Below are 57,671 nucleotides of genomic sequence, written 5' to 3'. Positions count from 1 at the left end.
GTTGATGCATTTGATGCCGGGGTGGTCGATTACGTAATTAAGCCGATACGCACGGAAGAGCTGGTTGTCAGAATGCGTACCCACTTGCGGAACTCAAAATTAACGGTCAGTGCCTATAGCGCGATGGATTCCGTTGGCCAGACCTTATGTGTTTTTAGCAAAGAGGGGCAACTACGCTGGGCCACGCCCAATGCATGGCAACTGATGAAAAACTTCAGCGATACCGGGTATGAACCCAATAAAAAAATAGTAAACCGGATCATCGGTTGGCTGAACAATACGGAAGGTTTAAAAATACCCTTAGATCTTTCATCGCAAGGCATCGCTCTGAAATTCTATCTTTCACGCCGGACCGCTGAAGGAGAAAGTTTGCTACGTATTGAAGAGATCAAAGGACATGAAGAAGTCGAAGCGGTGAAACGCCTGAAAAACAACCTAGGGCTGACGCAACGAGAAGCCGAAGTCCTCCTGTGGATTGCCAGAGGAAAAACAAACCGCGAAATTGGCGATATTTTAAACCTTAGCCCCAGAACCGTGAATAAACACCTTGAAATTGTATTTCCAAAGCTGAGTGTGGACAATCGCACCGCAGCGGCAGCGTTGGCAATAAATTCGCTATATGCCAGGGAGAAAATGTAGCGACAATGAGGCGTATTCGCGCAGACCTGCCCTGACATTTTTATCAGGCAGAACTGGCACCCTCATGTCCACGTCTCCGTCACCTGTGGCGGTATCGATGAGCACGGGAAGTGGAAGAAAATCAGCTTCCGTAAGGATGCCATGCGCGCCCGCTGGATGTGGAATATCCGCCAGCTTCTGCTGAGCGTCTGGTTCGAAGGCGTGGCCCTGCCGCCGTCCCTGTCACATATCACCACCGAATCACAATGGCGCAGTCTGATACTGACGGCCGGAGGCGACTACTGGCACGTCTACATGTCAAAAAAGACGGACGGTGGCAAAAACACCGTGAAATACCTGGGGCGTTACCTGAAAAAGCCGCCGATAGCGGGCTCCCGGCTGGCGCACTACGCCGGAAGTGCCACGCTGAGCTTTCGCTACCACGACCACAACACGGGCGAGCTGGCCACAGAGACGCTGACGCAGAGGGACATCGTGGCGCGCCTGAAACAGCACATCCCGGAGAAGTTCTTCCGTAAGCGTACAGCGAGAACCGTATTGACGAGGATGTGTTATTCAGTTGGCAGTGTGATGCGCCAGGGTAGCAGCTCGCTGACCCGGTTGACCGGCCAGTCAGCTATGACGTCAAGGACATGGCGAAGGTAGCTTTCTGGATCCACGCCGTTCAGTTTGCACGTCCCGATCAGACTGTACAGCAACGCTCCCCGCTCACCACCGTGGTCTGAGCCGAAGAACAACCAGTTTTTACGACCCAGACTGACCATCCGCAGCGCATTTTCAGCGATGTTATTATCGGCTTCGGCCCAGCCGTTTTCTGCATAGTACGTCAGGGCCGGCCACTGGTTCAGGGTGTACGTGAACGCCTTTGCCAGCTCCGAGTGTCGCGACAGCGTTTTCATTTTTTCACGCAACCAGCTTTCCAGGGTACTAAGCAGCGGTTTCGTTTTCCGCTGACGTTCAGCAAGCCGTTGTTCCGCCAGCATTCCTCTTATTTCCGCCTCCACGGCATACAGTTCGCCGATACGCTTCAGGGCTTCCTCCGTCAGGGCTGACGGCGTGCGAACGTGCACATCGTGGATTTTACGGCGGGCGTGAGGCCAGCAGGCGGCTTCCGTTATCCGGCCATCGCGGTACAGCTCGTTGAACCCGGCGTACGCATCCGCCTGTAGCACACCGCTGAACCCCGCAAGATGGGTCTGCGGATGGATGCCTTTTCTGTCGGGGCTGTAGGCGAACCACACCGCCGGTGCCAGCGCTGACCCGGCGTTGCGGTCATCACGAACATACGTCCACAACCGCCCGGTCTTCGTCTTCTTATTGCCCGGCAACAGCACCTGGACCGGGGTATCATCGGCATGGAGTTTACCGTCAGTCAGGACATAGTCCTGAAGCGCCTCCTCCAGCGGGGACAGCAGCCGGCAGCATGCATCCACCCAGCCCGACAGCAGTGAACGGCTCAGTTCCACGCCCTGGCGACCGTATATTTCAGACTGACGATACAGCGGTGTGTGCTCTGCATACTTTGAGGTCAGCACGCGGGCCATCAGCCCCGGTCCGGCGATACCCCGCTCAATGGGGCGCGAAGGCGCGGGGGCCTGCACGATGGCATCACATTTTGTGCAGGCATGTTTTTCCCGTACGGTCCGGATCACCCGGAAGGCGCTGCGCATCAGCTCCAGCTGTTCAGCGGCATCCTCACCCAGGTAACTCAGCGCACCACCACACTCCGGGCAGCAGGAACCCGCTGGCCGCAGGCGTTTTTCATCGCGGGGGAGTGATTCGGGGAACGGTTTGCGGGTGCGGGTCTGACGCAGAGTGCGCTGTACTGCCGGGTCATCCACCCGACCGGTCAGCGTATTGCTCTCTTTCTGAAGCCGGTTCAGATCGGCTTCCATTTGTGCGATACGGCGGGAGACTTTTTCGGAACGGCTGCCGAAGTTCATCCGGCGAAGTTTATCCAGCTGCGCCTGCAGATGGTCTATTTCGCGCTCCCGGTCTGCCAGCTTTTCCAGCAGGGCACGGTTCAGCGCTTCCTGTTCGGCAAGGCGCTGTTTCAGCAGAAGGATGTCGTCAGAAGAGATGTCATTCATAAGCCAGCATTTTACCAGGCTTATTCTGCGACAACCAGGATAAAGAAGCCTACAGCATGGTCAGGGAGGTCAGCAACCGCTTCGGCTGTCGCCAGTCGATGCCTTCCAGCAGCATTGCCAGCTGCGCCGGGGTCAGGAACACTTTGCCATCGCGAGCTGACGGCCAGGCGAAGCGCCCGCGCTCCAGCCGTTTGGTCACCAGGCACAGCCCGTCGCCGGTGGACCACAGAAGTTTAACCTGACTGCCGCTGCGGCCCCGGAAGATGAAGACATGGCCGGACATCGGTTCGTCTTTCAGCGCCGTCTGCACTTTTGCAGCCAGCCCGTTGAAGCCGTTTCTCATATCGGTAATACCGGCAACCAGCCAGATTTTGGTGCCTGTTGGTAGCGGGATCATCGCTTCAGTTCCTGTATCAGGGCTTTGTTGAATAAATCAGATTTCGGGTAAGTCTCCCCCGTAGCGGGTTGTGTTTTCAGGCAATACGCACGCTTTCAGGCATACCTGCTTTCGTCATTTTGTTCAGCGCTCGTACCAGGGCCATAACCTCCGCAACCTGACCATCGTAGTCACGCAGCGTCAGTGAACCCCCGAACAGCTGTTTTACCCGGTACATCGCCGTTTCCGCTATCGAGCGACGGTTGTAATCTGTTGTCCATTTCCACCGCGCATTACTCCCGGTCATTCGCTGATTAGCCACTGCACGGTTACGGTCTGCATATTCACCGGGCCAGTAACCCGCACCTTTTCGGGGAGGGATAAGGGCGCTGATTTTCTTACGCCGCAGTTCATGGGGTCTGAGGGCCAATGGAACGAAAACGTACGCTAAGGAAATAACCAATTGTTATAATTGATATTATTCATTCTTCTCTATGAACGAAAGCCCGCACTAAGCAATGTTTTAGCCTCAAATGACTTTTTTACCTACCCAACTAACGTAACGATCGCACATCAGGTCGTTTTTCAATCGCATAGTGACACCTGCACTCACATGCGAGAAAACACATATGATTTTGATTTCTTGTTTTGGTGGAGAGACAATACCCATTCATAGCAGGAGTACATAATGCCAGAAATTGCATCCCTACAACTTTTCAAAATACTATCTGATGAAACCCGCCTGGGTATCGTGCTACTGCTCAGGGAGATGGGGGAGCTGTGCGTATGCGATCTCTGCACAGCGCTGGAACAATCACAACCCAAGACCTCCCGCCATCTGGCGATGCTTCGGGAAAGTGGCCTGTTGCTGGATCGCAAACAGGGGAAATGGGTTCATTATCGCTTATCCCCGCATATTCCTTCCTGGGCTGCCCTGGTGATTGAGCAGGCCTGGTTAAGCCAACAGGACGACGTACAGGCCATCGCCCGTAAGCTGGCATCGGCCAACTGCTCTGGCAGCGGTAAGGCTGTTTGTATCTAAAAATTTTGCCTGTACATATGTGTTTTTACGAATGTGAGGTGTTAAAGATGAAAATGTTAACGGTGTTTGATCCGGCGATGTGCTGCAGTACCGGCGTTTGTGGTTCAGATGTCGATCAGGTTTTGGTCAATTTTTCTGCTGATGTGCAATGGCTGAAAGGGCGTGGGGTTCAGATCGAACGTTATAACCTGGCGCAGCAGCCTATGAGCTTCGTTGAGAACGAAAAAGCGAAAGCATTCCTTGAGGCTTCTGGAGCTGAAGGGCTTCCGCTGCTGTTGCTTGATGGTGAAACGGTGATGGCCGGGCGATACCCAAAACGCGCTGAACTGGCTCGCTGGTTTGGTATACCGCTGGAAAAGGTGGGTTTAGCTTCCACCAGTTGCTGTGGTGGTAAAACTTCCTGTTGTTGAGTATGTCAGGAGGACATATGAAATTCTTAGAGAATATCCCGTCTTACCTGTTTTTCACCGGTAAGGGAGGTGTAGGCAAAACTTCGATTTCCTGCGCAACGGCTATACGTCTGGCTGAACTGGGAAAGCGTGTTCTGCTTGTCAGTACCGACCCGGCTTCCAACGTCGGTCAGGTATTCGATCAGACTATCGGTAACACTATCCAGCCCGTGACTGCTGTGTCTGGTCTTTCGGCTCTGGATATTGACCCGCAGGACGCCGCCCAGCAATACCGCGCCAGAATCGTTGACCCTATTAAAGGTCTTTTGCCTGATGACGTTGTTAACAGCATCAGTGAACAGCTTTCAGGAGCATGTACGACAGAGATCGCTGCATTCGACGAGTTTACTGGCTTACTGACTGACGCTTCTCTGCTGACCCGCTTTGATCACATCATTTTTGATACTGCCCCAACTGGCCACACTATTCGCCTTCTTCAGCTTCCCGGAGCCTGGAGCAGCTTCATCGAAAGTAACCCGGATGGTGCTTCCTGTCTTGGTCCAATGGCTGGGCTGGAAAAACAACGCGAGCAATATGCTCATGCGGTTGAGGCATTATCCGATCCTGAACGAACTCGCCTTGTGCTGGTCGCGCGCTTGCAAAAATCAACTCTGCAGGAAGTCGCTCGTACTCATGACGAATTATCAGCTATTGGCCTTAAAAATCAGTATTTAGTCATTAACGGTGTCCTGCCTGCGAGCGAAGCAGAACGTGATGCACTGGCCGCTGCAATATGGCAACGGGAGCAAGAGGCGCTGGCAAATCTTCCTGCCGGGTTATCTGATTTGCCGACAGACAACTTATACCTGCAGCCGCTGAACATGGTTGGTGTGTCCGCATTGAAAGACCTGCTCAACGAACACGCTGAGATAACATCGCTTCCTGAACAAAGCCCACAGAACAAGCCAGAGAATATGTCGTTGTCTGTCCTGGTTGATGATATCGCCCGCAGTGAACACGGTTTGATTATGCTGATGGGCAAAGGTGGTGTGGGCAAAACCACAATGGCTGCGGCTATCGCCGTCAGTCTGGCGGATAAGGGTTTTGATGTGCATCTCACCACCTCAGATCCTGCTGCACATCTCAGTACAACGCTCAATGGCAGCCTCAAAAATCTGCAGGTCAGCCGAATCAACCCTCACGATGAAACTGAACGCTATCGTCAGCATGTTCTTGAGACGAAAGGCAGGGATCTGGATGAGGCTGGGAAACGGCTGCTCGAAGAGGATTTACGTTCTCCTTGCACAGAAGAGATTGCGGTGTTCCAGGCGTTTTCACGCGTAATTCGAGAAGCTGGCAAACGGTTTGTGGTCATGGATACGGCACCTACCGGGCATACGCTATTACTGCTTGATGCTACCGGGGCTTATCACCGTGAGATTGCCAGGAAAATGGGGGATAAAGGTCATTTTACCACTCCGATGATGCAGCTTCAGGACCAGGAACGTACCAAAGTCTTGCTGGTCACTCTGCCTGAAACCACACCTGTACTGGAAGCGGCAAACCTGCAGTCCGATCTTGAACGTGCGGGGATTCATCCCTGGGGCTGGATTATCAATAACAGCCTTTCGATTGCACAGACGCAATCGCCGCTGCTTTGCCAGCGTGCCCTACAAGAGCTTCCTCAAATCGAGGTTGTGAAAAACCAGCATGCAAGCCGCATAGCGTTAGTACCGGTAATGGCTGTAGAGCCCACTGGCATCGAGAAACTCAGAGAGCTGGCCGTTTAATTTTTTTGTATATACAGGGCGGCAAAGCCGTCCTGTCTGGAGGATTTATGTTACTGGCAGGCGCTATTTTTGTCCTGACCATCGTTTTGGTTATCTGGCAACCGAAGGGATTAGGGATCGGCTGGAGTGCGACGCTGGGCGCGGTACTGGCGCTGATCTCTGGCGTAGTCCATTTTGGTGATATCCCTGTAGTGTGGAATATTGTCTGGAATGCGACGGCGACCTTTATTGCCGTGATTATTATCAGCCTTCTGCTCGATGAATCGGGCTTTTTCGAATGGGCGGCGCTGCACGTTTCACGTTGGGGTAACGGTCGCGGGCGTTTGCTGTTTACCTATATCGTTTTGCTCGGCGCAGCGGTGGCGGCACTGTTTGCCAACGATGGTGCGGCATTGATTCTGACGCCAATTGTCATCGCCATGCTGCTTGCATTAGGTTTCAGCAAAGGTACTACGCTGGCATTTGTCATGGCCGCCGGGTTTATTGCCGATACGGCCAGTCTGCCGCTTATCGTGTCCAACCTGGTTAACATCGTTTCTGCAGACTTCTTTGGGCTGGGTTTCACTGAGTATGCGTCGGTAATGGTACCGGTGGATATCGCAGCCATTATCGCCACGCTGGTGATGCTGCATCTGTTCTTCCGCAAAGATATTCCGCCTACTTACGACCTGGCTCTCCTGAAAGCACCGGCAAAAGCGATTAAAGATCTGGCAACCTTCAGAACCGGCTGGATAGTGTTGATCCTTCTTCTGGTTGGCTTTTTCGTCCTTGAGCCGTTGGGTATCCCGGTCAGTGCGATTGCTGCTGTAGGGGCTGTCATTCTGTTTGCGGTGGCGAAGCGAGGTCATGCCATTAACACTGGCAAAGTGCTTCGCGGTGCGCCATGGCAGATCGTCATATTCTCTCTGGGAATGTATCTGGTGATCTATGGTCTGCGTAATGCCGGACTAACAGAATACCTCTCCGGTGTGTTGAACGTGCTGGCAGATAAAGGACTTTGGGCCGCGACGTTTGGTACTGGCTTCCTGACGGCTTTCCTCTCTTCCATCATGAACAATATGCCTACCGTGCTGGTTGGCGCTCTCTCTATTGATGGCAGCACCGCAACAGGCGTTATCAAAGAGGCGATGATTTATGCCAACGTGATTGGCTGCGATCTGGGGCCAAAAATTACGCCTATTGGTAGCCTGGCAACGCTGCTCTGGCTGCATGTCCTTTCACAGAAGAATATGACCATCACCTGGGGATACTATTTCCGCACCGGGATCGTCATGACTCTGCCTGTGCTGTTTGTAACGCTGGCCGCGCTGGCGCTACGTCTCTCTTTCACTTTGTAATGAGATACTGATATGAGCAACATCACCATTTATCACAACCCAGCCTGCGGCACGTCGCGTAATACGCTGGAGATGATCCTCAACAGCGGTATCGAGCCGACCGTTATTCTTTACCTTGAGACTCCACCTTCACGCGATGAGCTGGTCAAACTCATTGCAGATATGGGCATTTCCGTCCGTACTTTGCTGCGTAAGAACGTCGAGCCGTATGAGGAACTGGGTCTTGCAGAAGATAAATTTACTGACGACCAGCTCATCGACTTTATGCTGCAACATCCTATTCTGATTAACCGTCCGATTGTCGTGACGCCACTCGGAACTAAACTTTGCCGTCCTTCAGAGGCGGTTCTGGATATTCTTCCGGATGCTCAGAAAGCGGCTTTCACCAAGGAAGATGGTGAAAAAGTCGTTGATGATACAGGTAAAAGACTGAAATAAAGATGAAGGGGGCAAATGCCCCCTTCATTATTACTTCGCCATCTCTTCCAGCAGGTCAATACCAACAGGCTCTTCACTCTGTAGCGCTGTTAATGCAATACGCTTTGCATACTGCTCTTCCACATCAGAGATGAGAGGCAGCTCGCGGTTCGCCCTGGTCTTCAGGAAAGGTGAAGACGGTTGAGCAGCTGCCAGGCTGTTATTAACAACCCATGCCCACGGCTCGATGCCAGCGCGACGCAGATCCTGCTGCAGATTAGCTGCTTCCAGTACAGGTGTCGTTTCGGCAAGCGTCACGATAATCACCTTCGTCTTCTCCGGGTCCTGCAATTGCATCATTGGCGTCATCACATGGTCATGTGTTTGCCCCATCTGGCGCACCATTTCCCGGTGATAGGCTCCAGTCGCATCCAGTAGCAGAAGCGTGTGACCCGTTGGCGCGGTGTCCATAATGACAAAATGGTCGTCTGCCTCTTTGATTACCCGCGAGAATGCCTGGAAAACAGCAATCTCTTCAGTGCATGGCGAGCGGAGGTCTTCCTCCAGCACCGCCAGCCCTTCTGCATCTAATCCTTTGCCCTGATTTTCCAGGACTGAAGTGGTCAACAAAAACTGGCCACCGCGTTAGAGTTTTTCCAGTATCGGTTTTCTGATTCGTTTGGCAGTAACCCACCATTATATTCGTGCGGTCTTAGTGCGCTGTAATATCCAACGATATAGTCCGTTATTGCGTGAGCTGCATCGCTGAAGCTTACATAGCCCGTCGCCGGCACCCATTCGTTCTTCAGACTCCTGAAGAAGCGCTCCATTGGGCTGTTATCCCAGCAGTTTCCACGCCGACTCATACTCTGCCTGATCCGGTATCGCCACAGTAACTGCCGGAACTGCCTGCTCGTATAATGGCTGCCTTGATCGCTGTGGAACATCACCCCGACGGGCTTACCACGGGTTTCCCATGCCATTTCCAGTGCTTTCATGGTAAGCCTGCTGTCCGGCGAGAACGACATGGCCCAGCCCACTGGTTTTCTTGCGAACAGGTCGAGAACAACGGCGAGGTACGCCCAGCGCTTACCCGTCCAGATATAGGTCACATCACCGCACCACACCTGATTTGGTTCCGTTACGGCGAACTGTCGCTCAAGATGATTCGGGATAGCAACGTGCTCATGACCGCCACGCTTATACCGGTGAGTCGGCTGCTGGCAACTGACCAGCCCCAGCTCTTTCATGAGTCTGCCAGCAAGCCAGCGCCCCATCTGGTAACCTCTCTGGGTTGCCATTGTGGCGATGCTTCTTGCTCCGGCAGAGCCGTGGCTGATGCCATGCAGTTCAAGTACCTGACTGCGTAATACAGCCCGTCTGCCGTCTGGCTTTTCAGGACGGTTTTTCCAGTATTTGTAGCTGCTGCGATGAACCCCGAACACATGGCAGAGAGTGGCCACAGGATAACGCGCCCTGAGTTTCCCGATTATCGAGAACTGTTCAGGGAGTCTGACATCAAGAGCGCGGTAGCCTTTTTTAATATTTCATTTTCCATTTCAATACGTTGTAGCTTTTTCCTGAGCTCACGGATTTCAATTTGTTCCGGGGTAATGGGGGAGGCTTTTGGTGTTTTGCCCTGCCGTTCATCACGTAATTGTTTCACCCATCGCGTCATTGTGGAAAGGCCGACATCCATAGCGCTGGCTGCATCTGCCACGGTGTAGTTCTGGTCAACGACCAGTTGAGCGGATTCGCGTTTAAACTCTGCGCTGAAATTTCTTTTTTTCATTATGACACCTGTGTTGTTCTGAGGTGAGCATATCACCTCTGTTCAGGTGGCCAAATTCAGTAAACCACTTCAAGGGTAGAAATAAGGATATAGCCAAGATAATGTAATAGGCTAAAGAGGGAAAGGAATATGTTACAGGGCTTAATGAAAAGGGAGAAATTAGTCGCACCAGCATTACTTAATTTCTGCGGGTGTAGAAAGCGGATAGCAGGAGCTCCTGATAGGCTATCTATCCGACAGCCATATACAGAGACTGTCGAATAGGGTTAGCCACTGTGATTTACATCGTGGATTTATCTCGGGGTTCCATCACAAGTAACCTGGACGAGGTTATCCATCTCCGGATTAACGCCAGCTGGAGTCCAGTTAATTAATCCCAAATCGAGTTTGGCATTCGCCGTGGTCGTCAGAATAAAGGGTGTATTAGTTTTAGAAAAATCCATATTTTCTTTGAAACAAGTTAGCGGAATGCTGAGGGTGACCCATTTATTTAACGGGAGAGTATTTAAGGTCTCGTTGATAGCGATAGAGGAAGCGCATGGCCAACCGCACTGCATACCTATCTCCATTTTACGATCTGGTTTTTTCTTAACGCGCAAAGTCACCATTAAGTTACTGTTTGCCTTGAGATAATTATTCCGATTAATCCCTTTAACATTGGTTGTCTGGAGTTGGATAGATGCACCGGTACTCTCGCTGGTCCCCATAAATGTTACCTCGCGCGCATCCTGCTGACGTTTATAATCGACAGGGCGTACGCTAATATACTGCATCGCGGATTTACCGTTTATTGATACCTCGGTACCGGTCCAGTTACTCTCATCTCCCATTCTTAAACGATGCTCATCGGAGGCTTTTTCACCGAACAGCTCGAGTCGGGTGGTGGCCACCGGCGATTTTTCCATGCTCAACTCCCGGCAGCCCAGGCGACGATTATCGAGCGGTAAGCGATCCAAATCTTGATAATTAGCCGCCGTTCGTGAAGGCGGGTTGTAGGTCAATCCGTAACCAAAATTAAATAACACATGCTCTTTATCCGGCTTCTGTTCAAATTCCGGACGCTGCCAGCCAGCGATATTGGTTGGTGCCGCGTTGATTGTGGTCGCACATTTCTGTGCTGGCCATGAAAACGACAAAGCCCCCTGGAAATCATGACTTATCGTACCGCTAGTGTCGCGGAAGATGACATCGGTAATGCCTTCTGCTTCGGTGCCTGGTAACCAGGCGGCAACGAATGCATCGGAAAGATTGATCTCTTCGTTGACGTAGAGCGGTCTGCCAGAAAGCAAAATAACAACCGTCGGGATACCGGCTTTATTAAGTTTTTTTAATAATTTGAGATCTCCGGAATAGCCAGCCTTCAGCTCGGAGTAGGATAGCGTCTTATTATCAGGAATATCACCTAACCATTCTGCGTATGAGTCTTCGCCCATGGCGACGATAGCCACATCGGGCCGTTCTTTAAGATCCAGCTGGCTTGAGGAGAGTGTCATTACGTTGTGTTTGCCAATGGTTTTCTCAATGGCTCCTGCGACGGTAACGGCGTCAGGGAAATCAGACAGGTTATTCTCCGTCCCTTGCCAGGTGAGGCTCCAGCCGCCAATTTGCTTGCTGATATCATTCGCAGCGCTACCGGCAACCAGCACGTTGAGGTCTCGGCTAAGAGGCAAAATGTTATTTTTGTTCTTCAGCAATACTAGGGACTTACGAACTGCCTCCCTTGCCAGTGCGCGGTGGTCAGGATTCCCAAGAATGCTCTGTTTCCCTGCAAGGGTACGCTGAGACGGCATAGGTTTGTCCCACATACCAGCACGCATTTTGACTCTCAGAATGCGACTGACTGCGTCGTCAATTCTGGACATTGGGACGGTTTTGTCATTAACACTATCGAGTAAGCTGGTCCGAAATGACATCCAGTCCTTTCTTGCTGTCACCATGAAAATATCTATGCCAGCCAGCACTGCAGCTTCACAGTCTCCCATACTACAACCAGAGATTTCACTATGGCCGTTCCAGTCAGATATGACTATGCCATCAAAACCCATTTTGTCCTTAAGTACCTGCGTTAGCATATAATAGCTGCCGTGCAGTTTGCCGTTGTACTCGCTCCCGACCTTAATTCCCATAGCGGAATTTTTATCGTTTTTCCAGCTATTAAACGACGCCATTACGGCCTGAGCGCCCGCGTCTAGGCCTGAAAAATATCCTACCGCGTGAATATTACGCAGGTCATTCTCTGAATAATTAGTATCACCGCGATCAACGCCGTACAGCGTTCCGCCATCGCCAACAAAGTGCTTAACGGTTGAAATAACATGATGTTGTCCCTTCAGATCAGATGCAGAACCTTGTAGGCCCCTGACCATCTCTTTTGCATAGGCATAGACGATGGAGGGATCCTCAGAATAACCTTCATAGGTGCGTCCCCAACGATCGTCACGTGGCACCGCGACGGTGGGAGCAAAGGTCCAGTCAAGACCTGTCGCGGCAACTTCGAGAGCCGTTGCCTGGCCAATTCTATAAATTAAATCAGGATCGTGGGCGGCTCCCAGGCCAATATTATGTGGGAAGAGAGTGGCCTGGAAGACGTTGTTATGACCATGAACCGCATCGGTAGCCCACATAAAGGGAATTCTGAAGCCACGACCAGCAAAGGCCTTATCCGTTGCAATCCAGTATTTATCTGCTTCAGTGACCCAGCTCCGAGCCAGAGAGTGTTTATTGTTATCAGGCCAACCACCGCCACCGTTAAGTACCGAACCAATTTTATATTGAGCCACTTCCTCAGGGGTGATTTCCCGAAAATCAGGCTGCAGCATTTGGCCAATTTTTTCATCAAGAGTCATCTTTGCAAGAATCTCTTTGACTCTATTTTCAATCGTTTCGTCTTTGGTAATGACGCTATGTATTGCCGGCCAATCGGAAAAGTAAGGTGCAACGGCAACTTCATTAGATGCCAACGCGACATTTGCGCTCAATAAGGCAATCAATGTGCAGTTAGCCCCCAGCATGATTTTCATACACAAACCCCAGAGTAAGTTTTATAGAAATCGATTTCACGTGCATGCTAGTGACGTGTTCATGTTTTATGCATGCCGTATCCGTGAGCCATAAGAGCATGAACAACCTTTGTGATCTATGTCTTGATGAAGGAATAGCAAGGCTCATCTTCTAAACAGAGATGGAAATCACAAAAATCGCACAGCTGACTAGAAATCGATTTCAGAAGAATCGTGATGTGGATATGATGGCAATGAAGTCGTACATGACCCAAGGTGCATTACATGTAGTTTCTGATGGAAATCCTATGTCAGCTATTCTTACCGCTATTGAGTTACTATCGTTTCGGTCACACCGACCACGCCGATCGTTATTTTGGAATAGGCTACGCATAAGAATTTACCACTCAAGATAAGCTACAAAACATTTAGAGCGTAAACAGGTCGATTTATCACAAGGCGATGGTGGCTGCCGTATCAATCTATTTCATCGGTGATCTATTTTCTGTTGTCTATTTTTTGGAATCATTATGTTTAGGGTGTTTAATTCGGAGAGTTTTCAATGAACACACGCAGAACAGTTAAGTTCTCACTCATTTTCTCAAGTCTTTTTGCTTTACAGGGTTGTATTAACGGTGATGGTAGTAGCACTCAACAGAGTGCCAGCCCGGCAGAGGAGTTAGTGAATAATGGGAGTTTTGCCGCGGGGACGGATGGTTGGTGGGCCGCAGGAGGCCAGTTGGATCGTGTAGACAATATGGGCTGTTTTACTTTCACTAACGGTGGAGCGAACCCCTGGGATGTCATTTTTGCTCAGTCCGGGATCCCTCTGGCGGAAGGCCAGTCTTATAATCTTAGCTTTACAGCGGTAACCAAGAAGCCAATTAATGCCAAAATTTTGGTTCAACAAGATGGCGCACCATATACGAACTATTTCGCCCAGGACGTTGAATTAAACGAAACACGGAAAGACTTTAATTTTAAATTCACCCCTAAATCAGCAGACGAGAAGGCTCAGTTCCAGCTACAGTTGGGCACTCAGTCTCCGACCACGGTTTGCCTCAGCAACGTTTCTTTGAAGGGGCCTCGGCTGAAAGTCGCGTCGAACTTTGCGCCGATTAGGGTAAACCAGGTCGGATACTTGCCGCACGCGTTGAAGCGAGCAACCATGGTGAGTGATTCGACTCAGCCATTGAGCTGGACTCTACTCAATAGCATGGGGACGAAAGTGGCCGAGGGTCAGACTAAACCCTTCGGTATCAACCGTGCATCAAATGAAAATGTGCATATTATCGATTTCAGCCAGTACACGGAAGAAACAGACGAGTTAACGTTGGTGGTGGGTGATAAAAAGAGCCACCCATTTAATATCAGCAGCAAACTCTATCAACAGCTGAAGTACGATGCGCTCTCTTTCTTCTATCAGCAGCGTAGCGGTATTCCTATCGAGAAACAGTACGTTCAACGGCCCGATCTTGCCCGTCCGGCAGGGCATCCGTCAGAACGAGTAACGTGCTTTAATAAGACCGACGCCAAAGGCAATAAATGGCCTGGCTGTGATTATAAGCTGGATGTTACCGGTGGCTGGTACGATGCGGGGGACCAGGGTAAATACGTTGTGAATGGCGGTATTTCCACATGGACATTAATGAATTTCTTTGAACACGAGAAATACTCTCGCAACGTTAAGGAAAGCGCATTTAGCGATGGTAAAGTAAAAATCCCCGAAAATAACAATCGCAAGAACGATCTTCTGGATGAAGCGCGCTGGATGATGGACTTTATGCTGGCAATGCAGGTTCCTGATGGCAAGAAGGCGTGGGTACCCGTCGGCGATCAGTCCGGTCATCTTGAGGCACTCAAGCTGACAGAGATCGATGCTTCAGGGATGGCGTTTCATAAAGTGGCCGATGAGGCCTGGACTGGCATGCCGCTTCCGCCACATAAAGATCCCCAGCCGCGTTATTTAAGCCAGCCGAGTACTGCAGCGACCTTAAATCTGGCGGCGACTGCAGCGCAATGCGCGCGCGTCTGGAAAGATACGGACGCAGCCTATGCGAAACGCTGCCTCGCAGCGGCAGAGAAAGCATGGAAATCGGCTAATAAGCATCCAAATGTTTTTGCCTACGACAACTTTGTCGGTTCAGGCCCGTATGATGATACCAAAGTGGATGATGAGTTCTATTGGGCTGCGGCGGAACTGTTTACCACAACAGGAAAAGCTGAATATCTCGATGCGATAAAAAACTCACGCTACTACCTAACCAGCCCTAAAGGCGATAAAGACGCTACGGGCGATCTCTTCTGGCAGGACGTCTCTGCTGCCGGGACTATTACCCTGGCGCTGGTTCCGAACGATCTTCCTGCTGAAGACGTTAAAAAAGCCAAACAGACGATTATTAATACTGCGAATGCCTACGCGCAAAGCGTACAGACTGAGGGGTATCTGATTCCTTATTCTGCAGTGGAGTATCCATGGGGTTCTAACTCGAACCTGATGAACCGCAGTATTTTCCTTGGGCTGGCGCATGATTTCACCGGCGACCGCAAATATGTCCAGGCGATGTCTGACGCCATGGATTATGTTCTTGGACGCAACCCGCTCGATCAATCCTATGTGTCGGGTTACGGTAGCCGACCGCTCAAGAATCCGCACCATAGATTCTGGGCTCAGCAGCTCGATCCGTCATCACCGCTGGTGCCGCCAGGCGTGATGTCCGGTGGGCCAAACTCGATCAGCTTCAGCGATCCTATCGCTGCCAGTCTCAAAGGACATTGTACCGGGCAAACATGCTGGAAAGATGAAATTGGCTCATGGACTCTGAATGAAGTCACTATCAACTGGAATGCTCCTTTCTTCTGGACAACCAGCTATATAGATGAAGGTTATCTGAATAAGTAAAGTTAAAGATATAATATGAGGTGCGACATTGTGATATATGCCGCACCTTTTTTATTGCTGACAATAAGACCGACGGGTCATGAAATGGGCTGAGTGGTGGCAGTAACCGGGGTGCTTATTCGCCGTTCTCTGGCAAGAAGGGGGATGTCCTGTTCGTTTTATTGGTCAGCACCATCACCGCCATTTAAGTCAGCCAACCGCTGGTGTTTTCTTGTCCACCCGGGACTACGTTTCGATGGAGCGTTCACTGGGGATGCTATCTCAGACCTCCTCGCCGGCAGCGCCGGTAGCCATACGCCGTTTATAGTCCCGCTATTTCCTTGAGCCGCGCCGAGTCGGCTTTTCTGGTCTTAAATGCCGCTGATCCGGTCTCTCACGACTGGCCAACAAACCACATATTCAGATTATCCGTTATTGCCGCCATATCGGCTGTCTGAGTATTGCGGGGCTATTTCATAAAGACAGCATGATCTCTGTAGCTGCAAAGATATAATGATTGCACAGGGTTATTATAGTAATTGATATCTTTAACAATTACCGAATGATGGGTGCAGACCGGGAAAAGAGCCGTATTCATTTTTCAGGCGGGCAGGAGAGTAGACCGGCGTCATCAGACAAAACCCTCCGAACGATAAAGGCAAGGGTTTTTCATCGTGATTATTAATAAGAGAATTTAAACTTCCCGTGAGCTTGCCGTAAAATCATATTGTTCGGAAAAGCTTACGGATAAAGGGTAAGTCATTTGAATTCCAAGGCGGTTTTCCGGTTAACAATCTGCAGTTCAGGAAGCAGGGATTCACTTTCTTTTGTCACTTCATCATCACCACCATTAATTAAGCTAAGCAGCGTCTGCGCCAGCTTAACGCCGGTTTCATAAATGGGCTGTTTGATGGTGGTAAGGGGAGGATTACTATATGTTGAAAAGGGCAGGTCATCGAAGCCAATCACGGAAATATCATCAGGCACGTCTAAATCAGCCTCTTTGAGGCCGAGTATCGCACCGTATGCGGTTTGATCGTTGGCACAAAATACGGCACTGAAATCAATATTATTGGAGACCAGATGCTTAATCGCCTGGCGACCACCTTCTTCGCTGAAGTCACCTTGTACAACGAGGTCTGGATTATACTCAATGCCTGCAATGCTCAGGGCCTGGCGGTAGCCATTAAGACGATCAACCGCATCCTTTTGATCCATCTTGCCAAGAATATGGGCAATCTTTCGATGCCCAAGATCTAATAAGTATTGCGTCGCCATATAACCGCCGAGGCTATTGTTGACATTAAATGAACGAACCTGCGCTGTATTAATATCATGGCCGGCTGCTACGATAGGGACCTGAAGGGATAACTCGATGAGACTTTGTTGGCTAATGTGTCCTGTTAATATAATTATTCCATCCACGCGACGGTCAATCAATAACTGCATACGTTCGAGTTCTTGCTTCGACTTCCAGTGACCGCTCACGACAACAGGTACGTAGCCGGTACCTTCAAGGGTTTTTTCCACACCACGCAACATTTCATTAGAAAACGGACTATCAAGATGCTGTGTCAGCACGCCAAGCGTCATTGACTGGCCGCTCTTTAATGATTGCGCCATGAGATTGGGCCGGAAATCTAACTCCTTTATAGCCTGCTCGACCGCAATACGCTTCTCTTCAGCAACTTTAGCCGATCCTGTCAATATACGAGAAACAGTACTTGCAGAGACACCTGCGACACGAGCAATATCGTAGACTGTCGTGCTTTTCATCCTGGCTTTCTTCACGTGGCTCTCTATTACATTTAATGGTTCAATAGAATCATCATGGTTACCCATCGAGCAAGGTTACGATAGATATGGCGAGTTCTCAACTATAAATTTTTCCTTTCATTATCCTCAATCACAGAAAAGAAAACATCTCTGGCTTTTGTAAAGCCTGAACACTCAGCTTCACGAACATACTGAATAGCTTGTTCATAGTCTTTGAAAGATAAGAGTTTTCTTATTTTTTCATAATATTCCTGTGCGCTTATACCAGCAGCAGTGTTGGGCCTATTTTGCAGACATACAGGCGTCCTTACCGGGGCCTCTTCTGTAACATAGCGGTCATCAGCACTTTTTATAAGTTCAAGCTTTATACGTCCCGTGGTGGAATGGGGGACGGCTAGCCTAGAAAATTTACCGACATCAGAAACCCTGTCGTAACGCATACTATTTTGTAACAATTCATTGTCAATAACGGTACTTCCGGAAGCGTCTTTAGCGGTTGTGTAAATTAATAAATACAGTTTTGTATAACCATCCGGTAATGAGAATGTGCCTTTGTAAAGATTGGCGCCGAATGAATCCTCGGTGTAGGGGAAGTGGCTATTTTTTATTACATTAACAACGTTAAAGTTTTCATCTAAAATCATCACGGAAGGGATGAACACGCTAAAATCGAGTGGCGAACTTAATTTTACCGACCGACCCACCTGTTTACCTTCGATAGAATAGGCCGCAACATAACTCTTCTCTGAGTTAAAAGAAAAAACCTGGCTATTTTCATTGATCTGGGCCATGACGTTATCACCCTGGATAGGGGTGTACTTAATATCGCTGAGCTTATCAATGGCTGACTTTGCCGCAAGCGCATTCCGGTCGATGGCCACCTGTTCCTGCAGTGAATGAGCGCTTGTGCCTGATGTCGATGCTACAAATGAATGACAGCCAGTAACCATCAGGCTGAGTAGTAGCAGAGAGAGATTTAGCGAAGATTTTTTATGTTTCATGCTTAACAGAGACTCGGTGATAGTAAGTTTTAAGATTGCGTATTGTAAAATTGTGATCGTGGGCTGAGCGCTGCATCTGATGTAAAGCGGATCGTTACATCCGCTTTACTATCGACCTGGCGTCATTACCACCACATATCGGCCTGGACACCTACAAGGAAGTCACCACGACTGTCCATCCAGCTCACATTGTATTTACGATCGACATAGGTCGCGAGCAGTCGAATCTCCGGTGATGGCCCCATTCCGGTGTTAACGGTAAATGTCGGAACAAAGCTAATCTTACTGGAGCGGCTGCTCTGGTCCATATTATTCACGACAAGATCGTTATCGACGTAGCCGACTTCTGTCTGTATTGAGAAGAACTCATTAAACGGGAAAACTGAGCGTAATGATGCTGCATACCATGAGTCATGGTGGCCTGCTTCATAGTCATTATATTGGTAGGTGAAGGTGGGTAAAATATTGACGTTAGCACCATACCAGCCTCCCCATACAAACATACGATAGGACTGGTCGCCCTCCTGGACCTTAGTTTGATAGGGTTTATAGCCGTTATTTACATCCTGCATTGTTTTCTGATACAGAGAGCTTTTACGATACATCGACGTATCCGTTAATGTCGCGCCCAAGAGATCTCCGGAACCCAGTCCGCGTCCTGCCTGTAAAATGACTTTTGAAAAACCGCCAGTGGCGGTAAAGAAATCATCCCTGGAGTAGATGACGGTTCCTTCTATGCCTTTAGTTGCATATTTGTGGTCATCACCAATAAATGAGTTATCTGGCATCTGTTTAGCGGCGATCTCAAAATCCCATGCGCCATATTTTGCGCTGGAGTGCACGGTGTGCATGATCGCCGAATTACCATCCGGGCGTTCAGTATGGTTAGCATCATTACTGACGATGTAAGCCATATCCCATTTCCCACCACCCAATTCAAGGTCTTTAACCCCAATACCGGTACCTGAGTAATCGGTATAGAAATAATCGGTTGTGAATACATAGTTTTCACGATCGTAGTATCTCAGGCCACCCCATAGTTTACCCGTCGGGGTAATGCCGCCGAGTTCTACGTAGCTTTCTGAAATACCTGTTTCGCGCGGTGCCGCACGGGTTTGTAAACCATCCCCTTTAGACTCGATTGTCAGATGAATATCGACAGATTTACCGTCATTTAAATTCCATAATTTATTCAGCCGACCTTCCCAGCTATTGTCAACTTCAGCCCCCAGACGGCCCATGTTTTTATCAATCTCATCTGCATAACCCGCTTTGCTAAAGTTATCTCTGGCATCAAAAAGGGACCCGGCTCTTATATAGCCGTGAAAACCAATGGTTTCACTCGCCGTTACCTGTGAGGAAAGTAACATTCCACAGCAGAGCATAATTGAACTTGCGAGGTAGTTCTTTTTCATAACAATCCCTTTTCAAAATGTATTGATAAGTTAAAAGTCTTTAAGTAAAAAGTTTTAATCCAGAGGGTAGTGCTATTAAAGCAAAGGGTTATTAACCCATTACTTTTGTTTTTTGTTAGCATTCTGTTCTCCCCTTGCTTCATGAAATAAAATGAAAGTCGGGGCGCAGCTGATCAATGATGAGATCAACCGTTTGGGTTAATAGCTTAATAGTGAACAGAATAATGACTATTCTTTTACCGATCATCAGCGATGTATCTGTGAAAGCGATAACTGTTCTATATAAATTCGACTCGCGTTGTCTATTCTTAACCTGCAAACTAATACCAGATGCTAGGGGAATTTAAATACGCTGCGACAGCGTTCGTTTTCAGGCGCTGAGATTGCTGCTGATTTACACTTTTGGCGTATCAATGATATCCCGTTATCAATTAATTTCCTGAGCCATATCTCCATCGAAGTTTTGCATAATTAAAAAGTCACAATGAGATAAGAGGGGTATTCACCTGACCCTGTTTCGCTTGTGTCATCTTAGATCCCATTTAAGGCGTTTAGGCAGCCTTAAATCAGCATTAGACATCGGTTGACATTCAATCTCTAAGAAATCGGTTTCATGATCAACTGAATTTTAACCTTTTGTCAGGAAGTGTGCGTTCCGTCACATTTGGTAATATGTGATAATATGTTGATTCTAATAGATTTTATACTGTCAATGCGTCAATATTATCATTTCATAAAATTCGGTTTTTTCTTTTTATTTTTAGATATCGGTTTCATATTGGTCTGACTTGTAGTCATTCGCTCCCTAAGCTGTAGCGCTCAAACCCTGGTGGTTTTACCTCTAAAGCAACCGAGCAGTCAGGGTATGTCAGCTTGAGATTTCATGCGTCGTAGCGGCAGGCAGAGCGGATAGCTCCATCGGTAATTTCCACAGGTTTGCGCTGAACGGCGGGCTGGCGCAGTGGGTTACATCGGTGACGACTGCGGTAAAGATTGTGTTTGATACCGGTATCTTAGAGCAATAAAAAGGGTTATAACGATAAAATTTGAATGTTATTTTTATAACACATTGATATATATAGACTTTAATGATAAGGATAGTGATCGCTGTCACGATTACGGCATTTATGATTGAAATCGATTTCCTAAAAAATGATATGGATTTATATTGCTTCGAACTATCAATATGGAGATTTAAAAATGAAAAAGATCATGCTTTGTTGCTCCGCAGGTATGTCTACAAGCCTGCTGGTAAAAAAAATGGAAGAAGCCGCGGAAGCGAAGAACCTGGATGTTGAAATCAAGGCTTTTGGCGTAGCTGAATTTGATGAAAACATGCCCAACTACCATGTCGTGCTGCTTGGACCGCAAATTAAGTATATGCAGAATAATTTATCGTCTAAAGCGTCCGTTTATGGAATTAAAGTCCAACCTATCGAGATGCTGGACTATGGGATGCTGCGCGGAGATCGGGTTCTGGATATTGCATTAGAACTGGCTAAATGACGGTAGGGTGAAACATCAGATGAACTCATTTTATAATTTTTTGGTTGGCATCATTGAAAAACGGCTTGCGCCGATGGCTGGTGTTATTGCTCAGCAACGATATGTCCTGGCAATACGTGATGGATTCATCGCCGCGCTGCCGTTTATGATTGTTGGCAGCTTTATGCTTGTTTTTATCTTTCCTCCAATATCAACTAATACCACTTTTCAATTTGCGAAAGCCTGGCTGAATTTCTCTGCAAACTATCGCGAACAGTTGATGTTACCGTTTAATATGAGTATGGGGTTAATGACCATATTTATTTCAGTCGGGGTAGGGGCAAGTTTAGGAAAACAATACTCTTTAGATCCTATAACAACGGGTCTTCTTTCGCTGATGTCGTTTATGCTGGTTGCCGCCGACCTTAAGAACGGCGCCCTGTCAATGCAGTATTTTTCTGGCCAAGGTATCTTTACCGCGTTGCTTTGTTCAATATATGCGACAGAGGTCTATCGTTGGCTGAAAAAACGGAATATTACAATTAAATTACCGGAGCAGGTGCCGCCTGGTGTTTCCCGGTCGTTTGAGGTGCTGATCCCGGTCATTGTTATTATGATTACCTTACATCCTCTGAATCTTTTCATTGAGCATGCTACAGGTATGATTTTACCTGAAGCTATTATGGCGATGCTTAAGCCCTTAGTCGCGGCATCGGATAGCCTTTTAGCGGTGATTCTGGCCGTGCTGTTGTGCCAAATCCTGTGGTTCGCGGGTATACATGGGACGATGATTGTTACCGGGATCATGAACCCTTTCTGGATGGCGAACCTTGCGTCTAACCAGGCCGCATTGGCAGCAGGAGAAGCGATCCCGCATACTTTTGTACAAGGCTTCTGGGATCATTTCCTGTTTATAGGAGGTGTGGGTTCAACCTTACCATTGGCAATTCTGCTGATCAGAAGTAGGGCTGCTCATCTTCGGACTATCGGCCGTATGGGCTTTGTACCCGGTCTTTTCAACATCAACGAACCGATATTGTTCGGCGCGCCGATCATCATGAACCCGATTTTGTTCATTCCGTTTGTGTTTATCCCTGTGATTAACGCCATTCTTGCATGGTATGCCATCGATCTGGGGCTGGTAGAGAAAGTGGTTATGATGACCGCATGGACGACTCCCGCTCCCATTGGCGCATCATGGGCAACTAACTGGGCTATTGCTCCGGTAATACTGTGCTTTATCTGTATGGCTATAGCCGCGTTAATGTATTACCCGTTCGTCAAAGCATACGAGAAAACGTTGCTGGCAGCCGATAATTCAAACGTTGAAAGTAAAAATGAAGAAAGTTTTGAATTAAAGTCAGAAAAAGTTTAATACGTTAATTTTAAATATTTTAAGTCATGAGGTGATGTATGGAATATAAATTCCCGGATGGGTTTTGGTGGGGGAGCGCTTCATCTGCGACGCAATCAGAAGGTTCGGTTGATGGCGATGGAAAAGCAAAAAACATATGGGATCATTGGTATAATCTTGAGCCGAACAGATTTCATGAGCAAATTGGTCCGGCTGAAACATCCACGTTTTACAAGAATTATCATCAAGATATTCTGTTGATGAAGCGTATTGGACATAACAGCTTCCGGACATCTATCTCCTGGGCCCGATTGATGCCGGATGGCGAAAAAATCAACCGGGAAGCCGTCGAATTTTATAATAATGTCATTGATGATTTAATCGAAAATGGCATTGAACCGATTTTCGGGCTTTTCCATTTCGACATGCCGCTATACTGGCAGGAGCGAGGAGGATGGCAAAGCAGGGAAACGGTTGCAGCCTATGAAACCTACGCCAAAGTTTGTTTTGAACTGTTTGGTGATAGAGTTAAGCACTGGGTTACCTTTAATGAGCCGGTTGTCGTTGTGGAAGGGGGATATTTATACGACTTCCACTACCCGAATAATGTAAATTTCCGCAGCGCGGCGCAAGTTGCGTTTCATATCATGCTGGCACACAGTAAAGCGGTAAGAGCGTATAAAGACATGGGGCTGTCCGGTAAAATTGGCATAGTGCTTAATCTGACGCCTTCATACCCTCGGTCTAATAATGAAGAGGACTTGAAAGCATCGTTTATTGCTGACCTATTCTTCAACCGTTCATTCCTGGAGCCAGCAATAAATGGTATCTATCCGGTCGAACTAATAGAGATTTTAAAAACCTACGATCAGTTGCCAGAATACGAAAGTGGAGACCTGGAAATCATCCAGCAGGGTAAGGTTGACTTCCTCGGCGTTAACTATTACCAACCGCGAAGAGTCAAAGCCAGGGCAACGATGATCAATCCTGATTCACCGTTCATGCCCGATTGGTTTTTTGAAAACTATGAAATGCCTGGCCGTAAAATGAACGTATATCGTGGCTGGGAAATTTATGAACAGGGTATTTACGATATCTTAATCAACCTACGCGATAACTATGGAAATATCCCTTGCTATATTTCTGAAAATGGCATGGGTGTTGAGAACGAGACCCGATTTATTGCTGATGACGGGCAGGTAAAAGATCATTACCGAATTGATTTTATTCGGGAGCACCTGAAGTGGGTACACCGTGCTATTAGCGAAGGGTCTCAATGCCAGGGATATCATTTATGGACCTTTATTGACAACTGGTCGTGGATGAATGCTTACAAAAACCGATATGGTTTCATTAGCCTGGACCTGGATTCTCAAGTTCGCACCGTGAAACAGAGCGGTGAATGGTTTGCAGAAGTTTCCGTGAATAATGGATTTTGATGAGGATAGTATGTTAGATACCGAAGAAGTCGTTATGGGTATTATTGTTAATGCCGGCCATTCAAGAAGTTTATGCTATGAAGCATTAAATCATGCGAAATCAGGTGATTTTGATCATGCCAGCAAATTACTTGAGATGGCCGCTGAAGCGGGTAAAGAAGCGCATGCCATACAGACTAAGCTGATTGAAGAAGACGAAGGAATGGGGAAAACGACGATGACGCTTGTGATGGTACATGCGCAAGATCATCTGATGACATCTATCCTGTGTCGCGAAATGATAACCGAGTTGGTTCAGATCTATAAAAGTAAATTGAATTAGCCTTGAATAAAGAAGGCGTCCTGGATTCGCAACCGCGCTCGCTCAGCAAAGATAGCGTGACCCTATTATCCGGGGCGTCCTTCTATAAGGGTCTACGTCATGGTTTATTTTCAGAGCTGAACTTAGCCGCGAAGCATGGACATTTGACTATGCGAATAAGCTTCATAACAGCATAATTAAGCCGGCTACGATCAGTAAATTGGTAAACGCTATATTACCGAATTAGTATTCGGCTTTTTACTACCAGCAGTCGGTCATGGAAATGCCAGTTTACTTCGCTTTTATCGCCCCGGACGGCGCACACAAAGACGGACCTGATGCTATCTGATTATTTCTGACGAAAATATCGATAGTTACCTCGGCTTGAAGGGTGATTAAACATGAAATTAAAGCATGCGCTGTGCGGATGGGTACCTTCGGATTTTGACCTCTACAAGGAAACATACCTGAAGTACGGTGGCAGTGTGAATATGCACCCAGACGTTGTTCGCTTTTTTATGGACGAAAAAATACTAACATTCGATTTCTGGCATACCGAAAACAATGGGGATATCACTGCCGCATATTTCGTGACGAATAAAAAATATCCCGGCCTGAATGTTTGGCAGGATTATCCCATATCCTATGACGAAATCATTCTGCCTGCGGCTCCCGAACATAAGGTGATTCTCCCGACGAAAACTAACCGACTTTCGTCGGTCCTTCGTGGATGCGTGCTCAATTCCATTCCGGCCTTTGGCCAGGCGCCTGAGGTTTACCGAATTAAAGAGTCGTTTTCGACGAAAACGACCCGGAAGCGAAATGGTGAACTAAAACGTTTTATAAGTGCAGGCGGGGAAATCCGGCCCCTTGCAGAAATGTCCGCCAGCGTGATTGCGGACCTGTACGTCGCGCTGTTCAGATCCCGTTTTGTGGATTCCGTCCGGTGCTATGACAGATTCAGGATTGAAGCGCTGCTTAGCGCACTGCCGCAGATGGTCTCCGGGAATGCGCTCTTATTAGGTGCAATGAGTCCGGTGAAGTACCGGCAGCATCTTGGGATCACAACATAACAGTCCAGGAATACATCCGCAGCCCCGAAAGTGACATTAGAATATGGGAGTTACAACATCAGTGCGGATAACAAAGATTATGTTAAATTCAATAATAAACGAAATAAAAATCAATATGTTGAGGCAGTGGCCTGCTACTTTCCCACTCCAGCAACCAGTCATGGAAGCTTTAGAAACAGAGTCCTCTCATGAGTTTGTGATGCCTTAAATCCATGGTGAGCATAGAAACCTTTGGCTTCTTCAGTAAGCGCATGAACCATTATCGCACGAACGCCAATGTTCTCAGCTACGCGATAACACCGTAGAACTGCATCGTGGAGTAAATCGGCACCAACCCCTTTTCCGTGCAATGAGACATCTACCGCCAGGCGAGCGAGTATAATCACCGGTATAGGATCTGGCATGTTACGCCGAAGACTGCCTGTAGCTTCCGTATGGTTAACGCTACCGGTGGCCAAAGAGTAAAAACCAGCTACTTTCTTCGTACCCTTCTTGCAAACAACGAACGTTCGGGCAGCGCCAAGAGCTTGATTTTTTAAACCTCTCTGTTTTAGCCATTCATCGAGGACTGTCTCTCCACTGACGAACTCAGCCAGCTGATGAGCGCTGGATAACGGCTCGGGCGCGGTTATACGTCCCACTGAGGTTTCCTTGCCAGTAGTTTATTAATGGCGGAATCATCCTCGACTGGTGCATCGAGCATATCGATGAACTCTGCATACTGTTCGTCGTTAAAATTGAAAACACGGCGATCAAGGATCACATTCTCCGCAGCCTTGCAGGCAATCTCTAGGATAAAGTCGGTTCGCGATTTATGAAGGATCTCTGCAGCGGCATCGATGAGTGCTCTCTGAGACTCTTTAGCTCTTAGGTTGAGTTGAACATCTGATTTCATACACACCTCTCCTGTATAGCAATTGGTATACAAGAATAACACAACACGAACGTATAGCAAATGCTACACATCTCAAAGTGTCGATAATGCGTTTTATGTTAAATATCAGAAACTTAGCGTCAAATTACAGCTATTCTTCTGCAATGGCCTGCTCACTATCACTGCCAGCACGGCTTCAGTCGGGATAGATGGATTCTTTTCTGGCATTAATGCCATAAAGACAAACACGTTTTTTTTCAGGCAAATGGATACCCATCAGGCGAAGAATAAAACCGCGCCACCCCCGGTTAACCTGACGGTTATAGTCATACAGGTCTGCATTTTCTTTTTTAAGCTTTGACCATTCATGCATGAGTGTTAGTGCATTGAGCTCGGCGATGTGCTTCACTTCATCACCGATACGTACTGTGTTAATGCCTCTTCCCGTCATGATGATCCCCTCCGGCAATATCAGTTTCAGATTAACGCTGTTGTGATGATGATTTAACTACACACTAAAGGCAATCTAACGTTTAATCATACCCCTGATAATAAAGAACATCATGGTTAATGAAAACACAATCAGAAGCCAGCCAAAGGGTTTGGCATCAAAAACAGTAGTGATGCAATCATTAGTACAGGTAACCACCTTCGGGGTGACAATAGAAATTCCCCATCCAAGAATAACTACCATAGTGCCTGCTACTGCGGCTAAGAAAAAAGTGGTGAAGAATGCGCATCCGACTACCAGTAACAATCCAATCAGTTCAAATATCATATTCATGATTGCGCTCCAGGTGAGATAACTGCGAACAGACTGATGCTGGCTGTATTATTTAACATATTTCCAGACGCCTGCAGGTATTTTATCATAAAACTTCCCCATTGCCATTTCCGCCAGCCGGTGATCCACTGCGGCATTAAAGTGCTCAAGTTCGTCATCCGTCAGGGAATATTTATTTTTTTCTATTATCCTTTCCAGAGTTTCCTGTGATGTACAGCGGCGTAGTCGTAAAATCCATTCCTGTTTCGTCATTAATTTATATCCTGAGGTGTCCCGGTAATATCATTCTGGAAGATGCTTTTCTTTCAGTCGGTTATGAGTGAACCATTTTGCATATGTAATGTAAACCACAAAAGTTAAGAGTGCGGACAGACTATATAGATACGGCGCGGCATGAACCCTGGAGATGACTGGGGAACAGGATTCTCAAACAACATAAGTTAATTGTAAGGTCGGCATGACCAAAAAAGACATTGTGTATGGACTCTTTCATTATTATTCATTTCGCTTATAAAAAAAACGCTCCCGGACGGGAGCGTAAGCCAGTGACTTCGGCGTCAAATGAGGGTCTGACAAGTGGAGCTGCGGGTTAATTCTGGGTGATCTGGCTGCGATGCTTTTCCGCCTGTTGCTGATGAATAACGGAAGACTGACCATTATTCGCCTTCTCATGCACAACAGCGGCTTTCTCATGCTCGCTCATTTCGGAAAATGGCTTAGCAGTTTTTTGGGTGTTCTCAGGTTTGGCTTTCATCATTTTTTTATGCATTTCAGCCATGTCCTGATGGGCGGCAGTATTGCCGTTTTGCATCATTTCATGGGACATTGCGGCCTGATCGTGACCGCTCATATCCATCATTTTCATGCTCTCCCCCTGAACTGCACTTTTTTCAGCGGATGATTGCATCTGATGGGCAGGCGCCTGGGCATTATTTACCTGGTCATGCATGTTCATTGTCTCTGCAGCCCAGGCAGATGAAGCGACAGCCATCATGGCAATAAAGGATACAAGGATCTTTTTCATGGTTGGGTCTCCGGTGTTTTCATACCCGAACAATCAATGCTTATAACAGAGAAAGCATTTGATCTCAGGGCTGGTTGATCATCACGCCAGGAACCGGGCGATTGAATTATCACGCTGTCCTGATTTATGACTGATTATAAAAAACCGCCTCTGTTTATCACGTGACTGAATGATGACATTTTTGTCACCTTCCGGTTTTCTCCTGAATAACGTTATTAATCCATTAACAGACGCACACTGAACACAATTTCCCGCCCCTGCTGTTCTGCTGACAGCTCGCCGCCGTGAGCATGAATGATCGACCTTGTAATTGATAATCCCAGCCCCGCGCCTTCCGTGTTGTAGAACCTTGATGAGTCTGCGCGATAGAACCGGTCAAACAAACGTTCCAGATTAGCGGGAACCTGGCCGGACATCGTATTCGTAATCATCACGTTCACACAGTCACTGTCACGCTCAAGGTGTATCGCTGTACAGGTGTTATCGGGAGAATACTTGATTGCATTGGAAAGCAGGTTACTGAAAGCACGTCGGAGCATATCGCTGTCTCCGGCAACAACGCCCTCTCCTTCAACCGTGATTGTCTTTCCTGTTTCGTCTGCCAGGGGCTCGAACAACTCACGTAATTCATTCAGTTCGGCTGCCAGATCCACATCATGTTTATCCAGCCGCAGCAGACCATGCTCTGAACGTGCCAGAAAAAGCATGTCACTGGTCATTCGTGACAACCTTTTCAGTTCTTCCAGGTTAGCGAATAAAATTTCGCGGTAATGCGAAACATCCCTTTCCTTAGCCAGTGCAAACTGCGTCTGCATCATCAGATTACTGACTGGTGTGCGCAGCTCATGCGCGATGTCAGACGAGAAATCTGACAGTTTCCGGAATGCCCCCTCCAGGCGATCAAACATATTATTGAACTCCTGCATGGTCTCAGAGATTTCCGGCGGAGCCAGATCGGGATTTAGACGCTGATCCAGGCTGTGTACGGTCATGGAGGAAGCCAGACTGGTCATTTCCCGTAGCGGTTTCAGACCAATACGTGTGGTCAGCCAGCCCAGAATAACAGAAATAAAGACCAGACCGATATTGAACCAGAACAGCCAGGTACTGAGTTTGTCCATAAACAGGGTGTGATACCCAGTATCCGTGGCAACCGTAATGATGACATGTTTGCTTTTACCCTGTTCCGGCGTCACGGCAACCCGCCGCGAGATACTGCGGTACACGGTGTTATTTTCTTCCGTCTGGATCATATAGTCGAGAATATCACCCGACTTATTAAGCAGGACCGCTGGAACAACAGAATTTTTGGCATAGAGTTCAACAATTTTTTCATTTTCCATGTTTTTTATAGAAATGAATAAGCCATTGTGCCCCACCATCGCATCGTTTATTTTTTCTGATAATGACTTAATATCCGTTTTGTTCCTGAACGTCTCTGTTTTAAGAAACTCTTCGGTGAGCTGAAGTTTACCTGTCAGAAAATCGCGGTCCTGATTATCGAAATAGCCATTCAGGGTGCTAATCAGGATAAAACTTGATAACCACCATACCGTAAGCATCACCGCAGAAAAAATCAGGCTCAGGCGTGTGGTCAGGGAAATTTTGAACCTCACTCTTCTCTGATCTCCAGGACATATCCGGCACCGCGAACGGTATGGATCAGTTTTGGCTCAAAGTCATCATCAATTTTACTTCTCAGACGTCTCACGGCGACATCAATCACATTCGTATCACTGTCAAAATTCATGTTCCAGACCAGGGACGAGATAAGACTCCTGGGTAACACTTCTCCGGTGCGTTGCAGCAGCAACTCAAGCAGAACGTATTCTTTACCGGTGAGATGGATCTTCTTCCCCGAACGGATCACGGTCCGGCGCACCATATCAACGGTCAAATCGGCGATGGTGCAGACTGTTGCGGCCTGCGAGCGGGCGCGTCGCAGCAAGGTTCTTACACGTGCAACCAGCTCCGTAAAATCAAAGGGCTTAATCAGGTAGTCATCTGCGCCAAGCTCCAGTCCTTTCACTTTGTCCCGCACGTTGTCCTTTGCGGTTAAAAACAGGACCGGTTCTTCGTGCCCGGACTCCCTCAGTGCGCTGATGATTTGCCACCCGTCGAGGAAAGGCAGCATCACGTCCAGTATTATCAAATCATACTGTCCCTTCGACGCGGCCCCGAGACCATCGCGGCCATTATTAAAGAGATCGGCCTGATAGCCTTCCTCAACCAGTCCCTGCTGCAGGTAACGACCTGTTTTTTGTTCGTCTTCAACGATTAAAATACGCTGCATGGTCAACTCGCTGATATGAAAGTAAAAATCTCACGCATGAGCTTTGGCTGTCCCCTAGCTGACCTGAGACGGAGCAAGCATTCCGAGCCACGCTACGGCGCCCAGAATGATAATCGCAACAACGAATTCTGTCAGGATGCTGTTTCGCATCAGGGCAACGCTGCGATCATAATTCCCTTCCCTGACCATAACTTCAAGCCGGGGACCCAGGTGAAACCGGTTTGCTGCAGCCAGAAGAAGCATCAGAACAAACAGAGCCGTCTTGGCAAGCAATATCCTCCCCCAGGAACTGTTGAATAAGGGAGTTAAGTTACCCTCAGCAATATACAGATAGTTGACCAGCGCACTCAGGATCAGGGCTACAACAATCACCGTTCCTGCCGTGGCAAATTTTGCCAGGGAGTCAGATATCACAATGACGCTCTGTGCATTATGCTCGTTTCTGCGCATCAGCAGGATAGCAAATGCAACCAGAGCACCTGTCCAGGCACCTGCAGCGCCGAGATGGGTCAGATCGCTCAGTAAATGGAGATAGTAATGCAGACCGTCATGCATAACGGCGTGTCCTCCCCAGGCAAGTGTAGCCAGCGCCACGCCCCCACTCATCGTCATCAGCAGGCAGGACAATACTCTCTTATTAGTGTAAAGGAACAAAGCACCGAGTGTGGTAAACAGGGCACAGAGCCTGACAATCCAGCTAATACCCACATCAGTTTCTTCTATCACCATCTCGATAATATGGATGGATAATTCTCTGAGGTCAGTTACTCCACTCATGGCATTAGATACCAGGAGCATATTAATGCCAGTAAGAATGATGCCTGTAACAACAGCAAAGGTTATAAACGACCTTAAATTAGTCAGGTTATAGGTTTCATGTCTGACACCGCTTATTCCATATATCTGAAAAAATGGCAATCCAAATATTACCATCAAATCCAGATAAAGAAGAAAACGAATAACAATCATAATCAGGTCGTTCATAATATTACTTCACTGTAAAGGTGTAATTACCGGTAATAGGGTGCGTATCTGAAGAAACCGCGCGCCAGTCAACACGATAAGTGCCAGCGGGTAAAGGCTCTCGCGGAATAATGACCATCGATTTAGGGTCAGCGCCTGGCGCCACTTTTGCCGCGACCGGCATCGGAGAATGTGATGACATGCCTTTCATACCCGTCATCGTTAATTTTGCACCTGAGAATTTCACGGTCAGATTTTCCGAGAAATTAAGCTGAATCTTTTCCGGGGCCGCTACGGCTGAATCAGCCTGTGGCACAGAGCTTTTTAATTCCGGATGGGCCATAGCAGAGAAAGCAACGCCCATAACGAGGCCACCTGTAAGAATGGCTTTATTTAAAATCGACATTTTATTTACCTGTTTAGTTGAGTGTTTTATATCAGTGCGTTAAAACCAGATTCTGGCTCCCGCCAGGAATACTACCTGATGGTCTTTCTCACCTTCTCTTTTCGCCATATCGGATGTTTTCCCGTAAAGTTGATTCCAGGAAACGCCTATATAGGGTGCAAACTCACGGCGTATTTCATAGCGCAGCCGGAGCCCCAGCTCTGTGTCAGTCAGTCCCCTGCCGCGACCCCGCGATTCATCATCCTGACTGTAGAAATTCACCTCATAGGATGGCTGGAGTATGAGCCGGTTAGTCAGTAAAACGTCGTATTCTCCTCCCAGACGAAGGGCTGCTTTTCCGCCATTACTGACAAAACCCGTAATTTCAGACTCAAAATTATAGAGTGCCAGCCCCTGAAAACCGACAGCAGCCCAGGTCCGGGCAGAAGCAGGTCTGAAATCCTGCCTGACACCCGCAACCAAATCCCACCATGGGCCAACCGCATGTCCCCAGAGTAACTGCGCTTCAGCCGCCTCCGTTTCCCCATTGCTTCGTTCACCTTCACTCTTTAGCCAAATCCGATCTGTGTCGCCTCCAATCCAGCTGTTAACACTCCAGCTGAAATTGTTGGTGTTATCCGACCGTTGCCATTCCAGTTGATCCAGCAGAACCAGATAATTAATCGCACTGTCGTGAATCGCATGCCCCTGTAAATTGCCGAATGCAGCCTTCCGGTCGGCATCGGTAACAGGCGGAATTGGCGTTCTGCTCTCAGTTACAATGGGCTCCATTGACGTCATCTCAGTGAAATTCTCATCTGCTGGCATCTGCATGGCAGACATGTCGTGCCCGGCGTGGGGATCTGCAGAGACGGAGCCCGCCGCAATAGAAAGCTGTGAGGTAAACAAACCGGCGACCAGAACAGGTATGGCCTTCAAATTTCTCTTCATTCGCATCATTCCTCCACCCGGACTTCACGAAACATTCCCATTTCCATGTGATAGAGCAAATGGCAGTGATACGCCCAGCGGCCAAGCGCATCTGCTGTCACTCTGTAACTGCGTTTTGTACCAGGGGGAACATCTATTGTGTGTTTACGAACCATGAAATTACCGTTTTCATCTTCCAGATCGCTCCACATACCATGCAGGTGAATGGGGTGAGTCATCATGGTATCGTTGATCAGCGTGATCCTGAGCCGCTCACCGTATTTCAGCAGCACCGGTGCGGCATCTGAAAACTTGATTCCGTTAAATGACCAGGCAAACTTTTCCATGTGGCCGGTTAAATGCAGTTCTATGGTACGGCCAGGTTCACGTCCGTCAGGATCCTCAAAGCGGCTTTTCAAATCCGCGTACGTGAGAACCTTTCTTCCGTTATTTCGAAGACCAATACCCGGATCATTTAATTTCGGAGAGACGCTCATCGCCTGCATATCAACCAGTGGGTTATCCGTTTCTGACGCAGGATGACTTTGCATACCCGGCATTCCGGCCATCCGGGAATGATCCATACCGGCCATGCTGCTGTGATCCATGGGCGCGGAGGATGTCCCGCTATCCGGAAGGTCAGCACCGTCCATAGACATCATCTCTCCGCTGTTATCCATGCCTCCCATCTGGCTGTGGTCCATTCCTGCCATATCATGTCCCATTCCCCCCATACCCATATCTTCCATGGTCAACAGAGGACGGGGATCGAGGGGGGGAACGGCAGCACTTAACCCTTCTCTCGTGGCCAGTGTCCCTCGAGCGTAACCGGTCCTGTCCATGGATTGTGCGAAGATGGTATAGGCCTCACCCTGAGGCTCCACAATGACATCATAGGTTTCGGCAACGGCAATCCTGAATTCGTCAACGGTAACCGGGTTTACATACTGGCCATCTGCAGCCACGACCGTCATTTTCAGCCCGGGGATACGGATATCGAAATAGGTCATTGCCGAGCCGTTGATAAACCGTAAGCGTATCTTTTCACCGGGACGGAACAGTCCGGTCCAGTTTTTCAGCGGGGCCTGCCCGTTCATGAGATAGGTGTAGGTGTAGCCACTGACATCCGCGAGGTCAGTCGGATTCATTTTCATTTCAGCCCACATTTTCCGATCGGCAATGGTGGCTGACAGCCCCCTGGTATTCACGTCGCGGAAAAAAGAGCCAACGGTTGGTTTATTGAAATTGTAGTAATCCGACTGTTTTTTTAATTTTTTCAGCAGGCTGTGAGGATTTTCATCGGTCCAGTCAGACAACATGACCACATGCTCACGATCGTAAGCAAACGGTTCTGGCTCCCTGGCATCGATGATAATGGCACCGTATACCCCCTCCTGTTCCTGCAGACCGGAATGGCTGTGGTACCAGTAAGTCCCGTTCTGCTTAACCTTAAAGGTGTAAACGTAGGTATCATCAGGCTCTATGCCCATAAAACTCAGCCCCGGAACACCATCCATATTGGCCGGAAGAATAATGCCGTGCCAGTGAATGGACGTCTGTTCATTAAGACGGTTTTTGACCTTCAGGGTAATGGTGTCACCTTCTTTCCAGCGAAGAACGGGCCCCGGCAGGCCTCCATTGATTGTTTTGGCCTGACGCTCACTGCCCGTGATATTGACGGCCGTTTCACCAATGGTCAGGTCAAACTGAGTACCCTGCAGGGATGCGGCAACTGGCAGGCTCAGACTGGAACGCGCATTGAAACTCCATACGCCAAGACTTCCGGCTACGCCAGAGAGGGTTAACCCCTTCAGGAAAGTTCGTCGAGACGTTTTCAACAGCATGCGCATTCCCTTATTTAAAGTATGGTTACTGACAGAATTCGAGAACCGATTTAAATTAAATTACTGGTTCATCCACTTACAATGAAATGAATCTAGCACACCTTAAGAAACAAATTCATTACAATCGTGTAATGTACGTGGCTGTATTACATTTACGTCATCTTCCCCACAGGTTGATTTTTTTATATATGATCATAAGGACATCTTTTATGTACCTCAGAAGGTAATTACACATGAATATATTAATCACGACCACTGCGTTTACAGCTTTATTTTGTGGGGCAGCTTTTGCTCAGTCCAGTGATATTGCCCATGAAGCACATCGATTTGTTAATAATGCCTCAGCCGTCAGTCATGTGAACTCCTCGACGCATGAAAACTTACCGGACAGGGTTAATAAAAACAACACGCCCTCATTCTCCGAAATGAATGAACATGAAAGGGCCATTGTTGCTCATTCATTTATGAACAACAGCGCGTCCTATGCGCATCAGAAAATGATTGAGGAACATAAAAAAATGCTGTCCGGCAGTGATGCAAATTCAAAGACCTCGTCTTCTTCTTTTAACGAACTGAATGCCGGAGAAAAAGCCGCTCTCGTGCATGAGCAGGTCAATAATGCCGGTGCGGAAGCACATCAGACGCAGGCAAGAAAGCTTCGCGGGCTGTATTCGACCAGGTAACTGCAGGCGGGTTAGAGCTTAGCGTCAGGTGCGCAGCAGGGCTTTACTGACGGGTTACGTAGCAGGACATGAGCCCCATATTGCTCTGCCGTAACCTGTTTCAGTCCCGTTAATCATCACCGTCGGGCTGGTCATACAGTTCCCAGAGCTTCAGGAGCAAACGGGAAACAAGATATGTTACAAAAATGACGACCATCAACGGTGCTCCCGATTAACTGACAGATGACACGCCTCCTGAAAACCCCTAGCATACGCCGCAGTGTTCATGCTAACGGCGAATTCCAGTAAATGTATTCTACCGATGTCGTAAAAGAAAATGCCTACCTTTCAGCCACCCGCTCGGGGCTGGAATCGAACGAGATCGCTACTCTTCAGCGCTCCTTGCCTTCCCGGTTTAATCTGCGGCATTTGAAAAAAAATGAATCATTAAAACTCGTACTGCAAAAGAAAGCGGGAAAATCACGTGTCGTGGCCTATAAATTTACGTCCGGTTCATTTAATTACACGGCGTATCGTATATCAGATAAAAAGTTCTATAACCTTTCCGATACTTCCGGGAAAGGCAGTCTCGATTATCCGTTACCGGCCACAGCAAGACTCAGTTCGCCTTTCAATCCTGCAAGACTTAACCCGGTATCGGGAAAAGTGAGTCCCCATAATGGCATTGATTATTCCATGCCCATGAACACGAAAATAGTCAGCGTCATCGACGGAAAAATCACCCGGGCCGAATACAACAGCACCATGGGATATTTTGTTGAAGTAACAGGAAAAGCCGGTGTTAAAACTCGCTATCTCCACCTCAATAAAATACTCGTTACTAAAGGGGCCAGGGTTACCCGGGGAGACGCTATTGCGTTATCCGGTAACAGCGGACGTTCATCCGGTCCTCATCTGCATTACGAGCTGGTCATCAATAACAATCCTGTTAACTCACTGGCGTTCCGGGCAGCGGCACCCGCTGATAACAAACTTGAACAGCATGCCTTTGCGCATGCCAGAGACTACGAACGATACCTGGACTGATAACGGGGCCGCGACGCGGCCCCGTCTGCCGGATTAATTTTTTTTATCGTTTTCACTTCCTTGATGTTGATGATCTCCATGCCCTCCGTGGCCGTGGAAAAGATGCATTAGCGGGCAGACCAGCAATAACAGATATGGCCAGTAACCTGCCACATGTGACCAGTGTTCGCGCAGGAGGGCAAATGCCGCAATCGCGGCGACAGCAATAAGCGCATAGGTGGTACTTTTCATACCGGACTCCTTCTGTTAGTAACAGACCCTTCATTCAGGGTTATTTCCCGAGCCTGACACTTTTCAGACGCAACGCATTTGCAATGACGCTAACGGAGGAAAGGGCCATAGCCGCCGCCGCAATAACTGGCGACAGCAGTATTCCATACACAGGATAAAGCAGACCTGCAGCTACAGGCACCCCAAGAGCATTGTAGATAAACGCAAAAAACAGATTCTGCCGGATATTTTTCATGGTGATTTCTGACAGATGACGGGCCCTGTTGAGTATCATCAAATCGCCTTTGAGAAGGGTAACGCCAGCACTTTCTATTGCCACATCTGTACCCGTTCCCATGGCTATACCCACGTCAGCCGCTGCCAGCGCCGGGGCATCATTCACACCGTCTCCGGCCATCGCAACCACATGGCCAGACGCTTTCAGTCGGGTTATCACTGCTTTTTTGCCATCCGGCAGAATCCCGGCTTCAACCTCATCTATTCCCAGTTTCCGTGCGACTGCTTCAGCAGTAAGCTGGTTATCCCCGGTGAGCATAACAATGCGGATCCCCGCCTGACGCAAAGCTTTAAGCGCATCCGGCGTGGTTGCTTTCACGGGATCCGAGATAGCTATCAGGCCTGCAAGGTTCCCGTCTGTGGCCACATAGATAACGGTAGCGCCTTCCATCCGCAACGTATCCGCAACGGCCTTTTGATTATCAATAACGATACTGTTTTCCTGCATAGCCAGTTCATTACCAATAACAACCCGTTGACCTTCGACATCGCCTGAGACACCTTTCCCCGACGGGGCATTGAAATTACTGACGGCAGGTATCACGATCCCCTTTTCATGCGCGGCTCTGACAACAGCCATACCCAACGGATGCTGCGAACCTTTTTCCACTGCAGCTGTTACACGTAAAAGAGATATTTCCCCACCCGGACTGAGACTGATAATCCCTGTCACCGTAGGCGAACCTTCCGTGAGCGTGCCTGTTTTGTCGACAACCAGCGTGTCCACTTTTTCAAGACGCTCAAGGGCTTCGGCATTCTTGATTAACACCCCGGCCTGGGCGCCTTTGCCCACCCCCACCATTATCGACATCGGCGTGGCCAGTCCCAGCGCGCAGGGACAGGCAATAATCAGGACCGACACAGCCGCAATGAGACCGTGCGCCATCCTGGGCTCGGGCCCCCAGACAGACCAGATCAAGAAAGCAACAACCGCGATAAGTATCACCAGAGGAACAAACCAGCCTGAAACGCTGTCTGCCATTCTCTGGATGGGGGCACGCGAACGCTGTGCATCAGCGACCATCTGAACAATTCGTGAGAGCATCGTTTCATCACCGACTTTCTCTGCACGGATGATAAGACTACCTGTCTGATTAATCGTCCCCCCAATGACAGGGTCACCCTTCGTTTTGGTAACCGGCATAGACTCCCCGGTCACCATCGATTCATCAACGGTTGTTTTGCCTTCGATCACGATACCGTCGACCGGAATACTCTCTCCAGGTCTGATGCGGAGCTTATCGCCAGGCAGGACATCTTCCGCATTAATATCCGTTTCATGACCGTCATGATCCAGCCGTCTGGCGGTTTTGGGGGCAAGGTTCAGAAGCGCAGTAATGGCGCCTGAGGTTTGTTCCCGTGCCCGCAGCTCAAGAACCTGTCCCAGCAGAACAAGCACCGTAATAACTGCTGCGGCTTCAAAATAAACGGCCACCAGGCCATCCATGTTTCTGAACGATGCAGGAAACCAGGAGGGGAAGACGGTTGCAATGACGCTGTAAACCCAGGCTACGCCGGTCCCCATTGCAACAAGGGTAAACATATTCAGGGAGCGGTTACGTAACGACATTCCGGCCCGGGCGAAGAATGGCCAGCCACACCACAACACGACAGGGGAGGCCAGAAGCAACTGCAGCCATGTGTTGTACTGTGGCGGTACTGTATTCCTCAAGTCGGGAAACAGATGAGATCCCATTTCGAGTACCAGAACCGGAAACGCCAGCAACAACCCCAGCCAGAAGCGTCTTGTCATGTCGTGAAGTTCATCACTCGGCCCCGTGGATGCCGTAGCTACGAGCGGCTCCAGTGCCATTCCACAGACAGGACAGCTTCCGGGACCACTGCGGCGTATCTCCGGGTGCATCGGACATGTCCACACACCTTCAGAATTCTCTTTTTCCGCCTGGTTGTGAGGCTGTTTTATCTGATCAGGGCTGACTTCGTGATGATCGTGGTGATGGTGATGGGAATGTTCACTGGCATCTTCGGTAAGATAACGATCGGGATGGGCTTTAAATTTACTCTCACAGCTGGCGGAGCAGAAATAAAGTTGGTGGTCCTGGTATCGAATGCTGCTGTGCGCCCTGTCGGGCAGGATGGCCATCCCGCACACGGGATCTCTCACCTTATGCAATACGTGGCCCTCGTCCGGGGATAATGTCTGCTCAGAAGCAGTCTGGTTGTTGTGTTGCACTGCATTGTCATTTTTCACAGTAACTCTCCTTATGCATACCGAAGCATCTTCTGTCTTCAGGGTATGTCATGGATGCGATTACCACGAATATCGCCGGCACAGGAGTGCCTGCTACCGGCGTCCCGTTATCAGCCGTTCCGCTGACTATTCGATTCGCTGGAAGACTTTTTTACTTCCATCCGGTGAGAATGCGATAACATCGTAAGCCTCTTTTCGGGCTCCCATCTCCATTCCAGGACTTCCTGCTGGCATACCGGGGGTGGCGAGACCGTATATACCCGAACCAGACTGCATTGCCTTATGTATCGTTGTCGCAGGCACATGGCCTTCAATGATCAAATTACCGGCAACCGCGGTATGACAACTTCGTAGTCCTGCAGGAATAGCATGCTTTTCTTTCAGGGCTGACAGCGCCTGATCATTCATGACGTGAGTTCGTACTTCAAACCCGTCTTTTTCCATCGCTTTGCCCCACAGGGAACAACAGCCACAGTTTTCAGATTTGTACATATCAATCACTTTTTCACTCGCCATCGCGGGTAGTGAAAGGCCGAGAGCCAGCGCCATTAGAACCACTTTTTTCATACTCACCTCTGTATATTATCGATATAAACCCTGACGTCAGGGTGAATCAGTAAAGAAGGACACCCACAGGGGGTGCCCTTTCAGGTTCAGGACACGCTTTTTTTATGTCTGCGCAGCCAGATTAATTTGTAGGCGGCAGGAATAATGAACAGGGACAGCAGCGGAGCCGTGATCATCCCACCAATCATGGGTGCCGCGATACGGCTCATGACTTCTGAACCTGCACCGGTTCCCCAGAGTATTGGCAGCAGACCCGCAATGATCACCGCCACGGTCATGGCTTTCGGCCGGACACGCAGTACGGCACCATGATAGAGGGCTTCATCAAGGCCTTCCGGTGTGAACGTCTCTTTACGGGACAATTCCGGGTGCGCTTCAATGGCATGACGCAGATACATCAGCATGACCACGCCAAACTCTGCTGCCACCCCGGCCAGGGCGATAAACCCGGTTCCGGTCGCCACTGACATATGGAAGCCCTGCCAGTACAGGAACCATATCCCGCCAACCAGGGCAAACGGCAGGCTCATCAGAATAAGTAAGGCCTCATCAGCCCGGCGGAATGCCAGATATAACAGGATGAAGATGATCATCACCGTCATCGGTACCATCAGTTTTAATTTCTTATTGGCGTGCTCGAGTAATTCAAACTGTCCTGAGAATGCCACACTGGTCCCCGGTCTCAGTTTCACTTTCTCACTGATGGCCGTCTTAATATCGTTCACCACCGACACCATGTCCCTGCCGCGGGCATCAACATAAATCCAGCTGGCTGGCCGGGCATTTTCGGTTTTCAGCATGGTTGGTCCGGAAACGACCTTAATATCGGCAACATCGCCCAGCGTAATTTGCTGCTTCATTGGGGTCAGGATTGGCATCTCTCTCAACGCCTGCGGACTGTTACGGTAATCCTGCGGATAGCGAATGTTAATAGGGTACCGGGCCACGCCTTCAACCGTCTCACCCACCATAGCCCCACCGATTGCTGAAGAGACGAACAGCTGGACGTCGCCCACAGTCATCCCGTACCGGGAAGCTTTCTCCCGGTTGATATCGATATCGATGTAGCGCCCGCCCTCAAGTCGCTCAGCCAGGACAGACACCACGCCAGGCACGGTTTTGGCTACCGCCTCGATACTCTGCGCCGTCGCGTCGATATCGGACAGAACAGTCCCGGACACTTTGATACCTATCGGGCTTTTGATCCCGGTTGAGAGCATATCAATACGGTTACGGATAGGCGGCACCCAGAGGTTTGCCAGACCCGGTAAACGGACTGTCCTGTCGAGTTCATCAATAATCTTGTCAATTGTCATGCCGGGACGCCACTGATCCTCAGGTTTGAGCTGGATCGTGGTTTCCACCATTTCGAGCGGCGCGGAATCCGTTGCGGTCTCTGCTTTACCGGTCTTGCCAAATACAGAAGCCACTTCAGGAACGCTTTTGATTAACTTGTCTGTTGTCTGCAGGAGCGCTGCAGCTTCTGCCGGAGAGACGCCAGGCAAGGTCGACGGCATATACAGCAGATCGCCCTCGTTAATCTTCGGCAGAAATTCACCGCCCACCTGACTCAGTGGCCAGATAACCGTGAAAATGGACAAGGCCGCAACCAGCAGGGTTGTTTTTGGCCAGTGGAGGACCCGCAGCAGCAAAGGATGATACGCTTTGATCAGCACCCGGTTCAGGGGATTACTTGTCTCGGCAGGAATTTTCCCCCGGATCCAGAATCCCATCAGAATAGGAATGACGATGATGGCCAGTGCGGCCGCTCCCGCCATGGAGTACGTTTTCGTGAATGCCAGCGGGCCAAACAGACGACCTTCCTGCCCTTCCAGGGTAAAGATAGGAATAAAGGACAGGGTGATGATCAGCAGGCTAATGAACAACGCGGGTCCCACTTCCACGGAGGCGTCGGTAATCACCTTCCAGCGGGTGGCGTTGTCAATCTGCTCACCCGGATGCTGATGATCCCACTCCTCAAGCCGTTTGTGCGCATTTTCAATCATCACAATGGCGGCATCCACCATCGCACCGACGGCAATCGCTATCCCTCCCAGCGACATGATATTGGCGTTCAGTCCCTGGAAGTGCATGACGATAAAGGCGATACACAGGCCAAGTGGCAGAGAAATAATCGCCACCAGGGCAGAACGGACATGCCAGAGGAACAGTGCGCAAACGACAGCAACAACGATAAACTCTTCAAGAAGCTTGTAACTGAGGTTATCAATCGCCCGGTCGATTAACTGGCTGCGATCGTAGGTGGTCACGATTTCAACGCCTTCCGGCAGGCTGGCCTTCAGCGTCTCCAGTTTATCCCTCACTGCCGTGATAACGTCGCGCGCATTTTTACCCGACCGCAGGATCACCACGCCGCCAGCGACTTCTCCCTGGCCGTTCAGCTCGGCAATACCACGCCTCATTTCGGGCCCGGTCTGCACGCGGGCAACATCCCGCAGATAAACCGGCACGCCGTTCTCACCTGTTTTCAGGACGATGTTATTAAAATCATCAATGCTCTGAAGATAACCGCTGGCACGGACCATATACTCCGCTTCGGCCATTTCAACGGATGAGCCACCGGCCTCCTGGTTAGACGATTCAAGTGCCTGTTTCACTTCGGGCAGGCTGATACCGTACTGGGACAGTTTTACCGGATTGACCTGAATCTGGTACTGTTTCACCACGCCGCCAACCGAAGCGACCTCAGCCACGTTCGGGATGGTTTTCAGCTCAAATTTCAGGAACCAGTCCTGCAGAGAGCGCAGTTCTGAAAGGTCGTGTTTTCCGTTGCGATCGACAAGGGCATATTCAAAAATCCAGCCCACACCCGTGGCATCAGGACCGATTTCAGAACTCACACCGGCAGGCAGTTTTCCCTGAACCTGATTCAGATATTCCAGCACGCGGGAACGGGCCCAGTACAGATCGGTGCCGTCTTCAAAAATGACATACACATACGAATCCCCGAACTGTGAAAAACCACGCACGGTTTTTGCGCCAGGTACGGACAGCATGGTGGTGGTAAGTGGATAGGTGACCTGGTTTTCTACAATCTGCGGGGCCTGGCCGGGATAGCTGGTTTTGATAATGACCTGTACATCTGACAGGTCAGGCAAGGCATCGACCGGCGTGTTAATAATCGTCCATGTACCCCAGATGCTGAGAAACAGGGCCCCCATCATGACCAGGAAACGGTTGGCGACAGAGCGCCGGATAATCCATTCAATCATCGTCGTCTCCTCAGTGCCCTGAATGCATATTTACAGGCTGGTCAGACATTGCTGGCATACTGCTTTCTGTTTTTTCAGGGTGGCGCATACGTTCCAGCGCGCCCGTAATATTGGCTTCGGAGTCAATGAGGAACAGGCCACTGACCACCACGGTATCGCCTTCATTCAGGCCGGAACCGATGCCGGACTGTTGCTGTGATTCATGCAGAACGTGGATCTGTTTCGGCACAAACTTGCCTTCATCATCAACAGTAATCACGCGCTGTTCTTTGCCGGTATCGATAACGGCCTGGCTTGGTATCAGCAGCATCTCCTGGCTCTTGGTATTCAGTTTCAGATAGGCATTCATGCCCGGCTTGAGAAACTCATCCTTATTAGAAACCTGGAGACGGACCTGAAGCGTACGGGTTGTCTGATCCACGCTGGGAAGAATGTTCCATTTTTCGACATGGAATGTTTTATCCGGATAAGCCGGTACCGAAATTTCAAACTGCGACGTATCTTTCAGCAGATATGCGATAGATTCTGGCACTGCAGCGCTGATCCAGACCGGGTCCATCCCCTGAATCTGAGCCACTACTTTATCTTTCGAAATATTCATGCCGGTGCGCAGGTCAAACGCAGTAATGACACCATCAATAGGTGCTTTAATGGTAAAACGGGTCTGGATTGTGCGGGTTGAACGCAGCCTTTGAATATCCTCTTCCGGCATACCAGCCAGACGAAGTCGCTCCAGAACCCCTTTTATCTGGGTTGACGTACCGCCTGTACCGGATAACAGCAGGAACTCACTTTGTGCCTCAACCCATTCAGGAATGGTGATATCGATAAGCGGAGTGCCTTTCTTCACATGATCGCCAATCGTCAGGGGATACACTTTTTCGACGAAACCGTCAGAGCGCGCCTGCACAATGACAAACTGATACTCGTTGTAACTGACATTAGCCGGGATTGTCTGGGAATAATTCAGCATTCCTCGCGTGACTTTTTGCGTTTTTAATCCCAGATTCTGAACCTGCGTTGGATCGATACGGATCCCGCCACTGCTTTTATCGCCACTTTCATCAGCATATTTCGGCACCAGGTCCATATCCATAAAGGGAGATTTTCCGGGTTTATCAAATTTGGTATCCGGTTTCATCGGGTCATACCAGAAAAGTACCTTTCGCTCCGGTGCCTTTTGTTCGGTTTGTACTGTTTTTTGTGATGAGTTTACATACTGCCAGGCAGTAACCGATATCAGCCCCCCTGCTATGAGGCTGCTGATAATTATTGCAGCATATTTTATCTTTAAAGAAGCCATACAATTTCTCGCTGAAAAATCAAAACACCTGGCATATGCGCCCGATCATTCATTCACAGTAATCCCTTAATGAATGTTCAGGCGCACTGGATGTATTCGCTCCGGACTGATAATCAGGATTGCGTAACGTTAATGCTTTTGAGTAAGGAGATATTGCCCTGCTGAATAAACGAGAAATCGACATGGTTGCCGGTTTTCAGGGCATTGATAGCGTCGTCTGCATTAACAAAAGTGAAGCGCATGGTCATTGCAGGCCAGCCCACAGCAGGGATTGCTTCGTGCGAAATGGTAATCTTTTTACTATTCATATCAATGTCTTTAACGACACCGGTGCCCTTGATAACCTGCTGTACCGAAGCATCACTGGCAGCATTCATATCGCCATGCTGATGTGTTTCAGCATGAAGACCGGCAGAAAACATGACAGAGAAGGCACCAAATAAAACGGCTTTAAGTGAATTACGCATTTTTAATTTCCTGATTAATTAAATAAATTTACTCTACCCAACCGCCACCCAGCGCGGTAAACAGATTAATTTCGTTAACCTGTCGGGAATAGGTAAGATCGAGAATGGTTTGCTGCGTAGCGAAGAGGGAACGTTCTGCATCCAGCACTTCGATGTAACTGACAGCACCACTTGCATATAATCCTCTGGCACGCTGGAGAGTTATCTGAAGTGAATCAAGATAACGCTGCTGTGACTCAAGTTGCTGGCTAAGGCTGTCGCGCAGCGCAAGCGTGTCGGAAACATCCTTAAAGGCTGACTGAATTTTTTGTTCGTAATTAACCACCGATTGTTGCTGGCGAATTTCAGCCAGCTTCAGATTGGCTTTATTCCTGCCAGCATTAAAAATAGGAATTTCAATTTTAGGGATAAAATTCCACATTCCACTTCCTGACGTAAACAGGCTTGACAGCTCCGTACTGCTTGCGGAAAGACCACTGGTCAGGGTAATGGAGGGGAAAAAGGCCGCTCGCGCTGCGCCAATATTGGCATCAGCCGCTTTCAGCTGATATTCCGCTTCCATAATATCCGGTCGCTGCAGCAAAATTTGTGACGACAGATTTGGTGGCAATTTTACTGGTGCGATCTCCCCGCCTTTCATCCCTTTTTCTGACGGAAGTGCGCGGTACGTTCCCAGCACCAGTTGCAGGGCATTGTTTGCCTGAGCCAGATCGCCTTCTCGTTTGGCTATTTCGGCGCGGGTACTTTCGATTTGTCCTCTCGCCTGTTCAAGTGCCAGAACGTTCGTACTCCCGGTCACGAGCTGTTGCTCAACGAAAGCATAGGACTGTTCATAATTTTTCAGCGTTTCCCGCGCAATACGGAGTTGTTCGTACGCCAGTTGCTGGCTGAAATAGCTCTGTGAAACGCTGGAGACCAGCAGGATGTGTACGGCCCGACGGGCTTCTTCGCTGGCAAAGTAGTTCTGGCGGTCAGCATCACTCATGTTCTTAAGTTTGCCGAAAAAATCGAGCTCATAGCTGAGCTCCAGACCCGCGTCGTACTCCTGTGTGGTCGGCTTGTCACCTTTCAGACCACCGTTGTATGTGATCCCGGATGAGGCATTCAGCTGGGGATAACGATCTGCATCCGTGACGTTGAACTGGGCCCGGGCCTCTTCAACCTTCAGGGCAGCCATTCTCAAATCACGGTTATTATTCAGGGCTTCACCGATCAGCCTGCTGACCTGGGGATCGACAAAAAAGTTTCGCCAGCCCGTATCCTGATAGCTGTTTACCGCAGGCGTCAGACTGTTTTTAGACAATGAAAACTGCTGGGGAACCGGAGCTGGCGGACGCTGATATTCAGGTGCCAGAGAAACACAACCAGCCAGGATGAATATGGTACTGATGCTGAGTAATTTTAATTTGAACATAACGCTTCTCGTACAGGCAGACCTGGTAAATGGTTCAAACGAAATCCAGAGTATTGATAGGGATACTTTACCGAACGCTCTCTGTTTGCCGGGTGACAGGATAATGACAATGTTGTCATTTTTGCTGTAATCCGTTGATAACGATCGTGGGAGCAATAAAATGACATTAGCAGCCAGCCGGGGAGCAAGATGAAAATATTGATCGTCGAAGACGAAATTAAAACAGGTGAATATCTCAGCAAAGGGCTTACAGAGGCAGGGTTCGTAGTGGATCACGCTGATAATGGTCTTACCGGATATCATCTCGCCATGACAGCCGAGTATGATTTAGTCATTCTGGATATCATGCTACCTGATGTGAACGGCTGGGATATCATCCGCATGCTGCGCACTGCCGGAAAGGGTATGCCGGTCTTACTGCTGACAGCCCTCGGCACGATCGAACACAGGGTCAAAGGACTGGAACTGGGTGCGGACGATTATCTGGTTAAACCCTTTGCGTTTGCCGAACTGCTCGCCCGGGTGAGAACCCTTCTGAGGCGGGGAAACACGATGATCACGGAAAGCCAGTTTAAGGTGGCTGACCTCTCGATTGATCTCGTATCCAGAAAAGTCAGTCGCGCCGGAAACCGCATTGTGCTCACCAGTAAAGAGTTCAGCCTGCTGGAATTCTTCATTCGCCATCAGGGAGAGGTTCTTCCCCGCTCCCTGATTGCCTCTCAGGTCTGGGACATGAATTTTGACAGCGACACTAATGCGATCGATGTCGCAGTAAAGCGACTCCGCGCTAAAATAGACAACGATTACGGGACAAAGCTGATCCAGACAGTCCGGGGCGTGGGCTACATGCTGGAGGTCCCGGATGCATAGCAAACCTTCCAGACGCCCTTTCTCACTCGCTCTGCGGCTGACCTTTTTTATCAGCCTGTCCACGATACTGGCTTTTATCGCCTTCACCTGGTTTATGCTGCATTCTGTTGAAAATCATTTTGCCGAGCAGGATGTCAGCGATCTTCAACAAATCAGCACCACACTGAACCGTATACTGCAGTCCCCGGTGGATCCGGATGATAAAAAAATAAGCAAAATAAAGGAATCAATTGCCAGCTACCGCAACGTTGCCCTTTTGCTCCTCAATCCCAGGGGTGAAGTGCTCTTTAGCTCAGCTCAGGGGGCGGCACTACGCCCGGCAGTGAATTCAGCAGATTTTAGCGAGCACAGCCGCGCACGGGATGTCTTTCTCTGGACGGTGGAGGATCCTGCGGGACCGATGGATACCGGGTCCGAAATGAAGATGGAAACATACAGGATTATCGCCTCCTCTGGTCAGGCGATATTTCAGGGCAAACAGCAGAACTATGTCATGCTGACTGGCCTATCCATTAATTTCCATCTCCATTACCTCGATGCGCTGAAAAAGAACCTGATTGCGATTGCCGTCGTGATAAGCCTGTTGATTGTTCTGATCATTCGAATCGCTGTCCGTCAGGGGCACCTGCCCCTTCGTAATGTCAGCAATGCCATTAAAAACATCACCTCCGAGAATCTTGATGCGCGACTGGAACCGACACGCGTTCCCATTGAGCTGGAGCAACTGGTTATCTCGTTCAATCATATGATTGGAAAGATTGAGGATGTCTTTACCCGCCAGGCCAATTTCTCTGCCGATATCGCGCATGAGATCAGAACGCCCATCACCAATCTGGTGACGCAGACTGAAATCGCACTGAGTCAGGATCGAACACAGAGGGAACTTGAGGATGTCCTCTATTCCAGTCTTGAAGAGTATAACCGGATGACCAAAATGGTCAGCGATATGCTGTTCCTGGCACAGGCAGATAATAATCAGCTGATACCTGACAGGGTCATGTTTGACCTCAGAGCGGAAGTCATGAAAGTCTTCGAGTTTTTCGAAGCCTGGGCCGAAGAACGCAATATCACGCTCAAATTTAACGGGATGCCCTGCCTGGTTGAGGGAGATCCACAAATGTTCAGAAGGGCGATCAATAATCTGTTATCCAATGCCCTGCGTTATACCCCGGAGGGACAGGCAATCACCGTCTCAATAAGAGAGCAGGAGAGCTTTTTTGACCTTGTGATTGAAAATCCGGGGAAACCGATCCCTGAAGAACATTTATCAAGGCTGTTTGACCGTTTTTATCGGGTGGATCCATCCAGACAACGAAAAGGAGAAGGCAGCGGCATCGGCCTTGCGATTGTGAAGTCAATCGTGGAAGCACATCACGGAAGAGTGCAGGTGGAATCAGACGTACGCTCCACGCGTTTTATCTTATCCGTGCCCAGACTGGAGAAAATGATCCCGGAAACCCAATGCTGAAAATAAAGATGTAAATGACAAAGATGTCATTAGCCTGTCATGCAGCAAACAGAAGCCATTCGATATAATTAGTGCAACTTATCAGGAAGGCTGGATTGCTTCATCAATACCCGGCGTCAGAGTACGCCAGGAAATGAATATCCAGCCCTCTTCCGGAGAAATAAACGCTGCCGAACTTGTTTCAGTTATGGAACTGAAAACACCGGTTGTACTTCCCCGGACATCACTAATTCAGAAATGGAGAGTTATCATGAAAAATATCGTATTAGCATCTTTGCTGGGCTTTGGTTTAATTTCATCGGCCTGGGCCACTGAAACCGTGAATATCCATGATCGCGTCAACAATGCACAGGCTCCTGCTCACCAGATGCAGTCTGCTGCGGCTCCTGTCGGGATCCAGGGGACTGCTCCTCGTATGACCGGTATGGACCAGCATGAACAGGCCATTATTGCTCATGAGACCATGACGAACGGCTCGGCGGATGCGCACCAGAAAATGGTGGAAAGTCATCAGAAGATGATGGGAAATAACACGGTATCCACGACCGTCCCGTCAACGTCTTACGCGGCGATGAATGAGCATGAAAGAGCAGCGGTTGCCCATGAATTCATGAATAACGGGCAATCCGGCCCACATCAGGCCATGGCCGAAGCGCACCGCCGCATGATCAATGCAGGCTGAATGCGACGGTAGTATCCGTGCTGTTACCTTTTCCCTGATAGATTTTCCTGAAACAACGTTGCTACATTTTTGCCCCCCGTCAGGGGGCTTTTTTGTCTGACTCAGCTACACTTAACCGGTACCTGTCTGAAAGGAATTATTATATGAAAATCAAAAACACCCTTTTTGTAATATTAATGTTATCCCTGCCAGCCATTTCTGCTGAACATTCGGAAATGAAAATGTCAGATATGCACTCATCGGCATCATCACAGGAATATATGGCTGGCATGAAAAATATGCATGAAAAAATGATGGCCGCCGTTAATGAATCCAATCCCGATAAGGCCTTTGCAAAAGGTATGATCGCACACCATGAAGGGGCAATCGCAATGGCTGAGACCGAGCTCAAATACGGAAAAGATCCCGAAATGAGAAAGCTTGCGCAGGACATCATTAAAGCTCAAAAAGGTGAAATTGAGCAGATGAATAAATGGCTTGACAGTCATAAATAATGAACACTGGAGTGTTGTCTTGCGCACCCTCTTAGGGTACCCCCGGACACGAAAATATATAGCACTTAACTAATTAAAAACCCGAATAATTTCGGGTTTTTAATGTAACTTTCTTTTCTGAACGGAAATAATAGTCATACAATTTAATTTTCTTGTAATTACTCCTACTTTTAATCAGGTACTGGACGATGGATAACGACTCCCGCCTGAGAGGGAAAATCCGTCTGGTTACCTGGCGCTATACTTAACCGATTGATCGACATGCTATGCTGGTTAAATATTAAAATCCTCCCCCATAAATCTGAACCACATGACAGGATTGATAGTCAGGCAGTATTTCACATTCATTGCTAAAAAAATAAAAATAAGCATGCATCTTCTCGAAGATTAATTATCTTCCATCTTGTAAAAAAGAATCAAATCCTCTAATAATATCTCGATTCCCGCTTTTTTTAATACATCTTTCCGCTCGGCATATATTTTCCTCAACATATCTTCAAACCCCTTGCCAAGATGAATTTGTTTATGGCAGTTGCAACATAGTGATATGATATTCTCTTCCACATCCAGTGAATTCTCAAAATAGTCTTGCTTTGACATCGGGACAATGTGATGAGGTTCTGTGTAATTTAGAGGAGAGTTTCGCCTTCTGAACGTTGGATGGTCGCAATTAATTTCACATTTATAATCAGCTTTGTTAAGCGCATTTTTTGAAACAGATTTACTTCTTGGGTATGAGAGTCCATTTTTGACTTCTATTGCAGCTTTCTTAGGTTTCGCTTTTTCGCTATACTCAAATGTCTGAGTAACGTCAAAGTGATTACTTTCTTCTAGAGCAGTGATCAAATCATTATCTGAGTAAAAATCAATGCTTGAGCTTTCGTTCGTACTAAAAAAATCTAGTTCTTTTATTGCCTGAACAAGTTCTTCACGGATAGTCCATAAATTTCGCTTTGGGTTTCCTTTAATTTCTCTACTTTTCATGACTGTAATGAATTTTGTCCCGGAAGCAATCTTTCCGACTCCTTTAACCTCGAATCGGCCAAGCTGCTTCTGAACTCTTCCACCCAACCCATTGATTACACCATTAGCACTCATACTGTGCAGGTCGTACTTCTTGCCGATATCGAAACATGTACAGGAATGGTCTGGCTCAATGAACCATTTTTTTAACGCTGCAATACTTTTGTCATCAAAAACTTTTTTATCCCTTAATAAAATCTTCCATTCTTCAACGCTAATATCTATATCACAGACGTATTCACCATCAATTACTTCACATATTTTTTCAATCATGTCCATAACTCTCTTGTAACACAGGCTTTGTAATAATGTAAAATCCGTTACACGGCGTTGTATGTAATGTCATTGTCTCTTGGACTCCTACAGTCTAAAACAACTTTGTGTTTTGTTGTCCAAAAACTTTTTGTTGCCGTGAGTTCTCACTGAGATAAATCTCGCCTTGAGCGTATCACATCTGCAGACTTCCTCTCAACCTTATGGACTTAACCCGGTCATTCTTCACGACAAAGAAAGTACGGCATTTTACATGACGAAGAGACGGTCTCAGCTTCACATGACCGGATAACGTTTTTAATGTACTTCATTATTACGGCACGGGTGTTCAACGAGTATTTTTAAATATTAATCATTTTGTTTAACGGGTGGATACCTACAAATTTTAACATTTACTAATCAAGATAGCAGTTATACGTACTTTCCCGGCAAAAATCCTGAGGTTTACAGATTCCCTCACCGTAACAGACCCGGTCATTCCCCTGGTCCTCCGGAGAGTCTGGTACGAGTGATAAACGTGAATTCCTGTACCTGAAGTTCAGCCGCTGGCAGATAAGTCGTGAACTATAATTACACTCAGTCAGATCCAAACACCTTTTCATCTGCATATATACTTTGTACATACCAGGAGATTACATGCAGGCACCCGGTATACCGGAGAATGAAGAACAGAGGCTGAAGTCCCTGTATATTACCGGCCTTCTTGATACCCGTGACGATGAGCGTTTTGAACGCCTGACGCGGCTGGCCCGCAAAGCCTTTCAGGTCCCGGTGGCTCTGATAAGCCTGCTGGATCGCGAGCGCCAGTGGCTCCTCGCCTGCCAGGGCGTCGGCGTGCGCGAAACTCCACGTGATATTTCGTTCTGCGGGCACGCCATTCTGCAGGAAGGGCCTTTTATCATTCACGATGCGGCTGCCGATGCGCGATTTCACGATAATCCCCTGGTTACCGGTGAGCCACACATCCGGTTCTACGCCGGCCAGCCGGTGAGCCTGCCGGACGGCACGGTGGCCGGCACGCTGTGCCTGATCCACACCGTTCCCCGCGCCTTCACGGATGAGGACATTGCGTCCCTCCGGGACCTGGCCTGTATCGTGGAGGACGAATTCGAGGCCATCAGCATGGCCATGACGGACAGCCTGACGGGCATTCCCAACCGGCGCGGGTTTTACCGCGCCGGCGAAAAACTCTTCCGCGCAATGAACCGGCAGGATGCGTCGTTCAGCCTCATCTATTTCGATCTGGACAGGTTCAAACCGGTTAACGATCTCTGGGGACACGCTGAGGGTGACGAGGTGCTGAAGATCTTTGCCGGCTTTTTACATCAGCACCTCGAACCGGGCGAAATAGCAGGCCGCCTCGGCGGGGATGAGTTTGCCGCCCTGATCCGGCGAAACGGTAACACTCAGTCTTATCTGCACGCGCTGAGTGCCAGTCTCGATCATTACAATGACACCTCGGGCAAGCCCTACAACATCAATTATTCCTTTGGCGAACTGATCAATAACGCAGACCATTATACGACACTGGCGGAGATGATCGGTAAATGTGACGAAGTGATGTACCTGAAGAAAAAAAGAAAGACCCTGTCGCGGAAAACAGAAACGTGACGCTATCCTTCCCGGCTGATCCCCTGACCCTGGGTTCAGCAGGACGACAGGATTAATATATTTAACCTCATGACATATAAATCCATTTATATTTGCTCATGGTGCAATAATTCCCTTATCGCAATAATCACCCTTTTTTTATGAATATGCTGCAATAATCCTTCTTCAGTTCTCCTCAGATCCGAAAATTGTTAGTTCCGGATCTTTGCGAACCCCACCGGCGCACAGCGGCCCGGCAACACAAGCACAAGATGTAGTGGTGTTTTCAGATGACAGTGACGCTATATGTTGTATTCCGCACCCTATTCGTGACCTGCTGCTCAACGGCCGATATTGCCGCTTTGCTTTTTCCCAGACAGTGGCACACTTCCGGAAAGTTGTTATACGCAAAAAAATCGGATCTGCCGGAAACGGCCATCCGGTAATTTAGCCGCGTGACTGTTTTATGCCTTGTCATGTGCTGATTTCTTCCTTTGTGTACAAAATGAATCATAATGTATACATTTATTGTTATAGCGGTAAATCAGGTTTCATGTTTACTTCAAAGACCATTTACCAGCCCTGAATACGTTTTGCATAAGGAAGGAGTCATGGCGAAGATCCAGGCCAGAAATGTTGACGATGCGCTGTTTGCACGCATTGAGCAGTCAGCGATGAAAAATGAACGCTCGATGGAGGGGGAGATCCGCCTGGCACTTGCCGCGACTTATCCGCCTCCCGAGCAGATTGCCCGCCGGCTTTCTCTACGGGAATCCTGGCTGAAGGAAACCGGACAACGGTTTCTCACCCTGCTGGAAAAACTTCAGGCGGACAATTATTTCCAGGAGTACTCCCGTGACAACCGGACCGGGGTGCCGGAGCTGGTCCGGGCTGCTCGTCTCCTGCAAGTCTCTCCGGGGCTGCTTATGGATATCAGCGAGGGACGTCAGGAGCTGTCTGTCGCACTGGCAGAGACCATCGCCGTGCGCTTTGATGCCAGTGCCGACTGGTTGCTGACAGGCTGTGGCAGACCTTTCCCGGTTCGCTCTCTCGGCGATAACTACCACGACTTCTTCCTGCCGCAGGAGGACATGACAGGCTGGCGCTTTGATCTGATGCGGATCTGCGGCGGGCGCCATGATGCCACCCTGCTGTGTCTGCGTCAGTCACCGGACGGCCATTTTTCCCTGGGGGCTGTCAGTGCCGAGTTTGTACTGGGGGACGGCATGGGCGGAACCGGAAGAGGTAAACTGCAGGACTTCCTCATTTTTATCAAAACATCGTGTTCATCACTGCGTCTCGACGCCTATGAGTTTGAGGATGGTGAGGGACTGGAAAGCGGCTGGGACGCCGCCGGGCAACATCATCCGGTCTGGTTCCAGCGCCTCATACGCCGTTCCCCATCTCGCTGGCTAATCGATATGCTCCGTGGTGAAAGCCCGGCCTGGATGACCGATTTCGGTTATGAGCTGAAAGAAATCGCGGCCATTCCGTTTCCCGGAACCGTGCCAGACAAAGGAGAAACGGTTTGACCAATGTACAGGCAGATATTCAGGTTGATGCCGGGAACAATGCCTGGCTGCTGACGCTTCCTGAGGTCCGCATCGAAGGGGAGTTATTTGAGGAGTGTACTGTCGTCGCCCTCCGGACTCTGAAAGATTCCTGGTACCACCCTGACGGGGAGAATTATTCCGGTCCCCGTACGCTGGCCGGCCGCGAATGTCAGATAAGTCTTTTCTGGAATGGCGGAGGATGGGGGAAGGAGCAGACGTTTGTTGCCCGCTATACGTCAGATCTCTGGGATCGCACCCCGGAACTGGATCTCACTGGACCGGATTTCATACTGGAAAAGGTAATAAAGGGACGAGGTGTTGGCTCATGGGTAATGCAGCAGCTTATCTGCTGGGCAAGAACTCTGCCGGCAGAGACTCCAGTCAAGAGTATATGGATTTCCCCTAACGATGAAGTAAATCCGGAAAACATGACAAGGCGGGACAGCCTGTGGCACGGAGTTGGTTTTCGTTTCCGGGAAGGTGGGCGACAGTCTCTGCCATTGCGTGTGAGTGACCTTCAGCTGCCTAAAGGTCGTCACTCGCCCCTGACGGCCGTCCCTGTACACAAGGGGGTGGGCGAGCTGGTCTGTGTCAGAAATGAGCAAAACCGGGAGCTTAAGAGACTGAAAGAGATTAGGTTACACCAGGCAGAACGTATTAAGTTTCTGACAGAACGACAGTGGGATGTGCTGCTGATTAAAGGCGTTTCTGCGGTTATCCTGTCACCCATCTGGATACCTTGCTGGTTATTCGAGAGATTATCAGGACGAAATAAACATGGTTGAAGGCTTTTCTGAATGGTTGCCGGTGATCTCAACTCTGGCGGGTGGGGTACTGGCCTTCGGCGCTGCACTTGTGGTGAATAAGGTAAATCATCGTTATGCACTTGAGCGTGAAGCCCGGGCTGCTGCAGAGCGGCAACGCCATGAGATGAAAGTTGCCCAGGATAAGCTTGAAAGGGAACGATATTTTATTTCCACTGAGCTTATTTTTCAGCTTGAACGCTTTGGGGAGGACTGCGTAGCGGCTGCCTGGGATTATGGTGAAAAGGAGGATGAAAGCGGCATCGCTTCGGCTGACAGCGATATACCCTCTATCAGTTTCTCAGCTATTACGGGGGACTGGAGGGCTCTTCCGCCACCCCTTATGTTCCGTATTCGTGAACTGGACGTACAACTGGCAGAATCGCGTAACGCCCTCAGTATCGAGCGTGAAAATGATGCAGAACCTTATTTGACCGAGTTTTTTTTCTGGCGTCGTCGTTATGCAACCAGACTGGGAATTAAGGCTTTTCTGTTGGCGGCAAAACTAAGAAAACTTAACGGTATGCCTGAAATGAAAGGTACCAGAAGTCACTGGTTTGCACCACGAAACTTGTGGAAGCAGTACTGCGAACAAAGAGAAATCCTTCGTCACCGTAATCAAAGTGGGCTAGTGCTTGCCGTATGCATAATTGCGAAAATACATGAAAAAAATGAGAAGGACATGACTTAGCATTTTGTCCTTGCTCCACCGATAGAGAATAAAGACTTATGACGGGCCTCATTAACCAGCCTCAACATTATTCAGCACCACATTTGCCGGTGTCCATCGATTACCCTGCCGCCCTCGCCCTGCGCCAGATGGCACTAATTCAGGATGAGCTACCTAAATACCTGCTGGCGCCGGAAGTCAGCGCCCTGCTCCATTATGTGCCCGATTTGCACCGCAAGATGCTGCTGGCAACCCTCTGGAACACCGGCGCGCGTATCAACGAGGCGCTGGCGCTGACCCGGGGGGATTTTTCGCTGGCGCCGCCGTATCCGTTCGTACAGCTGGCCACGCTCAAGCAGCGCACCGAGAAAGCGGCCAGGACGGCAGGTCGTGCCCCCGCAGGCAGTCAGATCCATCGTCTGGTTCCGCTTTCCGATCACCACTACGTCAGCCAGCTGCAGATGATGGTGGCCACCCTGAAAATTCCGCTGGAAAGACGTAACAAGCGCTCCGGCAGAATGGAGAAGGCTCGTATCTGGGAGATAACAGACCGTACCGTCCGCACCTGGCTTAGTGAAGCGGTGGAAGCCGCAGCGGCCGACGGGGTGAAGTTCTCAGTCCCGGTGACCCCCCATACGTTCCGTCACTCCTACGCGATGCACATGCTGTACGCCGGCATACCACTGAAGGTTTTGCAGAGCCTGATTGGCCACAAATCAATCAGCTCGACGGAGGTCTATACGAAGGTGTTTGCGCTCGATGTCGCGGCGCGCCATCGTGTGCAGTTCGCCATGCCAGAAGCCGATGCGGTAGCGCTGATGAAACAACCCACGGGAATATCTGCGGCAGCGGGCCAGTAATGGGTTAAGTGATAACAGGTGTCTGGAAATATAGGGGCAAATCCACCTGTTTGAATCGCCACGGGTTTAACAGACACCCCAGAGTCATTTAAGATGACTTAAAGAGAGGTGCCCATGAGCGGTAAGCGTTATCCTGAAGAGTTTAAAATTGAAGCAGTCAAACAGGTTGTTGATCGTGGTCATTCTGTTTCCAGCGTTGCAACTCGTCTCGATATCACCACCCACAGCCTTTACGCCTGGATAAAGAAGTACGGTCCGGATTCTTCCACTAATAATGAACAGTCAGATGCTCAGGCCGAGATCCGCCGACTCCAGAAGGAGTTAAAGCGGGTTACTGACGAACGGGATATATTAAAAAAAGCCGCGGCGTACTTCGCAAAGCTGTCCGACTGAGGTACGCCTTTATCCGTGACAACAATCGTTGCTGGCCTGTCCGTCTGCTCTGCCAGGTGCTGGATGTGCATCCGAGTGGGTTTTACGCCTGGCTTAAGCAGCCACATTCACGACGGTTTCATGCTGACCTGAAGCTGACGGGACATATTAAGCAGTTCTGGCTGGAGTCGGGCTGTGTTTATGGCTATCGCAAGATCTATCTCGATCTGCGGGATTCCGGGCAACAATGCGGTGTAAACAAAGTCTGGCGGTTGATGCAACGTGTGGGGATAAAGGCTCAGGTCGGATACCGAAGTCCACGGGCGCGTAAAGGTGAAGCCAGTATTGTGACGCCCAACAAGCTCCAGCGGCAGTTCAACCCGGAAGCACCGGATGAACGTTGGGTTACGGACATAACCTACATCCGAACCCACGAAGGCTGGTTGTATCTGGCCGTGGTGGTTGACCTGTTCTCCCGAAAAGTTATCGGCTGGTCAATGCAACCCCGAATGACAAAAGAGATTGTCCTGAACGCATTACTTATGGCGGTGTGGAGGCGTAATCCTCAAAAGCAGGTACTGGTTCACTCTGATCAGGGCAGTCAGTACACGAGCCATGAGTGGCAGTCGTTCCTGAAATCACACGCTCTGGAAGGCAGCATGAGCCGTCGCGGAAACTGCCACGACAATGCGGTTGCGGAAAGCTTTTTCCAGCTACTGAAGCGCGAACGGATTAAGAAAAAGATCTACGGAACTAGAGACGAAGCCAGAAGCGATATTTTTGATTACATCGAAATGTTTTATAACAGTAAGCGTCGGCATGGTTCGAGCGAGCAGATGCCACCAGTTGAATATGAAAACCTATATTATCAACGACTCAGAAGTGTCTAGGTTATCCGTGGCGATTCA

Annotated in this window: 51 protein-coding genes and 3 pseudogenes (1 of these 54 running past the window's edge); 25 read left to right on the top strand and 29 right to left on the bottom strand. The window is 48.9% G+C overall.

All coding sequences use genetic code 11. The features are described from left to right. On the top strand, window positions 1-639 hold the 3' portion of the coding sequence (locus F8562_RS29670) for a response regulator (RefSeq protein WP_004181990.1). It extends 282 nt beyond the left edge of the window; the window shows 639 of its 921 coding nt (coding positions 283-921); the start codon falls outside the window, past its left edge; the stop codon is at window positions 637-639. A gap of 45 nt (window positions 640-684) precedes the next feature. Further along, window positions 685-1,155 (top strand): annotated as a pseudogene (locus F8562_RS29665) (transposase); the annotation flags it as partial. A 35-nt stretch (window positions 1,156-1,190) separates the two neighbouring features. On the opposite strand, the gene tnpC reads toward F8562_RS29665, so the two are convergent. From tnpC to F8562_RS25365, 3 genes and pseudogenes are all read right to left on the bottom strand, one after another. Beyond that, complete coding sequence (tnpC, locus tag F8562_RS25375) at window positions 1,191-2,729, bottom strand: IS66 family transposase (protein WP_049594021.1); 1,539 nt, start codon at window positions 2,727-2,729, stop codon at window positions 1,191-1,193. 49 nt (window positions 2,730-2,778) lie between these two features. Next, on the bottom strand, window positions 2,779-3,126 hold the full coding sequence (gene tnpB / locus F8562_RS25370) for an IS66 family insertion sequence element accessory protein TnpB (RefSeq protein ID WP_064355312.1): 348 nt from the start codon (window positions 3,124-3,126) through the stop codon (window positions 2,779-2,781). 76 nt (window positions 3,127-3,202) lie between these two features. Then, window positions 3,203-3,517 (bottom strand): annotated as a pseudogene (locus F8562_RS25365) (transposase); the annotation flags it as partial. A 276-nt stretch (window positions 3,518-3,793) separates the two neighbouring features. Between F8562_RS25365 and arsR the strand changes: the two are divergent. The 5 genes from arsR to arsC are packed head-to-tail and all read left to right on the top strand — an operon-like array spanning window position 3,794 to window position 8,101. Then, window positions 3,794-4,147 carry an As(III)-sensing metalloregulatory transcriptional repressor ArsR gene (arsR, locus tag F8562_RS25360; RefSeq protein ID WP_001114073.1) on the top strand — a complete coding sequence of 118 codons (354 nt, stop codon included), beginning with the start codon at window positions 3,794-3,796 and terminating at the stop codon, window positions 4,145-4,147. Between the two features lie 47 nt (window positions 4,148-4,194). Beyond that, complete coding sequence (gene arsD / locus F8562_RS25355; protein WP_000783215.1) at window positions 4,195-4,557, top strand: arsenite efflux transporter metallochaperone ArsD; 363 nt, start codon at window positions 4,195-4,197, stop codon at window positions 4,555-4,557. Window positions 4,558-4,574: 17 nt separating this feature from the next. After that, a complete protein-coding gene (gene arsA / locus F8562_RS25350; protein ID WP_049594019.1) occupies window positions 4,575-6,326 on the top strand; it encodes an arsenite efflux transporter ATPase subunit ArsA in 1,752 nt (583 codons plus the stop codon). 47 nt (window positions 6,327-6,373) lie between these two features. Further along, window positions 6,374-7,663, top strand: a complete 1,290-nt coding sequence (gene arsB, locus F8562_RS25345; RefSeq protein WP_049594018.1) for an arsenite efflux transporter membrane subunit ArsB — start codon at window positions 6,374-6,376, stop codon at window positions 7,661-7,663. A 12-nt stretch (window positions 7,664-7,675) separates the two neighbouring features. Further along, window positions 7,676-8,101 (top strand): glutaredoxin-dependent arsenate reductase, encoded by a 426-nt coding sequence (arsC, locus tag F8562_RS25340; protein WP_049594017.1) that lies wholly within the window; start codon window positions 7,676-7,678, stop codon window positions 8,099-8,101. A 30-nt stretch (window positions 8,102-8,131) separates the two neighbouring features. Here the strand turns inward: arsC and F8562_RS25335 are convergent. From F8562_RS25335 to F8562_RS25325, 3 genes and pseudogenes are all read right to left on the bottom strand, one after another. Continuing rightward, window positions 8,132-8,695 (bottom strand): annotated as a pseudogene (locus tag F8562_RS25335) (ArsA-related P-loop ATPase); the annotation flags it as partial. 8 nt (window positions 8,696-8,703) lie between these two features. Then, a protein-coding gene (locus tag F8562_RS25330; protein WP_094909515.1) for an IS3-like element ISEc52 family transposase occupies window positions 8,704-9,872 on the bottom strand; the annotation gives its coding sequence in 2 pieces (ribosomal slippage) (window positions 8,704-9,623 and window positions 9,623-9,872; 1,170 coding nt in all). Window positions 9,873-10,165: 293 nt separating this feature from the next. Then, window positions 10,166-12,892, bottom strand: a complete 2,727-nt coding sequence (locus tag F8562_RS25325) for a glycoside hydrolase family 3 protein (RefSeq protein WP_053094427.1) — start codon at window positions 12,890-12,892, stop codon at window positions 10,166-10,168. Between the two features lie 541 nt (window positions 12,893-13,433). Here F8562_RS25325 and F8562_RS25320 point away from each other — a divergent pair. After that, window positions 13,434-15,773: a glycoside hydrolase family 9 protein gene (locus F8562_RS25320; protein WP_077260801.1), complete on the top strand. Its 2,340-nt coding sequence runs from the start codon at window positions 13,434-13,436 to the stop codon at window positions 15,771-15,773. Between the two features lie 738 nt (window positions 15,774-16,511). Here F8562_RS25320 and F8562_RS25315 read toward each other — a convergent pair. From F8562_RS25315 to F8562_RS25305, 3 genes are all read right to left on the bottom strand, one after another. Further along, window positions 16,512-17,528, bottom strand: a complete 1,017-nt coding sequence (locus F8562_RS25315; RefSeq protein ID WP_224239844.1) for a LacI family DNA-binding transcriptional regulator — start codon at window positions 17,526-17,528, stop codon at window positions 16,512-16,514. Between the two features lie 101 nt (window positions 17,529-17,629). Next, the gene (locus F8562_RS25310) at window positions 17,630-18,529 is read right to left on the bottom strand and encodes a MalM family protein (protein ID WP_224239843.1); all 900 of its coding nucleotides are present in this window, start codon (window positions 18,527-18,529) and stop codon (window positions 17,630-17,632) included. Window positions 18,530-18,654: 125 nt separating this feature from the next. Beyond that, window positions 18,655-19,944, bottom strand: a complete 1,290-nt coding sequence (locus F8562_RS25305) for a carbohydrate porin (RefSeq protein ID WP_049594013.1) — start codon at window positions 19,942-19,944, stop codon at window positions 18,655-18,657. A 1,200-nt stretch (window positions 19,945-21,144) separates the two neighbouring features. Here F8562_RS25305 and F8562_RS25295 point away from each other — a divergent pair. From F8562_RS25295 to F8562_RS25275, 5 genes are all read left to right on the top strand, one after another. Next, window positions 21,145-21,450 (top strand): PTS sugar transporter subunit IIB, encoded by a 306-nt coding sequence (locus F8562_RS25295; RefSeq protein ID WP_012540235.1) that lies wholly within the window; start codon window positions 21,145-21,147, stop codon window positions 21,448-21,450. Between the two features lie 19 nt (window positions 21,451-21,469). Then, on the top strand, window positions 21,470-22,804 hold the full coding sequence (locus F8562_RS25290; RefSeq protein WP_049594012.1) for a PTS sugar transporter subunit IIC: 1,335 nt from the start codon (window positions 21,470-21,472) through the stop codon (window positions 22,802-22,804). A gap of 38 nt (window positions 22,805-22,842) precedes the next feature. Next, window positions 22,843-24,222, top strand: coding sequence for a glycoside hydrolase family 1 protein (locus F8562_RS25285; RefSeq protein ID WP_049594011.1), 1,380 nt, complete (start codon window positions 22,843-22,845; stop codon window positions 24,220-24,222). Window positions 24,223-24,232: 10 nt separating this feature from the next. Then, window positions 24,233-24,544 carry a PTS lactose/cellobiose transporter subunit IIA gene (locus tag F8562_RS25280; RefSeq protein ID WP_049594032.1) on the top strand — a complete coding sequence of 104 codons (312 nt, stop codon included), beginning with the start codon at window positions 24,233-24,235 and terminating at the stop codon, window positions 24,542-24,544. Window positions 24,545-24,924: 380 nt separating this feature from the next. Further along, complete coding sequence (locus F8562_RS25275; protein ID WP_224239842.1) at window positions 24,925-25,596, top strand: hypothetical protein; 672 nt, start codon at window positions 24,925-24,927, stop codon at window positions 25,594-25,596. 158 nt (window positions 25,597-25,754) lie between these two features. On the opposite strand, the gene F8562_RS25270 is transcribed toward F8562_RS25275, so the two are convergent. The 12 genes from F8562_RS25270 to pcoA all read right to left on the bottom strand — a co-directional run bounded on the left by F8562_RS25270 (window position 25,755) and on the right by pcoA (window position 34,693). Next, entirely contained in the window at window positions 25,755-26,237 is a 483-nt protein-coding gene (locus F8562_RS25270; RefSeq protein ID WP_004098919.1) for a GNAT family N-acetyltransferase, read from the bottom strand. Beyond that, window positions 26,225-26,491: a DUF1778 domain-containing protein gene (locus F8562_RS25265; RefSeq protein WP_004098921.1), complete on the bottom strand. Its 267-nt coding sequence runs from the start codon at window positions 26,489-26,491 to the stop codon at window positions 26,225-26,227. Before F8562_RS25265 ends, F8562_RS25270 begins: the two co-directional genes overlap by 13 nt. Window positions 26,492-26,666: 175 nt before the next feature. Next, window positions 26,667-26,921, bottom strand: coding sequence for a hypothetical protein (locus F8562_RS25260; protein ID WP_004098924.1), 255 nt, complete (start codon window positions 26,919-26,921; stop codon window positions 26,667-26,669). A gap of 75 nt (window positions 26,922-26,996) precedes the next feature. Next, window positions 26,997-27,254 (bottom strand): hypothetical protein, encoded by a 258-nt coding sequence (locus F8562_RS25255; protein ID WP_004098928.1) that lies wholly within the window; start codon window positions 27,252-27,254, stop codon window positions 26,997-26,999. Between the two features lie 48 nt (window positions 27,255-27,302). Next, a complete protein-coding gene (locus tag F8562_RS25250; RefSeq protein ID WP_004098931.1) occupies window positions 27,303-27,506 on the bottom strand; it encodes an HHA domain-containing protein in 204 nt (67 codons plus the stop codon). A gap of 337 nt (window positions 27,507-27,843) precedes the next feature. Next, window positions 27,844-28,278: a hypothetical protein gene (locus F8562_RS25245; protein ID WP_004098933.1), complete on the bottom strand. Its 435-nt coding sequence runs from the start codon at window positions 28,276-28,278 to the stop codon at window positions 27,844-27,846. A 215-nt stretch (window positions 28,279-28,493) separates the two neighbouring features. Then, complete coding sequence (pcoS, locus tag F8562_RS25240) at window positions 28,494-29,894, bottom strand: copper resistance membrane spanning protein PcoS (protein ID WP_064360950.1); 1,401 nt, start codon at window positions 29,892-29,894, stop codon at window positions 28,494-28,496. Further along, entirely contained in the window at window positions 29,891-30,571 is a 681-nt protein-coding gene (gene pcoR / locus F8562_RS25235; protein WP_004098938.1) for a copper response regulator transcription factor PcoR, read from the bottom strand. Before pcoR ends, pcoS begins: the two co-directional genes overlap by 4 nt. Window positions 30,572-30,625: 54 nt before the next feature. Further along, window positions 30,626-31,504 carry a copper resistance inner membrane protein PcoD gene (pcoD, locus tag F8562_RS25230; protein ID WP_306440360.1) on the bottom strand — a complete coding sequence of 293 codons (879 nt, stop codon included), beginning with the start codon at window positions 31,502-31,504 and terminating at the stop codon, window positions 30,626-30,628. A 55-nt stretch (window positions 31,505-31,559) separates the two neighbouring features. Continuing rightward, a complete protein-coding gene (pcoC, locus tag F8562_RS25225; protein ID WP_000025662.1) occupies window positions 31,560-31,940 on the bottom strand; it encodes a copper resistance system metallochaperone PcoC in 381 nt (126 codons plus the stop codon). 39 nt (window positions 31,941-31,979) lie between these two features. Continuing rightward, window positions 31,980-32,870: a copper resistance outer membrane transporter PcoB gene (pcoB, locus tag F8562_RS25220; RefSeq protein WP_001378118.1), complete on the bottom strand. Its 891-nt coding sequence runs from the start codon at window positions 32,868-32,870 to the stop codon at window positions 31,980-31,982. A gap of 5 nt (window positions 32,871-32,875) precedes the next feature. Continuing rightward, on the bottom strand, window positions 32,876-34,693 hold the full coding sequence (gene pcoA, locus F8562_RS25215) for a multicopper oxidase PcoA (protein ID WP_000925242.1): 1,818 nt from the start codon (window positions 34,691-34,693) through the stop codon (window positions 32,876-32,878). 233 nt (window positions 34,694-34,926) lie between these two features. On the opposite strand from pcoA, the gene F8562_RS25210 reads away from it, so the two are divergent. Both F8562_RS25210 and F8562_RS25205 read left to right on the top strand, forming a co-directional pair. Further along, a complete protein-coding gene (locus F8562_RS25210; protein ID WP_001023257.1) occupies window positions 34,927-35,376 on the top strand; it encodes a copper resistance protein in 450 nt (149 codons plus the stop codon). A gap of 288 nt (window positions 35,377-35,664) precedes the next feature. Then, the gene (locus F8562_RS25205; RefSeq protein ID WP_004118669.1) at window positions 35,665-36,402 is read left to right on the top strand and encodes a peptidoglycan DD-metalloendopeptidase family protein; all 738 of its coding nucleotides are present in this window, start codon (window positions 35,665-35,667) and stop codon (window positions 36,400-36,402) included. A 33-nt stretch (window positions 36,403-36,435) separates the two neighbouring features. Here F8562_RS25205 and F8562_RS25200 read toward each other — a convergent pair whose 3' ends face one another. From F8562_RS25200 to silC, 7 genes are all read right to left on the bottom strand, one after another. Next, window positions 36,436-36,633 carry a DUF2933 domain-containing protein gene (locus tag F8562_RS25200; protein ID WP_000843497.1) on the bottom strand — a complete coding sequence of 66 codons (198 nt, stop codon included), beginning with the start codon at window positions 36,631-36,633 and terminating at the stop codon, window positions 36,436-36,438. A gap of 40 nt (window positions 36,634-36,673) precedes the next feature. Beyond that, complete coding sequence (gene silP, locus F8562_RS25195; RefSeq protein ID WP_004098955.1) at window positions 36,674-39,121, bottom strand: Ag(+)-translocating P-type ATPase SilP; 2,448 nt, start codon at window positions 39,119-39,121, stop codon at window positions 36,674-36,676. Between the two features lie 126 nt (window positions 39,122-39,247). Continuing rightward, window positions 39,248-39,688 carry a DUF411 domain-containing protein gene (locus F8562_RS25190; protein WP_000758228.1) on the bottom strand — a complete coding sequence of 147 codons (441 nt, stop codon included), beginning with the start codon at window positions 39,686-39,688 and terminating at the stop codon, window positions 39,248-39,250. Between the two features lie 86 nt (window positions 39,689-39,774). Next, complete coding sequence (gene silA / locus F8562_RS25185) at window positions 39,775-42,921, bottom strand: Cu(+)/Ag(+) efflux RND transporter permease subunit SilA (RefSeq protein ID WP_004098958.1); 3,147 nt, start codon at window positions 42,919-42,921, stop codon at window positions 39,775-39,777. Window positions 42,922-42,931: 10 nt separating this feature from the next. Further along, entirely contained in the window at window positions 42,932-44,224 is a 1,293-nt protein-coding gene (gene silB / locus F8562_RS25180) for a Cu(+)/Ag(+) efflux RND transporter periplasmic adaptor subunit SilB (protein WP_004098959.1), read from the bottom strand. 113 nt (window positions 44,225-44,337) lie between these two features. After that, complete coding sequence (cusF, locus tag F8562_RS25175; protein WP_001246153.1) at window positions 44,338-44,691, bottom strand: cation efflux system protein CusF; 354 nt, start codon at window positions 44,689-44,691, stop codon at window positions 44,338-44,340. A gap of 28 nt (window positions 44,692-44,719) precedes the next feature. Next, window positions 44,720-46,105 (bottom strand): Cu(+)/Ag(+) efflux RND transporter outer membrane channel SilC, encoded by a 1,386-nt coding sequence (silC, locus tag F8562_RS25170; RefSeq protein WP_023292107.1) that lies wholly within the window; start codon window positions 46,103-46,105, stop codon window positions 44,720-44,722. Between the two features lie 189 nt (window positions 46,106-46,294). Here silC and silR point away from each other — a divergent pair, with 189 nt between their 5' ends. From silR to F8562_RS25150, 4 genes are all read left to right on the top strand, one after another. Then, on the top strand, window positions 46,295-46,975 hold the full coding sequence (gene silR / locus F8562_RS25165; protein WP_000697969.1) for a copper/silver response regulator transcription factor SilR: 681 nt from the start codon (window positions 46,295-46,297) through the stop codon (window positions 46,973-46,975). Continuing rightward, a complete protein-coding gene (gene silS, locus F8562_RS25160; RefSeq protein ID WP_000555737.1) occupies window positions 46,968-48,443 on the top strand; it encodes a copper/silver sensor histidine kinase SilS in 1,476 nt (491 codons plus the stop codon). Before silR ends, silS begins: the two co-directional genes overlap by 8 nt. Before the next feature lie 250 nt (window positions 48,444-48,693). Further along, window positions 48,694-49,125, top strand: coding sequence for a silver-binding protein SilE (gene silE, locus F8562_RS25155; protein ID WP_000790483.1), 432 nt, complete (start codon window positions 48,694-48,696; stop codon window positions 49,123-49,125). Window positions 49,126-49,268: 143 nt separating this feature from the next. Next, window positions 49,269-49,619: a DUF305 domain-containing protein gene (locus F8562_RS25150; RefSeq protein WP_000694953.1), complete on the top strand. Its 351-nt coding sequence runs from the start codon at window positions 49,269-49,271 to the stop codon at window positions 49,617-49,619. A 387-nt stretch (window positions 49,620-50,006) separates the two neighbouring features. Here F8562_RS25150 and F8562_RS25145 read toward each other — a convergent pair whose 3' ends face one another. Further along, window positions 50,007-50,915: an HNH endonuclease gene (locus F8562_RS25145; RefSeq protein WP_004098969.1), complete on the bottom strand. Its 909-nt coding sequence runs from the start codon at window positions 50,913-50,915 to the stop codon at window positions 50,007-50,009. Between the two features lie 636 nt (window positions 50,916-51,551). On the opposite strand from F8562_RS25145, the gene F8562_RS25140 reads away from it, so the two are divergent. The 6 genes from F8562_RS25140 (at window position 51,552) to F8562_RS25110 (ending at window position 57,653) form a co-directional block, all read left to right on the top strand. Next, window positions 51,552-52,526, top strand: coding sequence for a sensor domain-containing diguanylate cyclase (locus tag F8562_RS25140; protein WP_004098971.1), 975 nt, complete (start codon window positions 51,552-51,554; stop codon window positions 52,524-52,526). 590 nt (window positions 52,527-53,116) lie between these two features. Further along, window positions 53,117-54,037 (top strand): FitA-like ribbon-helix-helix domain-containing protein, encoded by a 921-nt coding sequence (locus F8562_RS25130; protein WP_004206601.1) that lies wholly within the window; start codon window positions 53,117-53,119, stop codon window positions 54,035-54,037. Then, on the top strand, window positions 54,034-54,843 hold the full coding sequence (locus F8562_RS25125; RefSeq protein ID WP_004206600.1) for a hypothetical protein: 810 nt from the start codon (window positions 54,034-54,036) through the stop codon (window positions 54,841-54,843). Before F8562_RS25130 ends, F8562_RS25125 begins: the two co-directional genes overlap by 4 nt. Continuing rightward, the gene (locus tag F8562_RS29575; RefSeq protein ID WP_004206599.1) at window positions 54,836-55,552 is read left to right on the top strand and encodes a hypothetical protein; all 717 of its coding nucleotides are present in this window, start codon (window positions 54,836-54,838) and stop codon (window positions 55,550-55,552) included. The genes F8562_RS25125 and F8562_RS29575 overlap by 8 nt, the downstream gene beginning before the upstream one ends. A 38-nt stretch (window positions 55,553-55,590) precedes the next feature. Further along, window positions 55,591-56,391, top strand: coding sequence for a site-specific integrase (locus F8562_RS25115; protein ID WP_049594000.1), 801 nt, complete (start codon window positions 55,591-55,593; stop codon window positions 56,389-56,391). A 114-nt stretch (window positions 56,392-56,505) separates the two neighbouring features. Then, window positions 56,506-57,653 (top strand): IS3 family transposase gene (locus F8562_RS25110; protein WP_094909581.1). Its coding sequence is split into 2 segments (ribosomal slippage): window positions 56,506-56,743 and window positions 56,743-57,653, totalling 1,149 coding nucleotides; the frame shifts between segments, so codons are not numbered across the junction. The last annotated feature ends 18 nt before the right edge of the window (window positions 57,654-57,671 follow it).

The organism is Klebsiella sp. RCJ4 (genome assembly GCF_009025755.1).
Taxonomy (GTDB): domain Bacteria; phylum Pseudomonadota; class Gammaproteobacteria; order Enterobacterales; family Enterobacteriaceae; genus Klebsiella; species Klebsiella michiganensis.
Note: the sequence above shows the minus strand (reverse complement) of the source record. Positions and strands in the feature narration are given on the sequence as shown.

Bases quoted from the DNA above. Each gene is read 5' to 3' on its own strand.
- tnpC (WP_049594021.1), bottom strand. From the start codon at position 2,729: ATGAATGACATCTCTTCTGACGACATCCTTCTGCTGAAACAGCGCCTT.
- tnpB (WP_064355312.1), bottom strand. From the start codon at position 3,126: ATGATCCCGCTACCAACAGGCACCAAAATCTGGCTGGTTGCCGGTATT.
- arsR (WP_001114073.1), top strand. From the start codon at position 3,794: ATGCCAGAAATTGCATCCCTACAACTTTTCAAAATACTATCTGATGAA.
- arsD (WP_000783215.1), top strand. From the start codon at position 4,195: ATGAAAATGTTAACGGTGTTTGATCCGGCGATGTGCTGCAGTACCGGC.
- arsA (WP_049594019.1), top strand. From the start codon at position 4,575: ATGAAATTCTTAGAGAATATCCCGTCTTACCTGTTTTTCACCGGTAAG.
- arsB (WP_049594018.1), top strand. From the start codon at position 6,374: ATGTTACTGGCAGGCGCTATTTTTGTCCTGACCATCGTTTTGGTTATC.
- arsC (WP_049594017.1), top strand. From the start codon at position 7,676: ATGAGCAACATCACCATTTATCACAACCCAGCCTGCGGCACGTCGCGT.
- F8562_RS25325 (WP_053094427.1), bottom strand. From the start codon at position 12,892: ATGAAAATCATGCTGGGGGCTAACTGCACATTGATTGCCTTATTGAGC.
- F8562_RS25320 (WP_077260801.1), top strand. From the start codon at position 13,434: ATGAACACACGCAGAACAGTTAAGTTCTCACTCATTTTCTCAAGTCTT.
- F8562_RS25315 (WP_224239844.1), bottom strand. From the start codon at position 17,528: ATGAAAAGCACGACAGTCTACGATATTGCTCGTGTCGCAGGTGTCTCT.
- F8562_RS25310 (WP_224239843.1), bottom strand. From the start codon at position 18,529: ATGAAACATAAAAAATCTTCGCTAAATCTCTCTCTGCTACTACTCAGC.
- F8562_RS25305 (WP_049594013.1), bottom strand. From the start codon at position 19,944: ATGAAAAAGAACTACCTCGCAAGTTCAATTATGCTCTGCTGTGGAATG.
- F8562_RS25295 (WP_012540235.1), top strand. From the start codon at position 21,145: ATGAAAAAGATCATGCTTTGTTGCTCCGCAGGTATGTCTACAAGCCTG.
- F8562_RS25290 (WP_049594012.1), top strand. From the start codon at position 21,470: ATGAACTCATTTTATAATTTTTTGGTTGGCATCATTGAAAAACGGCTT.
- F8562_RS25285 (WP_049594011.1), top strand. From the start codon at position 22,843: ATGGAATATAAATTCCCGGATGGGTTTTGGTGGGGGAGCGCTTCATCT.
- F8562_RS25280 (WP_049594032.1), top strand. From the start codon at position 24,233: ATGTTAGATACCGAAGAAGTCGTTATGGGTATTATTGTTAATGCCGGC.
- F8562_RS25275 (WP_224239842.1), top strand. From the start codon at position 24,925: ATGAAATTAAAGCATGCGCTGTGCGGATGGGTACCTTCGGATTTTGAC.
- F8562_RS25265 (WP_004098921.1), bottom strand. From the start codon at position 26,491: ATGAAATCAGATGTTCAACTCAACCTAAGAGCTAAAGAGTCTCAGAGA.
- F8562_RS25260 (WP_004098924.1), bottom strand. From the start codon at position 26,921: ATGACGGGAAGAGGCATTAACACAGTACGTATCGGTGATGAAGTGAAG.
- F8562_RS25255 (WP_004098928.1), bottom strand. From the start codon at position 27,254: ATGAATATGATATTTGAACTGATTGGATTGTTACTGGTAGTCGGATGC.
- F8562_RS25250 (WP_004098931.1), bottom strand. From the start codon at position 27,506: ATGACGAAACAGGAATGGATTTTACGACTACGCCGCTGTACATCACAG.
- F8562_RS25245 (WP_004098933.1), bottom strand. From the start codon at position 28,278: ATGAAAAAGATCCTTGTATCCTTTATTGCCATGATGGCTGTCGCTTCA.
- pcoR (WP_004098938.1), bottom strand. From the start codon at position 30,571: ATGCAGCGTATTTTAATCGTTGAAGACGAACAAAAAACAGGTCGTTAC.
- pcoD (WP_306440360.1), bottom strand. From the start codon at position 31,504: ATGGTAATATTTGGATTGCCATTTTTTCAGATATATGGAATAAGCGGT.
- pcoC (WP_000025662.1), bottom strand. From the start codon at position 31,940: ATGTCGATTTTAAATAAAGCCATTCTTACAGGTGGCCTCGTTATGGGC.
- pcoB (WP_001378118.1), bottom strand. From the start codon at position 32,870: ATGAAGAGAAATTTGAAGGCCATACCTGTTCTGGTCGCCGGTTTGTTT.
- pcoA (WP_000925242.1), bottom strand. From the start codon at position 34,693: ATGCTGTTGAAAACGTCTCGACGAACTTTCCTGAAGGGGTTAACCCTC.
- F8562_RS25210 (WP_001023257.1), top strand. From the start codon at position 34,927: ATGAATATATTAATCACGACCACTGCGTTTACAGCTTTATTTTGTGGG.
- F8562_RS25205 (WP_004118669.1), top strand. From the start codon at position 35,665: ATGTATTCTACCGATGTCGTAAAAGAAAATGCCTACCTTTCAGCCACC.
- F8562_RS25200 (WP_000843497.1), bottom strand. From the start codon at position 36,633: ATGAAAAGTACCACCTATGCGCTTATTGCTGTCGCCGCGATTGCGGCA.
- F8562_RS25190 (WP_000758228.1), bottom strand. From the start codon at position 39,688: ATGAAAAAAGTGGTTCTAATGGCGCTGGCTCTCGGCCTTTCACTACCC.
- silA (WP_004098958.1), bottom strand. From the start codon at position 42,921: ATGATTGAATGGATTATCCGGCGCTCTGTCGCCAACCGTTTCCTGGTC.
- silB (WP_004098959.1), bottom strand. From the start codon at position 44,224: ATGGCTTCTTTAAAGATAAAATATGCTGCAATAATTATCAGCAGCCTC.
- cusF (WP_001246153.1), bottom strand. From the start codon at position 44,691: ATGCGTAATTCACTTAAAGCCGTTTTATTTGGTGCCTTCTCTGTCATG.
- silC (WP_023292107.1), bottom strand. From the start codon at position 46,105: ATGTTCAAATTAAAATTACTCAGCATCAGTACCATATTCATCCTGGCT.
- silR (WP_000697969.1), top strand. From the start codon at position 46,295: ATGAAAATATTGATCGTCGAAGACGAAATTAAAACAGGTGAATATCTC.
- silS (WP_000555737.1), top strand. From the start codon at position 46,968: ATGCATAGCAAACCTTCCAGACGCCCTTTCTCACTCGCTCTGCGGCTG.
- silE (WP_000790483.1), top strand. From the start codon at position 48,694: ATGAAAAATATCGTATTAGCATCTTTGCTGGGCTTTGGTTTAATTTCA.
- F8562_RS25150 (WP_000694953.1), top strand. From the start codon at position 49,269: ATGAAAATCAAAAACACCCTTTTTGTAATATTAATGTTATCCCTGCCA.
- F8562_RS25145 (WP_004098969.1), bottom strand. From the start codon at position 50,915: ATGATTGAAAAAATATGTGAAGTAATTGATGGTGAATACGTCTGTGAT.
- F8562_RS25140 (WP_004098971.1), top strand. From the start codon at position 51,552: ATGCAGGCACCCGGTATACCGGAGAATGAAGAACAGAGGCTGAAGTCC.
- F8562_RS25130 (WP_004206601.1), top strand. From the start codon at position 53,117: ATGGCGAAGATCCAGGCCAGAAATGTTGACGATGCGCTGTTTGCACGC.
- F8562_RS29575 (WP_004206599.1), top strand. From the start codon at position 54,836: ATGGTTGAAGGCTTTTCTGAATGGTTGCCGGTGATCTCAACTCTGGCG.
- F8562_RS25115 (WP_049594000.1), top strand. From the start codon at position 55,591: ATGACGGGCCTCATTAACCAGCCTCAACATTATTCAGCACCACATTTG.